At 63.3% G+C, this 42,915-nt stretch carries 39 protein-coding genes (1 of these 39 only partly in view); 20 read left to right on the plus strand and 19 right to left on the minus strand.

Features of this window, described 5'->3' with window-relative positions:
• A protein-coding gene (locus tag BX592_RS14290; protein ID WP_134192439.1) for a chorismate-binding protein crosses the window boundary here: on the plus strand, positions 1-787 show its final stretch. 1,154 nt of this gene lie to the left of the window's left edge; the window shows 787 of its 1,941 coding nt (coding positions 1,155-1,941); the start codon falls outside the window, past its left edge; its stop codon occupies positions 785-787.
• 275 nt (positions 788-1,062) lie between these two features.
• Here the strand turns inward: BX592_RS14290 and panB are convergent, their stop codons facing one another.
• From panB to BX592_RS14325, 7 genes are all read right to left on the minus strand, one after another.
• Positions 1,063-1,878 carry a 3-methyl-2-oxobutanoate hydroxymethyltransferase gene (gene panB / locus BX592_RS14295; protein ID WP_134192440.1) on the minus strand — a complete coding sequence of 272 codons (816 nt, stop codon included), beginning with the start codon at positions 1,876-1,878 and terminating at the stop codon, positions 1,063-1,065.
• A gap of 40 nt (positions 1,879-1,918) precedes the next feature.
• Positions 1,919-2,608, minus strand: a complete 690-nt coding sequence (locus BX592_RS14300; protein WP_134192441.1) for a deoxynucleoside kinase — start codon at positions 2,606-2,608, stop codon at positions 1,919-1,921.
• Positions 2,605-3,213, minus strand: coding sequence for a 2-amino-4-hydroxy-6-hydroxymethyldihydropteridine diphosphokinase (folK, locus tag BX592_RS14305; protein WP_134192442.1), 609 nt, complete (start codon positions 3,211-3,213; stop codon positions 2,605-2,607). Before folK ends, BX592_RS14300 begins: the two co-directional genes overlap by 4 nt.
• A 48-nt stretch (positions 3,214-3,261) precedes the next feature.
• Positions 3,262-4,920 carry a polynucleotide adenylyltransferase PcnB gene (gene pcnB / locus BX592_RS14310; protein ID WP_134192443.1) on the minus strand — a complete coding sequence of 553 codons (1,659 nt, stop codon included), beginning with the start codon at positions 4,918-4,920 and terminating at the stop codon, positions 3,262-3,264.
• A complete protein-coding gene (locus tag BX592_RS14315) occupies positions 4,917-5,603 on the minus strand; it encodes a histidinol-phosphatase (protein WP_134192444.1) in 687 nt (228 codons plus the stop codon). Before BX592_RS14315 ends, pcnB begins: the two co-directional genes overlap by 4 nt.
• A complete protein-coding gene (gene hda, locus BX592_RS14320; protein ID WP_134192445.1) occupies positions 5,596-6,402 on the minus strand; it encodes a DnaA regulatory inactivator Hda in 807 nt (268 codons plus the stop codon). The genes BX592_RS14315 and hda overlap by 8 nt, the downstream gene beginning before the upstream one ends.
• 90 nt (positions 6,403-6,492) lie before the next feature.
• Positions 6,493-7,569 (minus strand): AI-2E family transporter, encoded by a 1,077-nt coding sequence (locus BX592_RS14325; protein ID WP_134192446.1) that lies wholly within the window; start codon positions 7,567-7,569, stop codon positions 6,493-6,495.
• A 191-nt stretch (positions 7,570-7,760) separates the two neighbouring features.
• On the opposite strand from BX592_RS14325, the gene purM reads away from it, so the two are divergent.
• Positions 7,761-8,816 (plus strand): phosphoribosylformylglycinamidine cyclo-ligase, encoded by a 1,056-nt coding sequence (gene purM, locus BX592_RS14330; protein ID WP_134192447.1) that lies wholly within the window; start codon positions 7,761-7,763, stop codon positions 8,814-8,816.
• Positions 8,817-9,114: 298 nt separating this feature from the next.
• Here purM and BX592_RS14335 read toward each other — a convergent pair whose 3' ends face one another.
• Together BX592_RS14335 and BX592_RS14340 are read right to left on the minus strand one after the other, a co-directional pair.
• Positions 9,115-9,711 (minus strand): mobile mystery protein B, encoded by a 597-nt coding sequence (locus BX592_RS14335; protein WP_134192448.1) that lies wholly within the window; start codon positions 9,709-9,711, stop codon positions 9,115-9,117.
• Positions 9,702-10,151, minus strand: coding sequence for a mobile mystery protein A (locus BX592_RS14340; protein WP_243849539.1), 450 nt, complete (start codon positions 10,149-10,151; stop codon positions 9,702-9,704). The genes BX592_RS14335 and BX592_RS14340 overlap by 10 nt, the downstream gene beginning before the upstream one ends.
• A 446-nt stretch (positions 10,152-10,597) precedes the next feature.
• On the opposite strand from BX592_RS14340, the gene BX592_RS14345 reads away from it, so the two are divergent.
• The 4 genes from BX592_RS14345 to BX592_RS14360 are packed head-to-tail and all read left to right on the plus strand — an operon-like array spanning position 10,598 to position 15,527.
• Entirely contained in the window at positions 10,598-12,712 is a 2,115-nt protein-coding gene (locus tag BX592_RS14345) for an FUSC family protein (RefSeq protein WP_134192450.1), read from the plus strand.
• A gap of 45 nt (positions 12,713-12,757) precedes the next feature.
• Positions 12,758-12,967 (plus strand): DUF1656 domain-containing protein, encoded by a 210-nt coding sequence (locus tag BX592_RS14350; protein ID WP_134192451.1) that lies wholly within the window; start codon positions 12,758-12,760, stop codon positions 12,965-12,967.
• On the plus strand, positions 12,964-13,932 hold the full coding sequence (locus BX592_RS14355) for an efflux RND transporter periplasmic adaptor subunit (RefSeq protein ID WP_134192452.1): 969 nt from the start codon (positions 12,964-12,966) through the stop codon (positions 13,930-13,932). The genes BX592_RS14350 and BX592_RS14355 overlap by 4 nt, the downstream gene beginning before the upstream one ends.
• Positions 13,929-15,527, plus strand: coding sequence for an efflux transporter outer membrane subunit (locus tag BX592_RS14360; RefSeq protein ID WP_134192453.1), 1,599 nt, complete (start codon positions 13,929-13,931; stop codon positions 15,525-15,527). Before BX592_RS14355 ends, BX592_RS14360 begins: the two co-directional genes overlap by 4 nt.
• A 16-nt stretch (positions 15,528-15,543) precedes the next feature.
• Here the strand turns inward: BX592_RS14360 and miaA are convergent, their stop codons facing one another.
• A complete protein-coding gene (gene miaA, locus BX592_RS14365; RefSeq protein ID WP_134192454.1) occupies positions 15,544-16,512 on the minus strand; it encodes a tRNA (adenosine(37)-N6)-dimethylallyltransferase MiaA in 969 nt (322 codons plus the stop codon).
• Positions 16,509-18,575, minus strand: coding sequence for a DNA mismatch repair endonuclease MutL (gene mutL / locus BX592_RS14370; RefSeq protein ID WP_134192455.1), 2,067 nt, complete (start codon positions 18,573-18,575; stop codon positions 16,509-16,511). Before mutL ends, miaA begins: the two co-directional genes overlap by 4 nt.
• Before the next feature lie 357 nt (positions 18,576-18,932).
• On the opposite strand from mutL, the gene BX592_RS14375 reads away from it, so the two are divergent.
• On the plus strand, positions 18,933-19,619 hold the full coding sequence (locus BX592_RS14375) for a DedA family protein (RefSeq protein WP_134192456.1): 687 nt from the start codon (positions 18,933-18,935) through the stop codon (positions 19,617-19,619).
• 141 nt (positions 19,620-19,760) lie between these two features.
• Here the strand turns inward: BX592_RS14375 and BX592_RS14380 are convergent, their stop codons facing one another.
• The 7 genes from BX592_RS14380 to BX592_RS14410 form a co-directional block, all read right to left on the minus strand.
• Entirely contained in the window at positions 19,761-20,594 is an 834-nt protein-coding gene (locus BX592_RS14380) for a mechanosensitive ion channel family protein (protein WP_134192457.1), read from the minus strand.
• A 401-nt stretch (positions 20,595-20,995) separates the two neighbouring features.
• On the minus strand, positions 20,996-22,486 hold the full coding sequence (locus BX592_RS14385) for an MFS transporter (protein WP_134192458.1): 1,491 nt from the start codon (positions 22,484-22,486) through the stop codon (positions 20,996-20,998).
• Between the two features lie 172 nt (positions 22,487-22,658).
• Positions 22,659-23,459: a class I SAM-dependent methyltransferase gene (locus BX592_RS14390; protein WP_134192459.1), complete on the minus strand. Its 801-nt coding sequence runs from the start codon at positions 23,457-23,459 to the stop codon at positions 22,659-22,661.
• An 11-nt stretch (positions 23,460-23,470) separates the two neighbouring features.
• Positions 23,471-24,766, minus strand: coding sequence for an MFS transporter (tcuC, locus tag BX592_RS14395; protein WP_134192483.1), 1,296 nt, complete (start codon positions 24,764-24,766; stop codon positions 23,471-23,473).
• 130 nt (positions 24,767-24,896) lie between these two features.
• Positions 24,897-26,123, minus strand: coding sequence for a tricarballylate utilization 4Fe-4S protein TcuB (tcuB, locus tag BX592_RS14400; RefSeq protein WP_279589188.1), 1,227 nt, complete (start codon positions 26,121-26,123; stop codon positions 24,897-24,899).
• Entirely contained in the window at positions 26,110-27,549 is a 1,440-nt protein-coding gene (gene tcuA / locus BX592_RS14405; protein WP_134192461.1) for an FAD-dependent tricarballylate dehydrogenase TcuA, read from the minus strand. Before tcuA ends, tcuB begins: the two co-directional genes overlap by 14 nt.
• A 230-nt stretch (positions 27,550-27,779) precedes the next feature.
• Positions 27,780-28,700, minus strand: a complete 921-nt coding sequence (locus BX592_RS14410; protein ID WP_134192462.1) for a LysR family transcriptional regulator — start codon at positions 28,698-28,700, stop codon at positions 27,780-27,782.
• A 277-nt stretch (positions 28,701-28,977) separates the two neighbouring features.
• Here BX592_RS14410 and BX592_RS14415 point away from each other — a divergent pair, with 277 nt between their 5' ends.
• The 10 genes from BX592_RS14415 to BX592_RS14460 all read left to right on the plus strand — a co-directional run bounded on the left by BX592_RS14415 (position 28,978) and on the right by BX592_RS14460 (position 38,809).
• Positions 28,978-30,405 carry an MFS transporter gene (locus tag BX592_RS14415; protein WP_134192463.1) on the plus strand — a complete coding sequence of 476 codons (1,428 nt, stop codon included), beginning with the start codon at positions 28,978-28,980 and terminating at the stop codon, positions 30,403-30,405.
• Between the two features lie 47 nt (positions 30,406-30,452).
• Positions 30,453-31,820, plus strand: coding sequence for an MmgE/PrpD family protein (locus tag BX592_RS14420; protein ID WP_243849540.1), 1,368 nt, complete (start codon positions 30,453-30,455; stop codon positions 31,818-31,820).
• A gap of 97 nt (positions 31,821-31,917) precedes the next feature.
• Positions 31,918-32,244 (plus strand): NIPSNAP family protein, encoded by a 327-nt coding sequence (locus BX592_RS14425; RefSeq protein ID WP_134192465.1) that lies wholly within the window; start codon positions 31,918-31,920, stop codon positions 32,242-32,244.
• 118 nt (positions 32,245-32,362) lie between these two features.
• On the plus strand, positions 32,363-33,793 hold the full coding sequence (locus BX592_RS14430; RefSeq protein ID WP_134192466.1) for an aldehyde dehydrogenase family protein: 1,431 nt from the start codon (positions 32,363-32,365) through the stop codon (positions 33,791-33,793).
• Between the two features lie 185 nt (positions 33,794-33,978).
• Positions 33,979-34,371 carry a carboxymuconolactone decarboxylase family protein gene (locus BX592_RS14435; RefSeq protein ID WP_134192467.1) on the plus strand — a complete coding sequence of 131 codons (393 nt, stop codon included), beginning with the start codon at positions 33,979-33,981 and terminating at the stop codon, positions 34,369-34,371.
• A gap of 141 nt (positions 34,372-34,512) precedes the next feature.
• Positions 34,513-35,859: an MFS transporter gene (locus BX592_RS14440; protein ID WP_134192468.1), complete on the plus strand. Its 1,347-nt coding sequence runs from the start codon at positions 34,513-34,515 to the stop codon at positions 35,857-35,859.
• Positions 35,860-35,879: 20 nt separating this feature from the next.
• Entirely contained in the window at positions 35,880-36,806 is a 927-nt protein-coding gene (locus BX592_RS14445; protein WP_279589189.1) for an NAD(P)-dependent oxidoreductase, read from the plus strand.
• Entirely contained in the window at positions 36,806-37,201 is a 396-nt protein-coding gene (locus BX592_RS14450; RefSeq protein ID WP_134192470.1) for a cupin domain-containing protein, read from the plus strand. Before BX592_RS14445 ends, BX592_RS14450 begins: the two co-directional genes overlap by 1 nt.
• Positions 37,202-37,219: 18 nt before the next feature.
• Positions 37,220-38,002, plus strand: coding sequence for a carboxymuconolactone decarboxylase family protein (locus BX592_RS14455; RefSeq protein ID WP_134192471.1), 783 nt, complete (start codon positions 37,220-37,222; stop codon positions 38,000-38,002).
• Positions 38,003-38,128: 126 nt separating this feature from the next.
• Positions 38,129-38,809, plus strand: a complete 681-nt coding sequence (locus tag BX592_RS14460; RefSeq protein ID WP_134192472.1) for a GntR family transcriptional regulator — start codon at positions 38,129-38,131, stop codon at positions 38,807-38,809.
• A 15-nt stretch (positions 38,810-38,824) separates the two neighbouring features.
• Here BX592_RS14460 and BX592_RS14465 read toward each other — a convergent pair whose 3' ends face one another.
• Positions 38,825-39,625 carry an N-acyl homoserine lactonase family protein gene (locus BX592_RS14465; RefSeq protein WP_134192473.1) on the minus strand — a complete coding sequence of 267 codons (801 nt, stop codon included), beginning with the start codon at positions 39,623-39,625 and terminating at the stop codon, positions 38,825-38,827.
• A gap of 223 nt (positions 39,626-39,848) precedes the next feature.
• Here BX592_RS14465 and BX592_RS14470 point away from each other — a divergent pair, with 223 nt between their 5' ends.
• The 3 genes from BX592_RS14470 to BX592_RS14480 all read left to right on the plus strand — a co-directional run bounded on the left by BX592_RS14470 (position 39,849) and on the right by BX592_RS14480 (position 42,731).
• Entirely contained in the window at positions 39,849-40,835 is a 987-nt protein-coding gene (locus tag BX592_RS14470; RefSeq protein WP_243849541.1) for a LacI family DNA-binding transcriptional regulator, read from the plus strand.
• Positions 40,836-40,972: 137 nt separating this feature from the next.
• Complete coding sequence (locus tag BX592_RS14475) at positions 40,973-41,752, plus strand: SDR family NAD(P)-dependent oxidoreductase (RefSeq protein WP_134192475.1); 780 nt, start codon at positions 40,973-40,975, stop codon at positions 41,750-41,752.
• 79 nt (positions 41,753-41,831) lie between these two features.
• Positions 41,832-42,731, plus strand: coding sequence for an NAD(P)-dependent oxidoreductase (locus BX592_RS14480; RefSeq protein ID WP_134192476.1), 900 nt, complete (start codon positions 41,832-41,834; stop codon positions 42,729-42,731).
• The last annotated feature ends 184 nt before the right edge of the window (positions 42,732-42,915 follow it).

A 42,915-nucleotide genomic window follows, 5' to 3' on the forward strand; every position in this document is an offset into this window, starting at 1 on the left:
GTCGCCCGCAGAAGCGCCTGAGCCGACGGGCGTCTACCACGGCAAGTTAGGTATCGGCGCGGGTATCGTGCTCGACAGCGTGGCGGCCGACGAATACGCGGAGTGTCAATTGAAAGCGCGTTTCCTGACCGAAGCCGACCCCGGCTTCCAACTCTTCGAAACGATGTACGCCACCCACGAAGCGGGCGTGCGGCATATCGACCGTCATCTCGCGCGCGTTGGCGCAAGTGCGGGCTGGCTTGGTTTCCGGTTCGACGCTGCCGATGTGCGCGCGCGGCTTGCCGCGCGGTGCAATACGCTGCAAGCTGGCCAGCCGCATCGGATAAGACTCGTGATCGACAAGGCCGGCGCGGTTGAGCTGACAGTGGCGCCGCTTGTGCCGCTCACCGGCGAAACCGTTGGCGTGCTGCTTGGCCCCGAGCATGGTTTTGCTCACGTGCACTCGCACGACCCGCTGCTGCGCCATAAAACGACGCGCCGCGCCGAATACGACCGCGGCTGGCGAGAAGCGGAAGCGCTGGAGGCGTTCGACACGCTCTTTTTCAACGAGCGGGGCGAACTGACCGAAGGCGGCCGGTCGAATGTATTCGTGCAGATCGACGGGAAGTGGTGGACGCCGCCGCTAGCATGCGGCGTATTGCCAGGCGTGATGCGCGCGGTGCTGCTCGATGACGCGCAAATGGGCGCCGGGGAACGCGTGCTGACCCGTGACGACGTGCTTAATGCTGACGCGCTGCTGCTCTGCAATGCGCTGCGCGGCGCACTGCCGGCGCGGATTGTCGGCTAACGCGCGGTTCGCGCTCACGCCGCCGACGTAACGGGCTACGTGCGCTGGAGCATAGGCGCATGCACGAAGCGTGCGATCCATGCGGTGAAGTGCGCGTGCCAGGGTGCGTCGTGTACGTCATGTAGCGCGGTGTCGTGATCTCGAATGCTCGCGACGTCGATCAGGCAGGAGGGGTTTCGCGTGATTTCTCGTGATGCCGCGAACACAGTCGCCACTAACGTTCGCAGTGCCCGGGAGCGCCACGCGCGAGCGAATGCGCGCCCCACCGCCTTGCCTCAGAACGTATGCTCCGAAGCCGGGAACGACCCATCCTTCACTTCGCGCACATACGCTTGAACCGCGGCAAGAATGCTCGGCTGCCCCTGCATGAAATCCTTGACGAAGCGCGGCCGCTTGCCGGGGAAGATACCCAGCATGTCGTGCAGCACGAGCACCTGACCCGAGCAGTCCAGTCCCGCGCCGATGCCGATCGTCGGAATCTTCAACTGCTTCGTCACTTCTGCGGCAAGCCGGGATGGAATCGCTTCTATGACGATCAGTTGCGCACCCGCGTCCTGCACCGCGCGCGAGTCGCGCAGCAACTGACTGGCGGCCGCTTCAGTCTTGCCTTGCACCTTGAAGCCGCCGAATGCATGCACCGATTGCGGCGTCAGTCCGACGTGCGCGCACACCGGCACCGCGCGGTCGACCAGAAATCTCACGGTTTCGGCTGCCCATTCGCCGCCCTCGAGCTTCACCATCTGCGCGCCTGCGCGCATCAGTTTGACTGCGCTCGCGAACGCATCGGCGGGCGTGCCATACGTGCCGAACGGCAGGTCCGCGACGATCAGCGCAGACGGGCGCGCGCGTGCGACGCAGGCAGTGTGGTACGCGATATCGTCGAGCGTGACGGGCAGCGTCGTCGCCTGACCTTGCAGCACATTGCCGAGCGAATCGCCGATCAGCAGCGAATCGACACCGGCGCGATCGAGTAGCGATGCGAAGCTGGCGTCATAGCAGGTCAGCATCGCGATTTTCTCGCCGGCCTCGCGCATCGCCTGGAGTTTCGGGACCGTTATCGCGTTGCGGCTCGTTTCCTGCAAATAGGTCATGGGGCAAAATCCGTTGAAGAGAAGCAAAGTCCCGCGCGGTCTACAGCGACGTTCCCTTGACGAAGAATTCCTTGCGGCCGCGCATCGTCTCGATGCGTTCGACCAGCAGCGCAAGGTCGTCGTTCGATTCGAGCGGGTTCAGATGTTCAGCGTTGACCGTCAGCACCGGCGTGCGGTCGTAGTGATAGAAGAACTGGTTGTACGCGTCGCACAGCGCACGCAGATACGCATCGGAGATTTGCAACTCCATCGGCACCGCGCGTTTCTGGATACGCGAGAACAGCACTTCGGGGCTCGCCTGCAGGTACACGACCAGATCCGGCGCGGGCCCGTCGGCCTCGAGCCGGGCGGACAGTGCTCGATATAACTGCCACTCGTCGTCTTTCAGCGTGAGGCGCGCGAAGATATCGTTTTTTTGCGTGATGAAATCGGTAATGAGCGGCGTGCCGGATGCGTGTAGCGTGGCGATATCCTGCACCTGCTGCGTACGTTGCAGCGCAAAGCTCAACTGCGCGGGAAGCGCATAGCGCGCGGTATCGCGATAGAAGCGTTCGAGAAAAGGGTTGTCTTGCGGACGTTCGAACAGCATTTGCATCGACCACCGCTCGGCGAGCCGCGTCGCAAGCGATGTCTTGCCGACGCCAATCGGCCCCTCGATCGCGAGATACGCATACGGCGGACGCATCGCCGGCGCGGTCACAGTGAGTGGGGCGAGCGGCGACGCGGTCATGAACAGTTGCCTTTACCCGAGCCTGCGCGATGCCCGGCGCCGGAATCGCCACTGGCGGCCGGTGCACCTTCGCTCTGCTTGCCACTGTTGCCGCCCGTGAGCGCGCCCAGCAGCGGACAAAGGCAGGCGGCCTTCACCTTTTCGATACGCTGCGAGGCGACCGCGTCGAGGAAATCTTGTGCGCGGCCATGCTGCGGAATGATCAGCGACGGTTCGACTTCGACCAGCGGCACCAGCGCGAACGCGCGCCCGGTGAGCCGCGGATGCGGCACGGTCAGATCGGGTTCGTCGATGCAATGCTCGCCGTATAACAGGATGTCGATGTCGAGCGTGCGCGGCGCATTGCGATACGGCCGTTCGCGTCCGAAATGATGTTCGAGCTTGTGGCAAAGCGCGAGCAGATGCCGCACCGGCAACGCCGTCTCGAGCTTCACGACGAGGTTGAAAAAGTCATCGCCGCCCGCGTCGATGGGGGCAGTGCGATAGAGGCTGGACTTCGCGACCACGGTGATCGCGTGCTGCTGTGCGAGGCACACCACCGCGTCTTTCAGGGTCTGGCGCGCATCCCCGAGGTTTGCGCCGAGGCCGAGATAGGCAACCGTCATGGCTTCACTTCCTGCGACTTTCGTTCGACGGCTTCCGCTGGAACCGGGTCAGTCTTCGTGCGTGCCGTTCGGGCTCACATCCTTGACTTCGCGATTTCCTGCGGGCGTGCCGCCCTCCATTCCGTCACCCGCTTTGCGGTTTCTGGCGCCACCTCCGCGCCGCCGTCGTTTTCTGGGCGTCCGGTCCTTCCCGCCTTGCGTGAGCAATGCTTCGCGCGCGGCAGCGTCTCCATTTATGAATTCTGTCCACCACGCTGCCACCGACTCATCCAGTTCACCGGATTCGCAGCGCAACAGGAGGAAATCATACCCCGCTCTAAATCTTTGGTGTTCGATCAGCTTCAGCGCGCTGCGTCCCGATCGTCGTTCAAGGCGCAGTTGCAGCCCCCAGATTTCCCGCATGTCGGCCGAGAAGCGCTTGTGGATCGCGAGCTTTTCGGTCTGCATCTCGAGCACATCGTCCATCGCGCGATGCAATGCCGGCACCGGATACTCACCGTTCGCTTCGTATTGCTGCCAGCGCTGCTGCACGTCGTGCCATAGCAGCGTGGCGAACAGGAAACCCGGCGACACCGGTTTGCCGCTCACGACGCGCGCATCGGTGCGGTTCAACGCGAGCGTGATAAAGCGCTCGCCATGCGGCTGTTCGAGCACGACATCGAGCAGCGGCAGCAGGCCGTGATGCAAGCCTTCCTTGCGCAGCCGCTGCAAGCACGCCAGCGCGTGGCCGGACAGCAGCAGCTTGAGCATCTCGTCGAACAGACGCGCAGCCGGCACATTGTTGATCAGGTCCGCGAGCGACGTGATCGGCGCGCGCGTCGCTTCGTCGATTTCGAAGCCCAGCTTCGCTGCGAAGCGCACCACGCGCAGCATTCGCACCGGGTCTTCGCGAAAGCGCGTCGCCGGATCGCCGATCATCCGTAGCAGGCGCGCACGCACATCGGCCATGCCGTTGTGGTAATCGAGCACCGTCTGCGTCGCGGGGTCGTAATACATCGCGTTGATCGTGAAATCGCGCCGCGTCGCGTCTTCGTGCTGTTCACCCCATACATTGTCGCGCAACACGCGTCCGCTTGCGTCGACCGCATGAGTGCGGCGATCGAGCTCGTCGCGCTTCATGCGCCGCGGCGGCGCGCCGCTAGCGCCGGTGGCGTTACCCGCGCTGGCATCGGCGGGCGGCGGATCGACCAGCGCGCGGAATGTCGATGTCTCGATGATTTCCTGGCCGAATTGCACGTGGACGATCTGGAAGCGCCGGCCGATGATGCGCGCGCGGCGAAACAGGCGCTGCACCTGCTCCGGCGTCGCGTCGGTCGCGACGTCGAAGTCTTTCGGCGCGATGCCGAGCAGCAGGTCGCGCACCGCGCCGCCGACGATAAACGCACGAAAACCCGCTTGCTGCAGGCCTTCGGTGACGCGAATCGCATTGCGGGAGATCAGTGTGGGATCGATGCCGTGAATGTCCGACGGGATGATGACGGGCACATCGGGGTCGCGCGCGCCTTCGTTGTTTGCCGCACGCGCGGGCTTGCGACGCGAGCGGGCGGTGGCCGAAGCAGCGGCTGTGGCGTTGGAGCCGGGCGTGCCGCGCGGTGGCGCGGGTTCGCCGCGTTGTGCCGCTGCGGTGTCTTCCTGCGCGTCCCAGGCGAGGTCGTCTGCGGCCTCGCGGTCCTGGCCGAACAGCTTGCGAATAAGTTTCTTGATCACGTGGTCTGGAATAGTTCGAGGATGCGCCAGCCGTGCGTCTGCGCATACTCGCGCAACGTGTCGTCCGGATTGGTCGCGATCGGGTCGGTGACCTTTTCGAGCAGCGGGATGTCGTTATGTGAGTCGCTGTAGAAGTAGCTGCGCTCGAAATCCGACCATGTCTTGCCGAGCGAAGCAAGCCACGCTTCGGTGCGCACGATCTTGCCTTCGCGGTAGCTCGGCGTGCCGGTCGGACGGCCGGTGAATGCCGATGCCGGATGGCCGTCGACGGTTTCCACTTCGCACGCGATCAGCTTGTTGATGCCGAACACTTCGGCGATCGGCGCGGTAATGAATTCGTTGGTTGCGGTGACCATGCAGCAGAGGTCGCCCGCATCGCGATGTTGACGCACGAGTTCCATCGCGGCCGGCACGATCGCCGGCTTGATCACCTCATGCATGTACTGGTCATGCCACACCTTCAACTGCTCGCGCGAGTGCTTCGCAAGCGGCGTCAGCATCGCGACCAGATACGCGTGGATGTCGAGTTTGCCGGCCTTGTAGTCGGCAAAGAAGCGGTCGTTTTCACGCGCGAAGTTTTCAGCGTCGACGATGCCGAGTTTCACCATGAAGCGCCCCCATTCGTGGTCGCTATCGGTGGGGATGAGGGTGTGATCGAGATCGAAAAGTGCAAGGTTAGCCATGGGGGCCTATTTTACTTGAAGCAGCCTGACCGGATCGCTGAAGCGGGGCGCCCGAGTCCTGCGGGGCCGATGTTCCGTTATCCGTGCTGCGTTCCATGCCGCTATCGGCGCTCGACAGCGACGCGAGCATCGTGCGCAGCAGCGGCAGCGTCACCGCGCGTTTCTGCTCGAGCGAGAAACGATCGAGCGCATCGAGCAGCGCCATCAGGCTTGGCATATCGCGGCGAAAATGCGTGAGCAGGTACGCGGGGACGTCGTCGGCGAGCGCGATGCCGCGCTCGTGCGCGGCCTGCTTCAGCACGATGGATTTGCCTTCATCGGAAAGTGGCGCGAGATGGAACACGAGGCCCCAGCCGAGGCGCGTGCGCAGGTCTTCGCGTACCGCGAGGCCGAGCGGCGCCGCATTGCCGGTCGCGACGAGCGCGCTCGCTGGATGCGCGCGCACTTCGTTGAACAGATTGAACAGTGCGATCTGCTGCGCGGCGGACAGTGCATCGCAATCGTCGATGGCGTACAGCGCGACGCGCGGGTCGAACGCAAACGCATCGAGGCTGCTGTGCGGGCCTGCGTAGCGTACGTGGCCCGACGCCGTGTCGTGCGCGAGCGCCTGCAGCAGGTGCGTGCGGCCGCTGCCGGCGTCGCCCCATACGTAGAACGTGCGGTCCGCGACGGGACCGGCCGCGAGCGCGGCATCGAGCCCGCGCAGGCGCGCGACCAGTTCGGCGTTCGCCCCGGCGAAGAAGTTATCGAAAGTCGATGGCGGCGGAGCGCCGAGATCGAGCGTAAGTTGGCGCAGCACAGTAGTCGAAAATAAGAGGCTCGTCAGTCACAACGGGCCGGGACCGTCACGATGGTCGCTGCAAACGCAGCGGCGTGTATCACGCAGGCGTTAGTTTTTGTAAAGCGTGCTCGCCAGATAGCTTTGCCGCAATTCCCGCCACGCGACGGACAGGATCGCGCTTACCGGCAGCGCGAGCAGCACGCCGAAGAAGCCGAATAACTGACCGAACGCAAGCAACGCGAAGATTACCGCGAGCGGATGCAGCCCGATGCGCTCGCCGACCAGCCGCGGCGTCAGGATAAAACTCTCGAGAATCTGGCCGACGCCGTACACCACGGCCACCGCGCCGAACCCGTACCAGGTGCCGAACTGCAGCAGCGCGGCGAGCAACGCGAGGATCAGGCCGGTCGCGAAACCGATATACGGAATGAACACCGCGAGTCCGGTAAAAATGCCGACCGGCAGCGCGATCTCGAACCCGGCCGCCCACAGTGCGACCGAATAGTAGACCGCGAGCACGCCCATTACCAGCAATTGACCGCGCAGATACTGCGACAGCATCTGATCCATATCGTGCGACAGCTGGATCGTCTTCACGAGCCAGCGGCGCGGAATGAAGTGCTTGATCCGGCGGATCATCGCGTTCCAGTCGTACAGCAGATAGAACAGCACGAGCGGCACCATCACGAGATTGCCGACGACGTCGAGCATCAGGTTGCTGCTGGTGCGGATCGACGTCCACGCGTAGATCACGACCGTCTGCGCGCTGCCTTCGAGCTGGTTCGTGACCAGATCGCGAATACTCGCGAAGTCGAGCGAGTCGGCCAGGCCGAGCATCGCGAGCTTCGGCTGCAGCCACGCGTTCACATGGGAAATCAGCACGGGTACCTGCTGGCGCAGCTGCGGCACCTCCTTTTGCACGACCACCAGAATGAGCAGCACGAGCGCGGTCATCAGCAGTGTGAAAAACAGCATCATCAGCAATGCCGCGAGGCCCTTCGGCACGCGCCGCCGCGTGAGCCAGCCGACCCCCGGATGCAGGATGTAAGCGAGGATCGCGCCGAGCAGAAACGGCGTCAGCACCGGGCTCAGCAGCCATACGAGAAAGCCGACGACGAGCGCGATCGCGAACCAGATGAACGCGCGGCGCTGGTATGGCGTAAATAACGGAGCGTTATGCTGCAAGATAAGCGGTTCCTCTTCGTTCCCGGTGTTCTGTGCCGGCCTGTGCCCGGCGTGCGGGTGCTTGACCTCTGCTGGTGCTCCGTTCCCGCCGGCTTTCACGCCCGTTCCCCTGTCGATACCGGGGACGAATTCCAGCCTGCGGGTCGGCATCAGGTAAAATCGCATTTTACCGACCTTCTCGCGCTTTCCTTATGAATCAACCGAAATCCGCTCCTGACGCTCAAGGTTTGTCGTATCGTGACGCCGGCGTGGACATCGAAGCGGGCGACGCCCTCGTCGATGCGATCAAGCCCTTTGCCAAAAAGACGCTGCGTGACGGCGTGCTGGCCGGCATCGGCGGATTCGGTGCGCTGTTCGAGGTGCCGAAGAAGTATCGCGAGCCGGTGCTCGTGTCGGGCACCGACGGCGTCGGCACGAAGCTCAAGCTCGCGTTTCACCTGAACCGGCATGACACGGTGGGTCAGGATCTGGTCGCGATGAGCGTCAACGATATCCTCGTGCAAGGCGCGGAGCCGCTGTTCTTCCTCGACTATTTCGCGTGCGGCAAGCTCGAAGTCGGCACGGCCGCGACGGTTGTCAAAGGCATCGCGTACGGCTGCGAGCTGTCGGGTTGCGCGCTGATCGGCGGCGAAACCGCCGAGATGCCGGGCATGTATCCGGACGGCGAATATGACCTCGCGGGCTTCGCGGTCGGCGCGGTCGAAAAAAGCAAAATTATCGATGGCAGCACGATCGCCCCGGGCGACGTCGTGCTGGGTCTCGCATCGAGCGGCATCCACTCGAACGGCTATTCGCTGGTGCGCAAGATCATCGAGCGCGCGCAGCCGGATCTCACCGCCGACCTCGATGGCCGTCCGCTGGCCGATGCACTGATGGCGCCGACGCGCATCTACGTAAAGTCGATGCTCGCGCTGATGGAAAAGATCACGGTAAAGGGCATGGCGCACATCACCGGCGGCGGGCTGGTCGAAAACATCCCGCGCGTGTTGAAAGCGGGATTGACCGCCGAACTCGACCATCGCGCGTGGCCGCTGCCGCCGCTGTTCTCGTGGCTGCAGAAGCATGGCGGCGTGGCGGATGCCGAGATGCACCGCGTGTTCAACTGCGGGATTGGTATGGCGGTAATCGTCGCCGCGCAGCATGCGCAGCAGGCAATTGCGATGCTGTCCGCGGCGGGCGAGCAGGTGTGGCAGATCGGCAAGGTACGGCAAGGCAACGCGGGCGAGGCGCCCACCGTCGTGGTCTGAGCATCGCTCGATAGCGCGTTAAACGACAAACCGCACGTCTGCGCAGTATCCGTTCTGTTACAGCGTTGCCTGACGTACATGGATCACACTCACGCCTCAGTCAATGACTGGGGCGTTTTCTTGCCCTCGAAAAAATCTTCTTCAGGCGACGTCACTGCCGGCGCTGCCAGATTGCCCCGAGTGCCTTGCCTACCGTAGCGGCGCCGCGGATGCATCAATCGCGGAAGAACCCAAAGAAGCGGGCCCATGCAACGAGCCTGCGAACCTGGATGTCGGTTTTCGTTGTCCGTGCGCCGGGCTAGGCACTGCTTCGCACGAAGGCCAGCAGCAAGCCGTAGTCACCTTTATCCGCTGCACGCAAGGCGGTTAAGTAGTCTGACCGGGCATTATCTGCTTTAGCCAATGTCCCGCCTCCGCCCCACGAAAACGGCTCCTGCTCCATGCTGCGCAAGAGCGCATCGGTCATCATCCGCGAGTGTCGGCCATTGCCGTTTGGAAAAGGATGAATCCACACCAGGTCGCGGTGAAACCGTGCAGCAATCTCATCGGATGGGAATGTGCGATTGTCGACCCACCACCGTGTGTTATCGAAGAGATCTCTCAACTTGACGCTGACCTGCGTCCAGTCGCATCCGATGTTCTTGTCGGATTTGCGAAACGTACCTGCCCACGACCAGGTATGGTCGAACATTTTCTTGTGAAGGTCACGGCAGAACGCTTCACTGAGGACATCGACCTTGCGCTGCCGGTGAGCCCATCGCACGGCTTGCAGGATGTTCTCCTGCTCCCAGTCATTCAGGTCACCCTTGGTGGTCAGATGCGTCGGTATCAGCCCTGCAAGCTCGTCAGGGTCGAGCGGTGTCTGGCCATCCTGTTCGCCTGAATCTATCGCCATAGGTCGGACCAGCGGCCCCGGAGTAATTCTTCCGTTCTCTGCTCAACCTGTTTGCGAAGTCGGACGGTTGCCGGGCGTTGGTCTTCCAGACCCATGGTGTGCGCAACGCCACCCACTTCACGCACAGCGATTGAGCGCGCCCTGTCTTCAACCACTTGCGTTAGTGGCTTTCTGGGCACCAGCGCATAGACGAGTTCGCAGTCCAGTCCGTCAGCCAGCTTGCGCAGTTGTCCGAGCGTGATTCGCTCTTCAGCTTCAGCCAACTCCGACTTGTGCAAGGTCGAACCGGTCACGCCTAACCGCTCAGCTTGCTGTCGCTCGGTGAGCCCCAACGACTCCCGGATGGCCTTCAACCATCCACGCGGCGGGGCCCGACGGTTCGTCAAACTGGAATATGCCGCAACCGCCGCCTGGACCTGCTCAAGCCGGAGTTGTCTCATTCTGGAATCCATTTTGCTGGCCTGTAGGCTATCAGGAAATAAAAAGATGATAGCCTACAGGCCAGCAAATTGCAATCTGGTGCTTCACTATAGTGAATCAATAATCTACCTCTTGAGTCAGAATGGTGACGCCGAATCGAATACTGTGCTTCATTATAAGGGAGCATTCAATGTTATCGTGCGTCACTATATGGCAGCAACATCCATGAGATTGCTTCACTGCAAAACAGCAACGATCCGGCTCCGGGGGGCCGGAAACCATGCGTCGGACACGCTGACAGGAGTTCGTGGTGGCCCTGTCGCTTAAAACACACACCGTGCGAAATTGAAATTGCAGTGCAGGGCGGCAAGCGCGTTGTTACGCGACGGGACAGACTTGCGAGACCCGCCGGGCTCGACACATCGGGCAGCGGATTCGGACAATCAAAAACGACCCGCTCGATTCCATGACCAACCCGTCCGTGCGCGACTGGCTGTTTTCGGCCAAGACCTTTGTGGCCGCGATGATCGCGCTGTATATCGCGCTGGCAGTGCCGCTGCCGCGACCGTCGTGGGCCATGGCGTCGGTGTATATCGTGTCGAACCCGTTCGTCGGCGCGACGCGTTCAAAAGCGTTGTTTCGCGCGATCGGCACAGTCATGGGCGCATCGGCCGCCGTACTGCTCGTGCCGCCGTTCGTCGAATCCCCCTATCTATTCAGCGTGCTGGTTGCGCTGTGGACCGGCGCGATGATTTACATGGCCTTGTCGGACCGCACCGCGCGCTCCTACGTGTTCTTGCTCGCGGGTCTGACGTTGCCGCTGATAGCGCTGCCGACGGTGACCGACCCGACCACGATCTTCGATGTCGCGGTTGCGCGTACCGAGGAAATCCTCGTCGGCATCATCTGTGCGAGCCTGGTCGGCTCGATGGTGTGGCCAAGCCGGCTTGGGCCGACGCTGATCGGCCGCACCGACGCGTGGTTCGCGGACGCGCAGCAGTTCGCGCGCGAAGCGCTCGCGGCGCGCAGCGGCGACGTCGTGCAGTTGCCGCGCCAGCAACGGCTGGCGGCCACCGTCAAGGCGCTCGACGTGCTGTTAAGCCAGTTATCGTACGACCACGCAAGCCCGAATGTGGTCACGCGTGCTTACTCGCTGCGCGAACGCATGCAGCTGTTTCTGCCGGTGATGGCGGCGCTGGCCGATCCGCTCGCGACGCTCCGGCGTTCAGCGGCGATCGCGCATGTGCCGCAATTCGAACCGCTGATGGCGGACGTCTGCAAATGGATCGATAGTTCGCTGCGCCGCGCACGCGAAGACGCCACGCAAGGCGACACGGAAGCGACGCATTTGCGTGCGCGCATCGCGTCGCTGCGCGTTTCCGCGCCGCGCGGGCTCGCGCCATGGGACGGCGCGTTGCTGTCCAACGCGCTGTGGCGTGTGCAGCAGGCGATCGACATCTGGGAGGACTGCATCGCGTTGCGTGCGCTGATCGTCCGGCATGAAGGCAGTTGGGAGCCGCGCTTTCGCCATTGGCGCGTGAATGCCGAGCAGGTCTTCGTCGACCACGGCTTCATGCTGTTCTCCGCGATCTCGACGATCTTCTTTATCGTCGTCGCGTGCAGCCTGTGGATCGCATCCGGCTGGCATGACGGCGCGAATGCCGTATTCATTGCGGCGGTCGCGTGCTGCTTCTTCGGCGGCCTCGACGAACCCGCGCCGGCCATCTTCCGTTTTTTCCTGGCGTGCTTCGCATCGGTGATCGCATCCGGCATCTATCTTTTCGTGGTGCTGCCCGAGGTACACAACTTCGAAACGCTGGTGCTGGTATTTGCGGTGCCGTTCCTGTTTATCGGTACGCTGATCGCGAATCCGAAATTCAACCTGGTGGCGGCGGTCATTGCGTTGTTTACCGCGACCTTCATGAGTCTCGCGGGCTCGTACGATGCGAACTTCATGGTCTTCATCAATACGAGCAGCGCTTCGCTGGCGGGCCTCGTGTTCGCGTTCGTGTGGACGCGCGTGACGCGGCCGTTCGGCGCCGAATATTTCGCGCAACGGCTGATCCGCGCGACGTGGGCCGACGTCGTGCGCTCGGCGTCGGGGCAGCCGATCGCCGATGAACGCACGTTCTTCTCGCGCATGCTGGACCGCCTGATGCAAGTGCTGCCGCGTCTGGCGACCTCGGGCCCGCATCATCATCCTTCGGTCGAAACCTTTCGTGATCTGCGCGTTGCGTCGAATTCGCTCGACCTGCGGCACTACCGCGATAGCGTCGCCGCCGACATGAGCGAGCAGATCGACCGGGTATTGACCAACGTGCGCACCTACTACGAACTGTGCGTCGCACGGCGCAAGCGTCAGCCGGTGCCGCGCGGGCTGATCGAAGCGATCGATGCCGCGCTCGCGCGCATCGCGCAGCCAGGCGCCGGCGCTGCGCCTGGCGCGACGCGTACGTTCACCGCTGAGATCCGGCTACGCGATGCGGTGCACGCACTAGTCGGCCTGCGCCTGTCGTTCGCGCCGCTCGCCTCAGGTGCGCCAGCCGCGCCGGCGATGCCGGGCCCGGCGTCCGGCGCATAAGCGCGATGATTGATCCGGACCATAACCCGCAGCGATGAGGCAGCCATGATCGGGGAAGTGAATATCGTCGGCGTTTTCGTACCGGCCGTGCTGGTGCTGATGCTGGTCTCGTATGTGATCAAGCGCGGCGTCGTGATGCTGCTGTCGAAACTCGGCGCGTATCGCTTTATCTGGCATAGGCCGGCGTTTGATTTCTGCGTGTACGTGTTTATCTTCGGCGCGGTGGTCCTTCTAACCAAACGGTTGGGCGCGTGAAACAGATCTCCGTGTTCTCCGTGGCGCTGACACTCATCTCGACCATCGTGGCCGCAGTCGTGCTGTGGAAAGTGATCGACTACTACATGTTCTCGCCGTGGACGCGCGATGGCCGAGTCCGTGCCGATATCGTGCAGATCGCGCCGGACATCTCCGGCTGGATTACCGATATCCGCGTGATCGACAACCAGCCGGTGAGAAAAGGCCAGGTGCTGTTCGTGATCGACGAAGCGCGCTATCAGCTCGCATACCGCGAAGCGGTGGCGACCCTCGCGCAGCGCCGCGCGACGTACGACGAAGCGCGCCGCGAAGATGTGCGCAATGGGCAACTGGGCAATCTGGTCGCCGTCGAGGTCGCGCAGCAGAGCCACGCGCGCGCGCAGGAAGCACGCGCGCAAATGGATCTCGCGAAGGTCGCGGTCGATACCGCGCAGCTGAATCTGCATCGCACCGCGATCGTGAGCCCGGTCGACGGCTATGTGAACGACCGCGCGCCGCGTCTGAACGAATACGCGACCGCGGGCAAGGCGGTGCTGTCGATCGTCGACGCGCATTCGTTCCGCGTCGATGGTTACTTCGAAGAAACCAAGATGCGGCATATCCGCGTCGGTCAGCAGGTCGATATCGTCGTGATGGGCGAACCCCGCTTGCTGCGCGGCCATGTGGTCAGCATCGTTGCCGGCATCGAGGACCGCGACCGCACCGTCAGCCCGTCGAACCTGCTGCCGAACGTCGATCCGGCGTTCAGCTGGGTGCGGCTGGCGCAGCGCATTCCGGTACGCGTCGCGCTCGACGAGGTGCCGTCGGATTTCCAGATGATCGCCGGACGGACCGCGACGGTGCTGATTCGCGGTCCGGAGCTACTCCCGCTTGGGATGCAGGGCGCGTCAGCGGCGGATGCCGCATCGGCGCCGCAAACGCGTTTCGGTCTATGGCTCGAACGTGTATTCGGAGCACTGAGATGAACGCGGGCGGCGCGCATCGGCATACACAGGCCGGCCGTGCGTTTGCGCGTGCATTGACGGTGCGCGCGGTATGGGTGGTGCTATGTGTTGCGCTATGCGTAGCGCCATTCGCTGGCTGCACGGTCGGCCCGAACTATTCGCTGCCGAAGGACGCGCTCGTGAATGCGAAGTTCGCGAATGCGCCGATCGACGGCGCGAGCGATCCGCTTGTCACACAGCAGCCGGTGCCGCCGAACTGGTGGCGGCTCTATGACGATCCTGTGCTCAACAGCCTTGTCGAAGATGCGCTGGCGGAAAATCGCGATCTGAAGGTAGCGCTCGCGAATCTCGCCGCGTCGCGTGCGGAAGTACAGTTCGCGCGCGAGCAGGACGGCTTTTCGGGCGACGTGGAGAGCAGCGTGCAGTACACGCAGCTATCACCGCAACAGTTCCTGACGAACAAAATTACGCCCGGGACGTTCGCGGATATCGGCTTTAACGTGTCGTACGAACTCGATCTGTTTGGCAAGCTGCGGCGCGGTGTCGAGGCGGCCAAGGCGGACGACGACTCAGTCGAAGCCGCGCTCGATCTCGCACGCATCACGGTGGTCGCGGACGTGGTCCGTTCGTATGTCGAGAACTGCGCGGCGGCCGAGGAACTGGCGATCGCGCAGCATTCGCTTGCGCTCGAGCGCGAGCGGGTCGACGTCTCGCGCCGGCTATTGCAGGCGGGGCGCGGCAATCAGCCGGATGTCACGCGCGGTCTTACGCAGCAGGACACGATCTCCGCCGAGATTCCGCGCTTCCTGCTGCGCCAGCGCGTCGCGCAATACCGGCTTGCGACGCTGCTCGCACGCGCACCGGAAGATCTGCCGGTGGATGCGAAAAATTGCACGAAGCTGCCGCAAATCGGCCAGCCGGTACCGGTCGGCGACGGCGCCGCGCTGCTCAAGCGCAGGCCCGACGTCCGCGAGGCGGAGCGCAAGCTGGCGGCGTCGACGGCAAACATCGGCGTGGCGACCGCGGCGTTGTATCCAACCATCAGCATTGGTGCGAGTGCGGGCTTCACGGGGTTTCCGAAAGATATCGGTACCGCAGAGACTGCGCGCTACTCGATCGGACCGCTGATCAGCTGGGTGTTCCCGGTGAACGGCCAGCGCGCGAAGGTGCATCAGGCTGAAGCATTGACTGCCGCATCGCTCGCGCACTTCGACTCGGTCGTGCTCAATGCGCTGCGCGAAACGCAGTCGGCACTCGCGACATACAGCGAAGACACCGCGCGCTGGCAGGCGTTGCAGACGGCCGCGCAGTCCGCGCAGAAGTCGGCTGACGAGACGCATCAGTTGTATCTGAGCGGACGCGAGTCGTTTATCTCCGACCTCGACGCGACGCGCACGCTGACTTCTGTCGATGCGCAGGCGGCGGCGGCGCGGTCGATTGTCGCCGTTGATCGGGTCAATCTGTTTCTGGCGTTGGGCGGGGGGTGGGAAGAAGCGGCGCCGGAAGGCAGGCAGGAAGGCGTGCAAGAAGGTTCGTTGCGGAGCCCGAAGGGTGCCGCGCAGCAGGCGGCGCAGAAGCGCAGACAGGAAAACGCAGCGCAAAGCGCGCGCGAGTGAATGAGCGCGCGCGACTTCACCCCCGCTCTTTGACGATCCGCTCCAACGCCCGCAGCGCCCGCTCTGTCGCATCCTCCGCACAGCAATCGATCACAATGCGCTCGGACATCGCCCGCAGCCACGTCAACTGCCGCTTGCAAAGCTGCCGTGTCGCAAACACGCCTTTATCCCGCATCGTCCCATAGTCGACCGTGCCGTCGAGATATTCCCAGGCCTGCCGGTACCCGACACAACGCATCGACGGCAGCCCCGCATGCAGATCGCCGCGCGCCCGCAACCGTTCAACTTCTTCAATAAAACCAGCCGCGAGCATTGCATCGAAACGCTGCGCGATCCGCGCATGCAACACACTCCGGTCCGACGGTTCCAATGCAACCGGCACAAAGCGATAGCGCGCCGCGGCTTCATCGTCGCGCGCGGGTGCGGCGAGCAGCGCGGACATCGGTTGGCCAGCCAGCATAAACACTTCCAGCGCGCGCTGGATACGCTGCGAATCATTCGGCGCGAGCCTTGCCGCCGTCTGCGGATCGACTCGCGCAAGACGCGCGTGCAGCGCGGGCCAGCCATCGCGCGCCGCTTCCGCTTCGAGACTCGCACGCAGCGCGGCATCCGCGCCCGGCAGATCATTGAGCCCCTGCGTGAGCGCCTTGTAGTACAGCATCGTCCCGCCGACCAGCAGCGGCACCCGCCCCCGTTCGACGATCGCACCGATCGTGCGCAGCGCATCCGCGCGGAAGTCGGAAGCGGAATACGCGTCGGCCGGGTCGACGATATCGATCAGATGATGCGGCGCGCGCGCGCGTTCTTCCGCAGTCGGTTTCGCGGTGCCGATATCCATGCCGCGATAGACCAGCGCCGAATCGACGCTAACGATTTCAATCGGCCGCCGCGCGGCATAGGCAAGTGCCGCCGCCGTTTTACCCGATGCGGTCGGGCCGAGCAGACACGCGACCGTTGTGCGCGCATCGATTTGCGATGCGTTCATTGTCCGCGCAGGAACAGGCGGTCGAGATCGGACAGCGTCAGCTGATACCACGTCGGCCGCCCGTGATTGCATTGATCCGCGCGCTCGGTCGCTTCCATCTGCCGCAGCAGCGCATTCATTTCGTCGAGTGTCAGCCGCCGGTTCGCGCGCACCGCGTGATGGCACGCGAGCGTGCCGAGCAGTTCGTGCTGGCGTTCGGTCAGCACGCGCGAACCGCCGTACGCGTGCAAGTCGGCCAGCACCGCGCGCGCGAGCGCGGGCAAATCGGCGTCTTTCAGCAACGCGGGCACCGCGCGAATCGCGAGCGTGGTCGGCGACAGCACCGCGAGATCGAAGCCGAGCGCATCGAGCGTGTCGCGCTCTTCATCGACGATGCCGATTTCGACAGCATCGGCCGGCATCGATTGCGGGATCAGCAGCGGCTGCACCGCGATGGTCCGGTCGGCAAGCGCGTTCTTGAACTGCTCGTACAGAATGCGTTCGTGCGCCGCGTGCATATCGACGATCACCAGCCCGCGCGCGTTTTGCGCAAGCACGTAGATGCCGTGAATCTGACCGAGCGCGAAACCGAGCGGCTGCTCGTCGGACGCGTCGAGCCCTGCGTTGGGCGGGAACGCGCCGAATGGCGGAGGTGCGCCGCCATCGACATCGCGCGCTTCAGGCGCCTGACGCGTTGTCGTGCCGTGCGGCGTGCCGGCGCCGGTGTCCTTGCGGCCAAACAGCGCGTCGTATAGCGCAAGCGGCTGCGCAACCGGCAGCGTGCCTTGCCGCATGCGCGCGTCGCGCATCCACGTCGTGCCCGGCGAGGCCGCGCCGTTACCGAAACGGCGCTCGCCGTCCAGCGCGGCCGCGCCGCTGGTTGTTCCGCCGCTCGCGTTCACGCCACCCAGCGGCGTCGACCCGAACGAAGCCGGCACCGCAAATGGCTGCAGATGCGCGGCATGGCCGCCCGCGGTCGTCTCCGGCGACGCGCCCGCATGCCGCGCCAGTGCACGCTGCACAGCATGGAACACGAACTGGTGAATCGAGCGCGAATCGCGGAAGCGCACTTCGATTTTCGACGGATGCACGTTCACATCGACCGCTTCAGGCGGCAGATCGAGGAACAGCACATACGATGGGTAACGGTCGCCGTGCAGCACGTCTTCATATGCGGAACGCACCGCGTGCGTGAGCAGCTTGTCGCGCACGAAGCGGCCATTCACGAAAAAGTATTGCTGGTCGGCCCGGCCGCGGCTTGCCGTCGGCAAGCCCGCGCAACCGTATACCGCGAGCGGCCCGGCCGCTTCATCGAGCGGCAGATGCGCGGTCGCGAACGTGTCGCCGAGAATTTTCGCGACGCGCGCGGCCGGATCGCTGGCGTTCCAGTGCTCGACCGCGCGGCCGTTGTGCAGCACCGAGATTGCCACGTCGGGCCGCGCAAGCGCCGCACGGCGGACCATCTCGAGGCAATGGCCGAGTTCCGTCTGTTCGCTCTTCAGAAACTTGCGGCGCGCGGGCGTGTTGAAATACAACTCGCGCACTTCGATCGTCGTGCCTTGCGTGCCGGCGGCCGGCGCGAGCACGCCGGTCTGCGCGTCGATGCGCGTGGCGTGCGGCGCGTCGCCGGTGCGGCTCGTGATTGCCATCTCCGACACCGACGCGATCGATGCCAGCGCTTCGCCACGAAACCCGAGCGTCGCGACCGCTTCGAGCTCCGCAAGCGAGCGTATCTTGCTGGTCGCATGGCGCGTGAGCGCCAGCGCGAGTTCGCCATCGGGGATGCCGCAGCCGTCATCGGTGATCGAGATGCGCTTCACGCCGCCTTCGTCGAGCAGAATGCGCAGCGTCGTCGCGCCCGCGTCGAGCGCGTTCTCGAGCAGTTCCTTGACCACCGACGCAGGCCGCTCGACCACTTCGCCGGCGGCGATCTGGCTGATCAGCTGATCGGGCAATGGCAGGATCGATCGCGGCACACGCGCGGCGCTGAGCGAGCGGGCGGGACGGGCAACGGCGGCGGATTCCGTGGGCGCGGCAGGTGCGCCCACAGCCGTGCCGTCTGACGGTTCGCGGTATTCGGACATGGCGGAATTATAGCGATTCCCCGCGGCGCGCCTGTAACCGGGTGACGCGCGTTCGACGCGCGATTTCTCGCGGCCGGCGCTGGTTTCGCGATGCTCACACGCGCTGCGAGCGCGCGCGCACGGTGACTGGATCATATTTTCTTAATATTGCATCTGGCACATTCGGTATCATGGCGCGGTCGCATTGCCCGCTCGGGCGCGTTTCGCCGTTTTGTGCTAAGCGTTGCGGTGCCCGGCCAGGCGCGCGTCATGCTGCGCCTGAATGTTGAATAGGCCGCCGCATTTCGTCGGATCACCACCGATTGTCGCGCCGCGCGGCCCCGGCCCCGCCATTCGCGTTATTGAGAGGATGTCTTTTTGGATACGCTGCTGCATTTCGTCAACCTCGTGCTGCACATCGACGCATTTCTCGGTGACTTCATCCGCCAGTACGGCGGTTGGGTCTATGCGGTGCTATTCCTGATCGTGTTTTGCGAAACCGGGCTTGTTGTGCTGCCGTTTCTGCCCGGCGACTCGCTGCTGTTCATCGGCGGCGCGTTTGCAGCGGCCGGTGCGATGAACGTCGGCCTGTTAATCCTGTTGCTGGTCGTCGCGGCCGTCACAGGCAACACGGTGAATTACCTGATTGGCCGCGCGATCGGCGCGAGGGTGTTCGATTCGCACATCCCGGTGCTCGAGCGGTTCCTCGATCGCGAGGCGCTGCGCAAGACCCACAACTTCTATGAAAAGCACGGCGGCAAAACCATCGTGCTGGCGCGTTTTATCCCGATCGTGCGGACTTTCGCGCCGTTCGTCGCGGGGGCTTCGCAGATGAGCGTGCGACGTTTCCAGCTGTTCAATGTCACCGGGGCGTTGTTCTGGGTGCTGTTGCTCGTGCTGCTCGGCTACTTCTTCGGCAACATTCCGTTTATCCGCCAGTACCTGAATGTGATCGTGCTGGTCGGCATCGGCGCGGCGATTGTGCCGGTCGCGTTCGGCGCGCTGTGGAAGATGGTGCGCCGACGAGCGCCGGAAGGCGCCGCGCGCAAGAGCGGCGGCCACTGAACGCGGTGAGCGCCTCGTCAGTCTGACGGGCACGCGCCGAATGGCAAACTACCTATATGGCGAAAGGGCATCGCGTGATCAATCGCGATGCCTTTTTTGCTTGCGTGACACGCAACGCGCATGCGACGCGCGTTGCGCGGCTTACTTCGCCGCGCGTTCTACCTGGCTTGCCGTGCGTCGCACGAACGGTGTTTCCGGTGTCGGATAGCCCGCCTCCCTGAATGTTTCGACGATCGCGCGATTCGTGTCGAAATACACCTGCCAGTAGTGATCGTTGTTTGTATAAGGCCGCACGCACAGCATCGGTCCTTCCGGCGTAAACGACAGCACTTCGATGTCGGGCGGCGGATTCTCGACGACATTGGGAATGCGCGCCACCACCGCGCGCAGACGGTTCGCCGCTTCGACCGGGTCGACGCCGTTCGCGATCTTCGCGGTCAATTCCACGCGACGCACCGGCAGCACGCTGTAGTTCGAGATTGTGTCGGCGAAGATCTTGTTGTTGCCGATGATGGTCGTCACGTTGTCGGGCGTGACGATCGTCGTGCCGAACAGCCCGAGCTCGCGGACGGTGCCGGTCACGCCGCCGGCGGTGACGAAATCGCCGACCTTGAACGGCCGCAGCACCTGCATGAACACACCGGCCGCGAAGTGCGCAAGCAGGCCGCCCCACGCGGTGCCGATCGCCAGACCCAGGCCGGCGAGCAGCGCGGCGAACGACGTGGTCTGTACGCCGAACACCTGCAAGATCGCGAGAATCAACAGCAGATTCAGCAGCGCGCCGAGAATCGAGCCAAGGTAATGCGCGAGCGTCGGATCGATGCGGCCATTGCGTTCGAGTACTGCACGCATCAGGCGGGTGACCAGCCCGATGACCCATCGCCCGATAATCCACAGAACGATGGCGGCCAGTACTTTGGTTCCGAAGTCGATGCCTCGGGTCATCAGGAATACGCGTACGGTTTCAAGGTCCACGATGTCCTCGCTCGAGCGATGGTGTTGTGCTTCGTTGGATCGACTGCAGCACGTGCCGAGCATGCGCAGTGCTGCGTGATGCTACGTTCGGCCACGTTCGGCTACGGGCGGTGCGACGACCTCTGTGCTACAGCGAAAGGCACTGACAGGAAGGGCAAAACGGTGTGTTTGCGGTGTGATGGCGGGCATGGCTCGCCGCCCGCGATCTTCGGGAGTTATAGGCGACCGCAGGCGCGTTAGCAAGCTGTATTCCCGCACCCCGCGTTATGCATGCGGAATGATTGAACCTGTGCACGCGTGCACGACACGACACACTGAACTCGCTTCTGAAAGCAAAAGGCTCATCGGTCGCCCGATGAGCCTTTGCGGTTTTAGCCTGCTTCTGACGATATGCGATCAGGTCAGTGTTGCTTCGCGTTTGCTACGAAATCTTCCGCGTCGACGTCGTAACCGGACGGTTCCCAGCGAATCGCGAGCAGCGCGATCAGCCCGCACAACGGCGCGGCTGCGATGATCCAGAACACGCGTGTGCCCAGCGCGGCGGCGAGCACCGGAAACAGGAACAGAGACACTGTCGAGCTCGCACGCATCAGCGTCTGGTTGAACCCGACACCGACGCCGCGCAACGAAGTCGGATAACTGAGCGACGCGAACGTCATGCTATGCGAGCCGGGCCCAAAGCCTTGGCCGAGCAGGAACGCGCCAAGCAGTGCGATCGCGATCGCGACCTGCACGCCGCCTGCCGGCTTACCGACAATCGCGAGGCCGATCAGCGCGGCAAGCTGGAACGTGTAGCCGAGCACGGTCGGCTTCCATGCGCCGGTCTTCGGCACCGTGCGCACCGCAATCAGGCCGCCGACGAACGCGAACGCCAGATTCAGCGCGAGCGATGCGAGGATCGTCGTTAGCATCGATTGGGCGAGGAAACTCGAGATGATCACCGGCAGACCGAACGCAACCGCGTTGTACGCGAATGACGACGCGACCGCGATGACCGTCGCGAGCACGGTGCGCTTCAGATAGACGCCGCGCAATAGCGTGCCGTAGTTTGCCCACGATGCGCGGCGGGGCGCGTGTTGTGCGGCTGCGGACTGCGATGCGTCCGGCGCGAGCGCCGCATCGATGCCATACGAGCGCTTCAGGATTTTCGCGGCGCCGGCCAGGTCGCCCTGGTTCGCCGCCCACATCGGTGACTCGCTGATATAGCGGCTGCGGATCGCAATAATGATCAATGCCGGCACCGCGCCGAAACCGAGAATCAGACGCCACAGCAGCGGTTGATGGCTTGCGGGCAGCATCGCGTAAAACGCCAGCACGAGCAGATACGACACGCTAATCGCCGCATACCAGACGGGGCACCACATCGCGACGCGCGCGGCTTTGTTGCCGCGCCCGCGCAGCCGCGAAAACTCCGCGAGAAACGCCATCGCGACCGGTAGATCGATGCCGACGCCCAGTCCCATTACGAAGCGCGCGCCGCCGAGCACCCATGCATTCGGCGCAAACGCGCACGCGAGCGCGGCGATCACGAAGAAGAACATGTCGGCCATAAAGACGCGGTAGCGGCCGATGCGGTCGGTGAGAAAGCCGCCGAGACACGCGCCGACGATCGCGCCGAATGTGATTGCGGACGCAACGAAGCCGGTGCCGGCCGGCGTCAATGAGAACTCGCGTGCGACATCCTTGATGCCGAATGCGAGTGCGCCGAGATCGTATGCATCGAGAAACACGCCACCGAGCGCAATTGCGACGACGATGCGCGCGTCGCTGCCGGCCGCGGCGCCGTGGTTCACGAGTTGGGAGACGTCCGCAGCCGAGCGGATCAGCGCTTGTGCGGGCGTGGGGGAGTGCGCCGGAGCGGCGTCAAGTTCGGTAGCGAGGGTGGTGGACATACGGCGCTCGCGCGAAATACGCGCAAAAACGTGAAAAGCGGTGATCCTACAGGCGGCTTTCAGTGCTCAGCAAGGTTATTTTCGTTATTAGCTCATGCGCGATGCGGCACGGGGTACGGGCCGCGTCAGCGGCTTGCGCGAACGGCCTGCGCAGCGCACACCGTCGGCGTTTCTAGCGCCGCGCGATCACCGCAGTGGACTCGACCCATTCATCGAGCCAGCCGTCGCGCGCATGCGTATCGAGCAGCGTCTTCAGGTGGCTCATCAGTTCGTCGAGCCGCGCGCCGAGATGACTGCGCGACAGGCTCGACATCGACTGCGGCCGCTTCATCAACGCATCGACGGATACTTTGCGCCGCTCGATGATCGATACACGCTCGAGCGACGCAAACGGCGATTGCATCAGCACCGCTTCATGGGCGATCCAGGCGTCGGATTTGCGGCGCGCACGAGCTGGGTCGGCTTGCGCATACTGATCGAGCAGTCCGCGATATTCGGCCATCCACGGCTCCGATGCGCTGTCGGGCTGCGAAGTCGCGAATAGCGCGAGCGCGCCGCCCGGTTCGATCAGCGCATCAAGGCGTCGTAGCGTGTCGGGCCGGTCCATCCAATGAAATGCGCGGCCGATCACCGCGAGCCCGAACGGGCCCATGTCGGCGGACAGTTCGTACGAACTGCCCTCGCGGAACTCGATGTTCGGCGCGATGCCAGCGCCGAGTTCCGACGCGATGCGCAGCATTTCGGGCTCCGGATCGATCGCAACGCCGCTCGCAACCCACGACGCAAACGCGATGGACAACTGACCTGGCCCGCAGCCGATATCGAGTAGCCGTTGCGTGCCGTCCAACCCACACGCCTGGCCGACCCGCCGGATCAGGCGCGGAGAATAGGCCGCGCGGCCGGTGAGATAATGGGCGGCGGCGTGCCTGAAACGCTCGGGTACGAACGGGATCGGATCGGTCACGTCGCGCATCCAATACTGGCTTAGATCACGTCCTTCATCCGCTCGGCCACCCCGCCGCGTCGATACAGCGCGAGCGTCGCGCCAAGCCCGCAGATCGCCGCGAAGCTCAGCCAGTAGCCCGGCGCGGCCTTGTCGTTCAGCGCGTGGATCAGAAACGTCGACACCGCCGGCGTAAAGCCGCCGAACAGCGCGGTCGCGAGGCTGAACGCCAGCGAGAAGCCGGCGACCCGCACTTCGACTGGCATCACCTCGGTCAACGCGGCGACCATCGCGCCGTTGTACACGCCGAAGAAGAACGAGAACCACATCAGCACGATAAACATACGGCCGAAGCTCGGCGCCGATGCGAGCCACGACAGCGCCGGATACGCGGTGAAGATGGCCAGCAGTGTGATGGCCAGCAGCAGCGGTTTGCGGCCGATACGGTCCGATATCGCGCCGCCGATCGGCAGCCAGATAAAGTTGCCGATACCGACGCACAGCGTGACGATCAGGCTATCGGACGTCGACAGTTTCAGCACCGTCTTGCCGAAGGTCGGCGTATAGACGGTGATCAGATAGAACGTCGTGGTGGTCATCGCGGTGAGCAGCATGCCGGCGATCACCGTCTTCCAGTTCGCGAGCATCGAACTGAACACTTCGCGTGCGCTCGGATGATGCTTGCGCGACTTGAACGCCTCGGTCTCCTGCAGCGAGCGGCGCAGCAGGAACAGAAACGGCACGATGATACAGCCGATAAAGAACGGAATGCGCCAGCCCCATGCGTGTAGCGCATCGGCGGCGAGCCACTTGTTCAGCCCATAGCCTAGCAGCGCGGCGACGATGATCGCCACCTGCTGACTGGCCGATTGCCAGCTGGTATAGAAGCCTTTATGGCCGGGCGTTGCCATTTCGGCCAGATACACCGACACACCGCCCAGTTCCGCACCAGCCGAGAAGCCTTGCAGCAGGCGGCCGATCAGAACGAGCAGCGGCGCGAGCATGCCGATCGTCTCGTAGCCCGGCACGCAAGCGATCAGAATCGTGCCGCTTGCCATCAGCGTCAGCGTAACAATCAAACCTTTGCGTCGACCCACCTGGTCGATATACGCGCCAAGGAAAATCGCGCCGAGCGGACGCATCAGAAAGCCGGCGCCGAACACCGCGAAGGTCAGCATCAGCGATGCGAAGTCGCTGCCCGCCGGAAAGAATACCTTCGAGATATACGTCGCGTAGAAGCCGAACAGGAAGAAGTCGAATTGTTCGAGGAAATTGCCGCTGGTGACCCGCAGCACGGCGGCCACCTTCGACCTGGGTGGCTGCGCCGCAGCGGACATGACGGTCGATGGGGGCACGATGTTTGTCTCCATGGTATTTCCGTAGTGCGTAGTTTGAACCTTTGTTGCTCTGGCTTCCTTTCGGTTTGAAAGGATAGCGGGGGCGCGAGCGCGCGCCCCGTACGCTAACTCATTCCGAACCGAGCTTCAAACTATTCGCTTGTCTTTTCTCGATCGACGACTTCAGCAGGGCGGCGCTGCGATAGATGCCGTGTGCGAACTTCCCATACGGCAGTGTCGCGAACAACGCGAGCACGACGCCGAGATGCACCGCGAGCAGCCACGCGAGCGCCGCGGTATCGCGCCACGCGAGCAACGCGAGACCGGTTGCGCTGGTGAGCAGCAGCAGCGCGATAAAGCCGCGGTCCATCGGTTTTTGCGCGGCGTCGCCGCGTGCGGGATCGCGTTTCAGATTCAGCCACAACAGGCCGGCCGGCCCGATCAGCAGGCCGATGCCGCCTAGCGTGCCGAGCAGTACGGGGACGCTCACGAACGGATACGGCGCATGCAGGTCGAGGAAAAAGTGATAAAACGTTGCGACGACGGTTGCCGCGAAACACAGCATGAAGCCGTAGAACGTGAAGTGATGAAAGCGCCGGCGTGCGAGCGTGAAGCGGTCGTCGGCTTCGTTGCAGCCGTCGCCGTGCCCGCCATCGAGATACTTCAGCGTGAGCGCGTTTCTCGTTGCTTCCGAAATGGCTTCGCCTTGGGCCGCAGCAGATCCGGTGTCCGCCGACACGTCTTTCCAGAAGCGCGTGACGCCCACGCCGAGCGACACGCTCGCGAGCACGAAGACGATGCCGAACAGCAGCGCGAGCAGGTTGTGCGGGAAGATCGCGTAGAAGTTGCCCGCGAGCGGCGTGCCGAACAGCGGTCCGTTCATCGCGACGCCGAGCACAAGGAACAGCGCGAGGCCGAACGCGAGCGCAAGCGACAGCGTCAGGCCATTGCGTTTGTACAGCGCGCCCATGAACGATGGCACCGCATATTCGCTGTACGTGTCCATGCGTACTTTCGCCATCGCTTGCGGCACGTTCACCGCGAACTCATGCGGCGGTGCGTACTGGCATGCGTGATAGCACGCGCCGCAGTTGTGGCACAGGTTCGCGAGGTAGTTCACGTCGGCCTTGCCGAACTCGAGGCGGCGTGTCATTGCGGGGAATACCGCGCAAAAGCCCTCGCAATAGCGGCATGCGTTGCAGATCTGCATTTGCCGCGCGACTTCGGTTTCGTTTTCGGTCAGCGGCAGCACGCGGATCGTGCGATGCGCGCTTGCATTGGCGGGTCCGCCGTTCGCTGCATCCAGTCCGGATGCCAGTTGCTGCGCGTCGCGCGCGAGTGCTTCAAGCTTCTGCACGATGGGCTCCCGTTGATTCGCTTGCGGCATGTGCCGTCTGTGTGCTTCCGAGCGCCGCGCGCGCCGCCTGTGTGCCCGCGATGCGGCCGAACGCGGTGCCGATCGACATGCCGACACCCGCGGTATAGCCCTTGCCGAGCACATTGCCCGCCATCATTTCGCCGGCGACGAACAGGTTGTCGCTCGGCTGGCCGCCAAAATGCACCTGCGAGCGATCGTTCACCTTCAACCCAAGGTACGTGAACGTGATACCCGGGCGCAGTGCGTAACCATAGAACGGCGGTTTATCGAGCGGCAGCGCCCAGTGCGTCTTCGGTGGTGCGAGACCGTCGGTGCGGCAATCGTCGAGCTTCGTATGATCGAACGTCCCGGGCCGGCACGCCGCGTTATAGGCATCGACGGTGCGCATAAACGCGTCGACCGGAAGGCCCAGTTCGCGAGCAAGGTCCGGCAGCGTGTTGGCCTTGGTGCCCGGAAACACCGGCGGCATAAAGCGGCCGATCGCTTTCGAGTCGATGATCGAGTAGCCGATCTGCCCGGGTTGCTGCGCGACCAGACGGCCCCAGATCGCGTAGCGCTTCGGCCAGAAGTCTTCGCCCTCGTCGTAGAAGCGTTCGGCATCGCGATTCACCACGACGCCGAGCGATACGCAGTCGATCCGCGTGCAGATGCCGCCGTCGTACAGCGGCGCGCGCGCGTCGATTGCCACGCAGTGCGACTGCGACGGATCGCCGAGCGGATCGGCGCCCGCATCGATCATGAACTTCAGCAGCACGCCGTTGTTAAAGCGCGTGCCGCGAATCAGGAAGTTATCGGCCGGCCATTCGCCGCGCTCGTTTTGCCCCCACGCTTCGCGCAGCCATTCGCGGTTCGATTCGAAGCCGCCGGCGGCGAGCACGCACGCGCGCGCTTCGAAACGCTGGTTGCCGCTTTTTGCGGCGACGAAGCGCCCGTTATCGAGTTCGATCGAATCGACCGGGGTTTCGTAGCGGATCTGCACGCCGAGCGCTTCGGCGCTCCGGTAGTACGCGTTGACGAGCGCCTTGCCGCCACCCATGAAGAACGCATTGGTGCGCGCGACATGCAGCGTGCCGGACAACGGCGGCTGGAAGCGCACGCCGTGCTTTTGCATCCATGGCCGGCATGTCGACGACGCGCGAATCGCCAGACGCGCCAGAGGTTCGTTCGTGATGCCGCCAGTCACCTTGAGCAGATCCTGCCAGTACTCTTCTTCCGGGTAGGCGTCGACAAGCACGTCTTGCGGTGCGTCATGCATGCAGCGCAGATTACGCGTGTGCTGGGAGTTGCCGCCGCGCCATTCGCGCGGGGCGGATTCGAGAAGCAGCACCGATGCGCCGGCTTCGCGCGCCATTAACGCGGCGCACAACGCGGCGTTGCCGCCCCCGATGACTAGTACATCGACCATGGTGGGGAGTCTCCGATGCGGCGCGCCGACCGGAGTTGAATGCGTCAGCGCTTGCTCCGGTTCCACGCCGCGGTACGCCAGGCTGGCGTTTCAGCAGCGTGGCTGCAGTTGCCGCACCTGCGCGGTGTATGCGCGAACTGTAGTGGGCGCGACGCGTTGCCGCAACCAGGCGTTGGGCAACGGGTCTTCAGTTTTCGTGAAGACCGCCGCCGGACCACGGCGCGAAATCTTTAGCGCAAGCGCGCACCGAGCCAGCGGCCCTGGCTTACCAGTTCGCGCGCCGTATCGGCCAGCACCACGCGTGCGGCGAGCCCCGCAGGCGACAGTTCGTCGTCCGACACGCTGACGAGCAGGTTCGGCCGCACCGCATCGGCATCCGAAATCTGCACGCTCGCGAGGCCCGCGTTCTCGGCGCGCGCCAGCGCCGCGCCCGGCTGGATCGTTGCGCCGAGGCCGCCGCGCACCGCATCCATCAGCATCGCGAGGCCGTCGACTTCGGCGACGATGCGCGGCTCGTATTTCGCACGCTTGAACGATGCGGCGAGCGTCGTGCGCAAACCGTGCGGGCCGCTTGGCAGAATCAGCGGCAGCGTGCCGAGCTTCGCGACGCGCACGCGCTTCGTGGTCGGCATGCCGGGCAGGTCGGGCGCGCCGATCACGAACAGCCGCTCATCGAGCAGCGGCATCACGCTCCAGCGTTGCGCAGGTTCCTCGTGAAAAAGAATGGCCAGGTCGATCTGCCGCGCACCGAGCATCGATGCGAGGAAGCCGGACAGCGTCTCGACGATCCGCAGCCGCACATCGGGGTAGCGTTCGCGCATCGCGCGCATGAACGCGAGACCGAGCACACCGCTCGTGCTGGTCGCGAGGCCGACCGTCACATGGCCCGACAGACGCGCTTGACGGGCGGCGTGCGCGGCATCGTCGACGTGACGCAGCGCGAGTTGCGCCTGGCGCCAGAAGGCCAGCCCCGCATCGGTCGGCACGACGCCGCCGGACGTGCGCTGCAGCAGACGCGTTGCGAGTTCGCTTTCGAGGCGGCTGATCTGCTGGCTCAACGCGGACGTGACGACGCCCAGTTCGAGTGCCGCCTTGCCCATGCTGCCGTGCTCGACGACGCTGACGAAATACCGCAACTGTCGCAATTCCATTCGGATTCCCCGCTCGATGCCGTGAGCGGCATTGTCCGGAGTGGGGTCGGAAAACGCAAATGCTGACAGATTGCGTCGATCATGCGCCGATCGATCTTCTTGACGGATTGTATGACAGGAATATAATCATCCCGAACACGGATCATCCGTATCGCGATTCGAGATGTTCCGAACAACGCGGCCGCTGCGAATGCGATGCAGCCGCCGCGACGAGAGCCGCGGACGAACCAGCGGCCCGTCCATAGCCAGGCAGCGGAGCAGAGCGGAGACACTCAGCATGCGCGACTCATCGATGATCGGCTTACGCCTCGACGGGCTTCCTTTGTCCGGCTTTCATTGGCGTCTGCTCGGCCTGATCGCGGCCGGCATGTACTTCGATTCGTTCGATATCTATATTGCCGGCACCGTACTCGCTGCGTTGATCCACAGCGGCGAATCGACGCTGAAGCTGAACGCGACGTTCGTGTCGGTGACGTTTATCGGCATGATGGCCGGTGCGTGGCTATCCGGCCTGCTCGGCGACCGCTTTGGCCGCCGTTTTTCGTATCAGATCAATCTCGGCATCTATGGTTTCGCGTCGATTGCCGCCGCGCTCGCGCCGTCAATCTACTGGCTGATTTTCTTCCGGCTCGTGATGGGGCTCGGTATGGGCGCCGAAATCGTGGTCGGCTACGCGACGTTGAGCGAGTTCATTCCGGCCGCGTGGCGTGGCCGTTTCGGCACAATCCTGAATCTGATCATCAATACGTCGCTGTTTCTGTCGACTTTCCTCGGCTGGCTGATCGTCCCGCGTTACGGCTGGCGCTGGATGTTCGTGATCGCCGGATGCGGCGCGCTAGTCGTCTGGTTTTTGCGCAAGTCGATGCTTGAATCGCCGCGCTGGCTCGCATCGCGCGGACGCACCGACGAAGCCGGGCAGATCGTCGCGCGTATCGAGACCGCGTGCGGCGTCGATCCGGCCGTGTCGATAGAAGCGGCACGAGTGGCCGCGCGACAGGCGGGCCGCGACGCGGCGCAGAGCGCCGCCGTACCGACCAACGCGCGCATCAGCGAACTGTTCTCGCGGCGTCTGCTGACCCGCACGATCACCGCGATCACCGTGCTGGTCGCGCTATTTATCGTGAACTATGCATTCGTCAGCTGGATTCCGACTTTCCTCGTCAAACAGGGGCACAGCATTTCGAGTTCGCTTGGACTGACTGCGGTGATGTTCGCCGGTGGCCCGGTCGGCTCGTTGATCGCGTTCATGCTGGCCGAGCGGGTCGGCCGTAAATGGGGCATCGTGGTTTTTTCGCTGGTCGGCGTCGCGTTCGGTGTCGCATATCCGTTCGCGCAAGCGGCGGCAACCATCACCCTGCTCGGTTTTGCGATCACCGCGTGTATCTACGTGCTGTCGTCGTTCAGTGTCGCGAGTTACGTGCCTGAACTGTTTCCGACTGAATTGCGTCTACGCGGTTCGGGTCTTGCGAATACGGTTGGGCGCGCGGTCAGCATCGTCGTGCCGTATGGGGTCGCGGCGGCCTTCGCCGGCTTTGGTATTACGGGCGTGATCACGTTGATTGTCGGCACGCTGTTGCTGCAGGCGCTGATCGTCGGCGTGCTCGGCGCGGAGACAAAGAACCGCTCGCTCGAAGCAATTGCCGCCGAAACCGGCGATGCCGCACGCGACGCGGACCAGCAGGCCGCGGCGGCGGTCGGCCGGTAGTCGATCAACAAATTCACTTCAGGAGCGGTAACACGATGCAGCAACGCATGGCCTCTGTCGACGAACCCGTCACCGCGACGCGGCAACTCGCGCAATTCGTCGCACGCACGCGATGGAGCGATATTCCTGAAGCGGTCAGGCATGAGGCGAAGCGTTCGCTCGTCAACTACTTCGCGGTTGGATTCGCAGGTTGCGCGGACCCGTCCGTCGCCAAAGCCGTTCGCGTGTACCAGCAGCGTTTGCGCGCCGGCGATGAAGCGAGCCTGATCGGGCGCGCGGAACGCACCGACGTGCTGAATGCGGCGGCGCTCAACGCGATGACCGCGAACGTGCACGATTTCGACGACACGCATCTACCGACCATCATTCATCCGACCGCGCCGGTCGCTGCACCCCTATTTGCGGTCAGCGAAAGCCAACGCATGACCGGCGAGGCACTGCTGCTCGCTTTCGTGCTAGGCGTTGAAATCGAATGCCGGATCGGCAATGCGGTCTCGCCGTCGCACTATCAGCGCGGCTGGCACATCACGTCGACCTGCGGCGTATTCGGCGCGGCGGCGGCCGCGGCGAAGACCATGAACCTCGTCGACCGTCAGATTGCCGATGCATTCGGCTACGCATCCGCACAGGCGGGCGGACTCGTCGAAACGCTCGGCACGATGGCCAAAAGCGTAAGCGTGGGCAATGCGGCAAAGAACGGCATGTTGTCCGCGTTGCTCGCCGCCGAGGGTTTGAGCGGACCTGCAAGGCCGCTTGAAGGCGAGCGCGGCTTTCTGCGCGTCACTGCCGATGAAGCGGATTTCAAGGCGCTTACCGCGGACCTCGGCCATGTCTGGGCATTGCAGTCGAATACCTACAAGCCTTACCCGTGCGGCGTCGTGCTGAACCCGGTCATCGAAGCCTGTCTCGAACTGGCACGCGACCGGCATGGGTTGCTGTCCGATATCGAACGTGTCGAACTGGTCGGCCATCCGCTGCTGCGCGAACGAACCGACCGGCCCGGCATTCGCACCGGCCGCGAGGCGCAGGTGAGCGCGCAGCACGGCGTCGCCGTCGTGCTCGCGACCGGAAAGGCTAGTCTCGCCGAGTTCAGCGATGAACGCGTCGCGGACCCGACGTTGCGCGCGTTCGCGGGCCGCGTCGCGTTTGTCGACGACAACCGTTTTCCGGTCGAAGCGGCGCGCGTGACCGTGCTGCTGCGTTCGGGCGAAAGCGTGTCGCGCACCGTGAGCGCCGCGCGCGGCAGCCTTGCCGCGCCGCTGAGCGACGCGGATCTCGACAGCAAATTGAAAGACCTGGCCGCGTATGGCGCGCCGCATGTCGCCACGCAACGCTTGCTCGATACGCTGTGGACGCTCGATACTGCCGACGACGCCGCAATGCCGATGCACATCGCGCGTGTCGACACCCGTTAGCAAGAGAAAGGAGTTCGCCGCTTGAACATTAGCAGCGTCTTCGTCCACATCGCATCAGCTTCGCGTTTTTTTTGAACATCCATACGGAGAACTTTTAATGATCGTCGAGATGCGTATCTATCACTGCGCGCCGGGTCGTTTGCCGGCACTGCAGGATCGTTTCGTGAACATCACGCTGGGCTTCTTCGAGAAGTACGGGATCAAGCAGATCGGCTTCTGGACCACGCTCGCGGGTCCGAGCAATCACGCGCTCACGTACATGCTCCAGTGGGAAAGCCTCGCTGAGCGCGAAACCAAATGGAATGCGTTTCAGTCGGATCAGGAGTGGGTCACGAAGCGCGCGGCGACTGAAGCGGAAAAGCCGATCGTCGAGCGCATCGAGAACCACTTCCTGACGCCGACCGCTTTCTCGGCGCTTCGCTAGAACCGCACGGAGCGCTGCCTGCCAGCCGGTCGCGCCGCGGCCCGGCTGGCTTGCACGCCGATGGCCTCGCAGGCTTTCGAGCAACCGCAGCCGGTGACTTCTTAACCTGGAGCCTGGAATGTCTCGCGTTGGACAGTTTTATATCGATGGAAAATGGGTCGCGCCTCTCGCGCCGGACTGGTTCGATCTGATCGATCCGGCCACCGAAGTGCGCTTCGATCAGCTCGCACTCGGCAATGCCGCCGACGTCGATCGCGCAGTTGCGGCGGCGCGCCGCGCGTTTCCGTCATATTCGACGAGCACGGTCGCGGATCGCGTTGCGTTGTTAAAGCGCGTCGTGCAGATCTACGAGCGCCGCGTCGACGAATTCGCGGAGGCGATGCGCGCGGAAATGGGTGCGCCGATTGCTTTCGCACGCAACAATCAGGCGGCACGCGGACCATCGCATCTGAATGCGTTAATCGACGTGCTCGATTACTTCGCGTTCGAAACGCAGCGCGGCACGACGCGTGTGCGTCATGAACCGATCGGCGTGTGCGGATTGATCACGCCATGGAACTGGCCGATCAACCAGATCGTCGTGAAGATCGCGCCTGCGCTCGCGGCCGGTTGCACGATGGTGCTCAAGCCAAGCGAATATTCGGCGCTCAGCGCGCTGCTGTTCGCGGAGGTGCTCGACGAAGCAGGCGTGCCGCCAGGCGTGTTCAATCTGGTCAATGGCGACGGAGCGGGGGTCGGTGCGGCGATCGCATCGCATCCTGACATCGATATGGTGTCGTTCACCGGATCGACGCGGGCGGGTATCCAGGTCGCGAAGCTGGCGGCCGATACCGTGAAGCGCGTCGCACAGGAACTCGGCGGCAAGTCGGCCAATATCCTGCTCGATGATGTGAACCTGAGCGATGCGGTGACGCGCGGCGTGAATGCGTGCTTTGCGAATTCGGGCCAATCGTGTTCGAGTCCGACGCGCATGCTGGTGCCGCGCCGTTTGATGGATGAAGCGGCGCAAATCGCGGGCCGTGCCGCGCAGGCATTCAGGGTCGGTGCGACCGACAAGGTGACGACGCAACTCGGCCCGGTCGTGAACCGCAACCAGTTCGTGCGCGTCCAATCGCTGATTCAAGCGGGCATCGACGAGGGCGCGCGGCTCGTGACCGGTGGCACGGGCTTGCCGGAAGGGCTGTCGAAGGGCTGGTTCGTGAAGCCGACGGTGTTCGCGGATGTGAAGCCCGATATGGCGATCGCGCGCGAAGAGATTTTCGGCCCGGTACTGTCGATGATTCCATACGACAGCGACGAAGAGGCGATCCACATTGCCAACAACACGGAGTACGGTCTTGCTGCCTACGTGCAGTCGGCGAGTCTCGAGCGCGCGCGCACCGTGGGCCGCACATTGCGCGCGGGCGGCGTGCACCTGAACTATCCGACGCCCGATTTCAATGCACCGTTCGGCGGATACAAGCGCTCGGGCAACGGGCGTGAATGGGGCGAGGCAGGCTTGCGCGAGTATCTGGAAGTCAAGGCAATGGTGGGGTACGGCGAAGCGTGACGCGAGACGCCGCAACGGCGCGGCGCAATGAGCTGACACGCGGACTGAAGCGCACGCGGAGGCGCGTATTCCCGCAAAAAATTTTGCACCGTTCGTTTGTATGACAATCGGGCGGTACGACGATCATTGAAGCAGGGATGTCGCCGATGCCGCATTGGCATCGCAAACAACCGAGGAAAACGCAGATGGGAAACAACGACGGGTTTGAAAAAGGCTTCGCGAATCGCAAGGAAGTGCTGGGCGCGGCGCATGTCGAAAAATCGTGGGCGAACGCGGACGACTTCAACCGGCCGATGCAGAAGCTCGTCACCGAGTATTGCTGGGGCGAAATCTGGGGCGACCCGACGCTGCCGTTCAAGACGCGCAGCATGCTGAATATCGCGATGCTGACTGCGTTGAGCCAGCACCATGAACTGGCGGTGCACGTGAAAGGGGCGCTGAAGAACGGCGTGACCAAGGACGAGATCCGCTCGGTGTTGATGCAGGCCGGCGTCTATTGCGGCGTGCCGCTGGCGCTGGCGGCGTTTCGCGTCGCGAGCGACGCGATCAAGGCTTATGAAGCGGAAGCGAAGTCATAGACAGGCAGTCCAGCGCAAACCCGGCGGCGGCACGACGATGACGGCGCCACATCGGAACATCTTTTCGCGCATGAGTGTGTAACGCAGTACTTGCCGCGCCGCCACTACGCGCGGCGCCGGATAACGAAACCGGAGACACGGATGAAAGCGCTGACCGCAGAGCAGCTGACCCAGACCGCCGAAGAACGGTCGATCGATGAAAAGAGAAAGAGCGCAATTAAAGGCGCGTTCTTCTCCGAATTCATCGACATGTTCGATATCTATTTGCCGGTGGTGGTGTTGTCGCCGGTGCTGTTCTTCTTCCAGCCACCTCATCTGTCGGCGGGCATGGAGACGATCCTTGCGTCGCTGGTATTCATTACGACGCTGCTAGGCCGGCCAATCGGTGCGTTGCTGTTCGGCATGGTCGCGGACCGTGTCGGCCGCCGGATGGCGTCAATCTGGTCAGTGACGGGCTTCGGCGTCGTCACGCTGCTGATCGCACTGCTGCCGGGCTATCAAAGCATCGGTATCGGGTCGTACTGGCTGCTTGTGCTGCTGCGCTTCATCGACGGTATTTTTCTCGGCGGCGGCTATACCGGTGCGATGCCGCTCGCGATTGAGTACTCGAAGAAGGAACAACGCGGTTTTGTCGGTGGCCTGATCATCGCCGGCTTTCCCGCGGCCTATGTGACGATCAACCTGGTCGCGATGCTGATGTTTGCGTTTTTCCCGCTGAACGGCGTCAATTCGCCGTATGCGCAGTGGGGCTGGCGCATTCCGTTTGTGATCGGTGCGGCGCTCGCGGGCGTGCTCGCGCTGTATTACGTGCATAAGGTTTCGGAGTCGGAAATCTGGAAGAGCGAGACCGGTGAAAAGCGCGCAAAAACCGATACGCCATTGCTCGAACTGTTCAGCGGCAAGAGCGCGCGTAGCCTCGTTCAGGTGCTGCTGCTGATGACCGGCTTCTGGCTCACGCAGAACATCATCACGATTTTTTTGCCGACCGGCTTGCTCGTGCATACGCTGCATCTGAGCGGCTTCCAGTTGACGTCGACGCTGCTGCTGTCGTATTTCGTGCTGTTTTTCAGCTATATCGGCGCGGGCATGCTCGGCCAGAAGATCGGCCGGCGGCGCTTCTTCGCGATCGTCGGGCCGCTGATCGCAACCGTCGGTTCCGCGCTGCTGTATGTGCTCGGCAATGTGCGCGGCCTGTCGCTGCCCGCGATCATGCTGACCGTGTGCGTGCTCGCGGTACTCGTTACGTCGCCGTGGGGTGTGATCGTCACGTATATCAACGAGCGTTTTGCGACCGACGTGCGCGCGACCGGTTTTGGCGTCGGGTTCAGCCTGTCGGTGATCGTGCCGTCGTTCTACGCGTTCTATATGAACTGGCTCGGCGCGTTCATGCCGCTTTCGGTGACGCCCGTCGTGCTGCTCAGTATCGGCGGGCTGATCGGCATGATCGGCGCGCTGATGGGACCGGAAACCAAAGACGTCGATTTCTGAACGCATCTATCCGAAGGACATTGAAGGACATCATGAACAAGGAACGAATCGGATTTATCGGGCTCGGCAATATGGGCGGCCGCATGACGCGCCGCATTGCCGATGCCGGAATCGCAGTGCTCGGCTACGACACCGTGGCGCAACGCGTGAAAGACGCGGGCGCGCAAACGGCCGCATCGGTACGCGAAGTGGTCGGCTATGCGGACCTCGTGCTGCTGTCATTGCCGGATAGCAAGGTCGTCGAAGCCGTCGTCGAAGGTGCGGATGGCATTCTCGCGCACTGCCGCGCGGGGCAAACGGTGATCGACCTCAGTACGGCCGCCGCGAGTTCGACGGTACGGCTCAACGGTCTTTTTAAAGCGCGCGGCGTGCATTACATCGACGCGGGCATTTCGGGCGGCGCCGCGGCAGCCGAGAGAGGCACGCTGACCCTGATGGTCGGCGGCGATGCGGCCGCGATCGAAGCGGCGCAATGGATCTTCAAACCGATCGCCGGCAAGGTAATGGTGATGGGCGGCAGCGGCGCGGGCCATACGACGAAGCTGCTGAACAACTTCCTCAACGCGGTGAGCCTGGCCGCGACAGCCGAAGTGATGGTGGCCGGCAAGAAGGCGGGACTCGATCTGCATCAGCTGCTCGATGTGCTCAATAGCAGCACAGGGGTCAACTTCGCGACGCAGAACCGCTTTCCCAAGATTGTCGATGGTGATTACCTCGAAGGCGGATTGACGTCGAAGCTGATGACGAAAGATGTCGTGCTGTATGTCGATCGCGTTCGCGAACTCGGTATTGCATCGGTCAACGCGGCAGGGCCGCTCGCGAGCTTTGGTCTCGCGACGTCGCTTGGTTATGGCGATGTGATCAGCAACCGCGTCGTCGATGCAATCGGCGACGTGTCGGGCGGCGTGAGACTTCACGACAACCCCAATCGCAAAGGAGCGAACTGATGAAGGTGTTTCATGGCAGGGCCGGCGCGGCGTCGGAGCGGCGCGGCAATGGCGATACGTTTACCGGTGTCGTATGGGCCGATCCGGTGATGCCGTCCACCGATGGTGTGACGATCAATACGGTGTGCTTCGAACCGGGCGGGCGCACGTACTGGCATTCGCATGAACGCGGCCAGATTTTGCAGGTGACCGCGGGCCAGGGGTGGATTTGCGTCGAAGGCGGCAAGCCGGAAGTGATCCGCCAGGGCGACGTTGTGTGGATCGGGCCGAACGAACGCCACTGGCATGGCGGCAGCGCCGACAGCTTTATGGTTCATATTGCGACATCGCTCGGCAAATCGACGTGGCAGGAAGCGGTCAGCGAGCACGACTATCCGCCTTCGGCGCTGCGCTGAATGACAGGAGCGAGCGCGATGAAACTGACTGAGCAGCAACAGCGGGTGAAAGACGAGTTCATCCGCGTGCGCGGCACGTGGGGGCCGTCATGGGAAAGTCTGTTGCGACTCGACGCGGGCTTTCTCCATGCGTACCTGAATTTCTCCGCGGTGCCGTGGCGCAGGAATCATCTCGAAGACAAGGTCAAAGAGTTCATCTACATTACGGCCGACGCTGCGGCGACGCATCTGTACGCGCCCGGTATCCAGCAGCACCTGCAGATAGCGCTGAAGTTCGGCGCGACGCGCGAAGAGCTGATGGAAGTGCTCGAACTGATCAGCACGATCGGTATTCATGCGTGTAACGTCGGTGTGCCGCTGCTGCTCGAAGTGCTCGAAGAAGAGGGCAAGCGTACCGGACGTGCGCCGCTTGATGAACGCCAGCGCGCGCTAAAGGCCAGCTTCGAAAGGAATCGCGGCTATTGGCATCCGTCGTGGGATGGGTTGCTTGAACTTGACCCCGATCTGTTCGAAGCGTATCTCGAGTTTTCATCGGTGCCGTGGCGGACCGGCGTACTCAGTCCGAAGGTGAAGGAGCTGATTTACTGCGCGTTCGACGCGTCGGCGACGCATCTGTATCAGCCGGGGCTCAAGCTGCATATGCGCAACGCGATCCGCTATGGCGCGACGGCCGGCGAGATTATGGAAGTGCTCGAGATTGTCAGCGTGATCGGCATTCACGGTGCGGCTGTTGCAGCGCCGATGCTCGAAGCGGCGCTGGCCGCCGACGCGTCGCGAGCAGCCGCGCCCGCTGGCGTATAGACGGGTTTGCGCGCCGCAGTCAGTTCGACCCCGTCCGGGTTCGAACTGGCCGCCAATGGGTGGCTTCCGGTATCATGTGCAAGGTTTACACATTGTCGGACAGGCATACAACGGACGGGGTGCAAGATGTCAGCAGAGATTGGAGTGATACGGCCGGAAACGCTGCGCCATCAGGTCGAGAATGTTCTGCGGCAGGCGATCATGACGGGGCGTTTCGCACCCGGCGCGCGTCTCGTCGAACGCGAATTATGCGAATCTCTCGGCGTGAGCCGCACATCGGTGCGCGAGGCGCTGCGCAAGCTCGAAGCGGAAAAGCTCGTGCGCAGCGTGCCGCACAAGGGGCCGGTGGTCGCGGTGATGTCGAAGCAGGAAGCGGCGGAGCTGTATGCGCTGCGCGCGCTGCTCGAAGGCTTCGCCGCGCACGAATTCGCGCGGCTGGCGGACGATCGCGCGATCGCGCGCTTCGGTGAAGTGGCGAAGGAGTTGCGCGCCGAAGCGACCGCGCGCAATCAGGCCGGCGTGTTGCGGGCGAAGACCGCGCTCTACGATGTGTTGCTCGACAATTGCGGCAATTCGCTGATCAAGGAAATCCTGACGAGCCTCTATTCGCGGGTGAATCTGTTGCGCGCGACGTCGCTGATGCATCCGGAGCGGCTGCCCGCGAGCCTGCGCGAAATCGACAAACTCTACAAGGCGCTGAAGGCGCGCGACGGCGAAGCCGCGCAACAAGCCGCGAGCGCGCACGTGCAGAACGCGGAGAAGGCCGCGATGCGGATGCTCGACGAGCAGCAGACGGACGACGCATAGTCTCGCCTTTGGCATTTAGCGGGGCACAGCATCGAGACGTGCGATCCAGCCTTGCGTTTCCTTGCTGTGCGCCGGGTAGCGGCGCAGCACATCCGGATCGTGTCCGGGTATGACGTGGTGAGCCGAATCGGCGAGCTGGTGCACGACCCGGTAGCCCTCCAGCATGTCACCGACGTTGTAGACGGCAGGAAATGGCCGCTGCTGTTCCATGTTCGCGTACAGATGCGACGCGTCGGACGCGAGCACGACCCAACCGCGTTCGGTGTGCACCCGTACCACCTGTAGTCCGTTCGTATGGCCACCGACCAGGTGCACGGAAAGGCCCGGCGCGAGTTGCGACGCGCCGTCGTGAAACTGCACGCGACCCTCGAACAGGCGACCGACCATGGTCTTCACGTCGTCCGGGTTGAACGGATGCTTGAGCACGCCGTGGCACATGCAGCGGCCGGTGCAATAAGCCATCTCGCGATCCTGCACGTGGTAGCGCGCTTTCGGAAACAGCTCGCGGTTGCCCGCGTGGTCGTAGTGCATATGTGTGACGATCACGTCTTCCACTGAATCGGTGCGGATGCCGATGGCCTGCAACCCGTCCTCGACGCGATGCGTGGTCGTACGGCCGCGCCCATTGCCGACCTCCGGGTCAAAGCCGGTATCGACGATAAACGTACGGCTCCCGCCGACCACGGCCCAGACGAAATAGTCGAGCGGCATCGACACATCATGCGGATCGCCGCCGATAAAGTTATCGCGTGCCGGGCGGTCGTGGTGCGCGTATTTGATCGCGTAGATCCTGTAGTTTTCGAGTGGCGAAGTCATCGAGCGTCTCCTTTTCCCGAAGTTTCGTGGGCACTGATAGCGCTATCATAGCGCACCGATGTTCGTTTCGCACGAGCCGATCTTGACGGATACCGGTGGGATACAATTCGCCATCTTTCGGAAGGCGGGATGCAGATCAGTGAAAAAACGCGCAGTCACTGTTGCCGGCGGGAACGCACGGCCAGGCGAGAGCAGGGGCCGTAGCGGCGGCAGTGCGATACGCATGGCCGACGTCGCGAAGGCGGCGAACGTGTCGCTGATGACGGTGTCGCGCGCACTGAACGAGCCGGCCAAGCTTTCGGAAGAGACGCGCAAGCTCGTGCTCGATACGATTCGAAAGATCGGCTACGTGCCGAATTCGATCGCATCGAATCTCGCATCGAACCGTTCGAATGTCGTCGGGCAGATCGTGCCAAGCATTCAGAATTCGTTGTACTCGCCCACGATGAAAGGTGCGTCCGACGTGCTGCGCGCGGCGGGCATGCATCTGCTGATTGCCGATAGCGGCTATTCACTCGACGAAGAGGAAGCGCTGATCGGCGCGTTCGTCGCGCAACGCGTGTGCGGGCTGCTGTTGCACAACACCGTGCATACGCCGCGCGCCGCGCAGCTGGCGCGCCAGGCCGGCATTCCAGTGATCGAAACCGGTGACCTTGTGCGCCATCCACTCGATGCCGTGATCAGTTACTCGAACTTCAACGCGGCGAAAGAAATGACGCTGTATCTGGCGGCGCGCGGGTATCAGTCGATTGGCTTTGTCAGTGTACCGATGCGTAACAATTCGCGTTCGAAGGAGCGTTTGAAGGGTTACCACGCGGCACTTGCGGCGCTGGGCCGGGAACGTAATCCGTTGCTTGTGCGCGAGGCGGAACCGGGTCTAACGTCCGGCGCGCACGCGATGATCGACATGATGCAACGTGTGCCTGACGTCGATGCGATCTTCTTCGCGGGCGACGTGCTCGCGGTCGGCGCCCTATTCGAGGCGCAGCGGCGCGGCTGGAAAGTGCCCGAGCGAATCGCAATCGCGGGCTTCGACGATCTCGACATTCTCCGGCATACGGTGCCGAAGCTCACCTGCCTGAACCTGCCGCGGCTCGAGATCGGCCGGCGTAGTGCCGAATGCTTGCTGCAGCGCTTGCGCGGCGACGCGGATGCGGCGCCGACACGGCTTGATCTCGGTTTCGAAATCATTCAGCGCGAAAGTACCTGAAATCACGCGTGTTTTCTTGTGATACGCGCTGGGCCGCGTGCGCACTTGCATCGAGTCTGGCAATCAAACTAAGTTAGCGCTATCATAAAAACACGCCTTCAGACCGGAAGGCAATGCCAACTCAGGAAGCGTGTCGGATGAACGGAAAAACTGCGCTGGTGACCGGGTCATCGCATGGTTTAGGCCTTGCGATGGCCGATGCACTGGCTGCCGCGGGATGCAGGGTCGTGCTGCACGGGGTCGAACCTGCGGCCGCGGTCGAGCCTGTGCGTGCGGCTTTTGAAACACGCTATGGCGTAGCGCCCGACTATATCGAGGCGGATCTAGCGACGCTGGAAGCAGTGGAACTGCTGATCAATCGGACCGCTGAGCGTACCGGCTCGCTGGACATCCTGGTCAACAATGCGGTGGTCAGGCACTTCGCGCCGATCGACGCGTTCCCGGTCGATAAATGGGAGCAGGCGCTCGCGGTCAATCTGAGCGCGGCTTTTCACGCGGTACGGCTGAGCTTGCCGCGTATGCGCGAGCGCGGCTGGGGGCGCATCTTCAATATGACTTCAGTGTATGGAATGCGCGGCACCGTGAATCGCGTCGATTACGTGACGACCAAATCGGCGCTGCTCGGTTTGACGCGCGCGGTGGCGGCGGAAACGGTCGGCACGGGTATCACGTGCAATGCGATTTGCCCTGGCGCGGTCCATACGCCGACCAGCGAGAAGCGCATCGTTGCGCTGATGAGCGAGACAGGGCTTGCGCGCGAGCCTGCGATTCGCGAGTTTCTGCGCGGCAAACAGCCGAGCGGACAGTTCGTCGAAGCGTCGCATGTCGCGCAGCTGGTGGTGTTCTTGTGCGGTGAAGCGGCCGGCGAGATTAACGGGGCGATGCTACCTGTCGAAGGCGGGTGGCTGGCGACCTAGTGGCGACTTGACGGCGACGCAGTAGCGACCTGTGGTGGCTCAAGCGGCGCGCCTTTAATTCACATGTGAGGAGCAGGACATGCTGGAGAACAAGCTAATTGGTTTTATCGGCGTCGGCGTGATGGGCCGGCCGATGGCGCGGCGTCTGATCGAGCAGGGACACTCGCTGGTGATCTACGACAAGGACACGCACGCGCTCGACGAACTGCGGAAAATCGGCGCGCACGTGGCCGATAGCGTGCGCGAAGTCGCGGACAGCGCAGGTGTGGTGTTCACGAGCCTGCCGACGCCCGCGGTGTTTCGCGATGTCGCGATCGGCGCGCAAGGTGTCGTGCACGGCAAGGCGGTCAAGATTCTGATCGATCTGTCGACGGTGGGTTCGACCACCGAGAAAGAAGTCGCCGCCGCACTGCTCGCGAAAGGCATCGAGACGATCGATGCGCCGGTTAGCGGCGGCGCTGCGGGCGCACAGAAAGGCACGCTCGCGGTGATGATAGCCGGCAAGCCCGCGGTGGTCGCGCAGGTGCGCGAGTTATTCGATGTGTTCGGCAAGACCTTTAACGTCGGCAGTGAGCCGGGGCAGGGGCAGTTGATGAAGCTGCTGAACAATATGTTGTCGTCGACCGCGTTCGCGATTACATCGGAGGCGTTTGTCGCCGGTGTCAAAGGTGGGCTCGATCCGGAGACGATGATGGCGGTGATCAATGCGGGCAGCGGCAAGAACGGAGCGACGCAAGACAAGTTTCCAAAGCAGGTGTTGCCGCGCACATTCGATTTCGGCTTTCCGATCGGCAGCGTGTGCAAGGATATCGGCCTGGCGGTCGATGAATGTCAGGCGCTCGGCGTGCCGATGTGGGTCGGCAGTACGGTGCGGCAACTGTGGAATTTCGCGGCGCTGCAGGATGGCACGAAGCGCGATATGACGGAGCTGGTTCGTTATATCGAAGACTGGTCGGCGCAAGCGGGCGGGAAGAGATAAGACGCTGGGGGCGCTTACAGTGTTAGCGGTTTGAAGTGCGCGACGACGTTGGGGAACACGAGCTTGAACCACGGTGCGAAGGATTCCGGGGACCTATCCGTGATTTCGTGGGCGAGGCATATCATGAGCGATAAAAATCATGGATATGCCAATGAAGAAGAAACGCACGGTGGCGTCTCAGGCA

The sequence above is a fragment of the Paraburkholderia rhizosphaerae genome, from assembly GCF_004366595.1.
GTDB lineage: Bacteria > Pseudomonadota > Gammaproteobacteria > Burkholderiales > Burkholderiaceae > Paraburkholderia > Paraburkholderia rhizosphaerae.

Excerpts from the sequence above, each read along its gene's own strand:
- panB (WP_134192440.1), bottom strand. The coding sequence starts at position 1,878 with ATGACCTATTTGCAGGAAACGAGCCGCAACGCGATAACGGTCCCGAAA.
- BX592_RS14300 (WP_134192441.1), bottom strand. The coding sequence starts at position 2,608 with ATGACCGCGTCGCCGCTCGCCCCACTCACTGTGACCGCGCCGGCGATG.
- folK (WP_134192442.1), bottom strand. The coding sequence starts at position 3,213 with ATGACGGTTGCCTATCTCGGCCTCGGCGCAAACCTCGGGGATGCGCGC.
- BX592_RS14315 (WP_134192444.1), bottom strand. The coding sequence starts at position 5,603 with ATGGCTAACCTTGCACTTTTCGATCTCGATCACACCCTCATCCCCACC.
- purM (WP_134192447.1), top strand. The coding sequence starts at position 7,761 with ATGAATCAACCGAAATCCGCTCCTGACGCTCAAGGTTTGTCGTATCGT.
- BX592_RS14335 (WP_134192448.1), bottom strand. The coding sequence starts at position 9,711 with ATGGCGATAGATTCAGGCGAACAGGATGGCCAGACACCGCTCGACCCT.
- BX592_RS14340 (WP_243849539.1), bottom strand. The coding sequence starts at position 10,151 with ATGAGACAACTCCGGCTTGAGCAGGTCCAGGCGGCGGTTGCGGCATAT.
- BX592_RS14345 (WP_134192450.1), top strand. The coding sequence starts at position 10,598 with ATGACCAACCCGTCCGTGCGCGACTGGCTGTTTTCGGCCAAGACCTTT.
- BX592_RS14350 (WP_134192451.1), top strand. The coding sequence starts at position 12,758 with ATGATCGGGGAAGTGAATATCGTCGGCGTTTTCGTACCGGCCGTGCTG.
- BX592_RS14360 (WP_134192453.1), top strand. The coding sequence starts at position 13,929 with ATGAACGCGGGCGGCGCGCATCGGCATACACAGGCCGGCCGTGCGTTT.
- miaA (WP_134192454.1), bottom strand. The coding sequence starts at position 16,512 with ATGAACGCATCGCAAATCGATGCGCGCACAACGGTCGCGTGTCTGCTC.
- mutL (WP_134192455.1), bottom strand. The coding sequence starts at position 18,575 with ATGTCCGAATACCGCGAACCGTCAGACGGCACGGCTGTGGGCGCACCT.
- BX592_RS14385 (WP_134192458.1), bottom strand. The coding sequence starts at position 22,486 with ATGTCCACCACCCTCGCTACCGAACTTGACGCCGCTCCGGCGCACTCC.
- BX592_RS14390 (WP_134192459.1), bottom strand. The coding sequence starts at position 23,459 with ATGCGCGACGTGACCGATCCGATCCCGTTCGTACCCGAGCGTTTCAGG.
- tcuC (WP_134192483.1), bottom strand. The coding sequence starts at position 24,766 with ATGTCCGCTGCGGCGCAGCCACCCAGGTCGAAGGTGGCCGCCGTGCTG.
- tcuA (WP_134192461.1), bottom strand. The coding sequence starts at position 27,549 with ATGGTCGATGTACTAGTCATCGGGGGCGGCAACGCCGCGTTGTGCGCC.
- BX592_RS14410 (WP_134192462.1), bottom strand. The coding sequence starts at position 28,700 with ATGGAATTGCGACAGTTGCGGTATTTCGTCAGCGTCGTCGAGCACGGC.
- BX592_RS14415 (WP_134192463.1), top strand. The coding sequence starts at position 28,978 with ATGCGCGACTCATCGATGATCGGCTTACGCCTCGACGGGCTTCCTTTG.
- BX592_RS14420 (WP_243849540.1), top strand. The coding sequence starts at position 30,453 with ATGGCCTCTGTCGACGAACCCGTCACCGCGACGCGGCAACTCGCGCAA.
- BX592_RS14425 (WP_134192465.1), top strand. The coding sequence starts at position 31,918 with ATGATCGTCGAGATGCGTATCTATCACTGCGCGCCGGGTCGTTTGCCG.
- BX592_RS14430 (WP_134192466.1), top strand. The coding sequence starts at position 32,363 with ATGTCTCGCGTTGGACAGTTTTATATCGATGGAAAATGGGTCGCGCCT.
- BX592_RS14435 (WP_134192467.1), top strand. The coding sequence starts at position 33,979 with ATGGGAAACAACGACGGGTTTGAAAAAGGCTTCGCGAATCGCAAGGAA.
- BX592_RS14440 (WP_134192468.1), top strand. The coding sequence starts at position 34,513 with ATGAAAGCGCTGACCGCAGAGCAGCTGACCCAGACCGCCGAAGAACGG.
- BX592_RS14450 (WP_134192470.1), top strand. The coding sequence starts at position 36,806 with ATGAAGGTGTTTCATGGCAGGGCCGGCGCGGCGTCGGAGCGGCGCGGC.
- BX592_RS14455 (WP_134192471.1), top strand. The coding sequence starts at position 37,220 with ATGAAACTGACTGAGCAGCAACAGCGGGTGAAAGACGAGTTCATCCGC.
- BX592_RS14460 (WP_134192472.1), top strand. The coding sequence starts at position 38,129 with ATGTCAGCAGAGATTGGAGTGATACGGCCGGAAACGCTGCGCCATCAG.
- BX592_RS14465 (WP_134192473.1), bottom strand. The coding sequence starts at position 39,625 with ATGACTTCGCCACTCGAAAACTACAGGATCTACGCGATCAAATACGCG.
- BX592_RS14470 (WP_243849541.1), top strand. The coding sequence starts at position 39,849 with ATGGCCGACGTCGCGAAGGCGGCGAACGTGTCGCTGATGACGGTGTCG.
- BX592_RS14475 (WP_134192475.1), top strand. The coding sequence starts at position 40,973 with ATGAACGGAAAAACTGCGCTGGTGACCGGGTCATCGCATGGTTTAGGC.
- BX592_RS14480 (WP_134192476.1), top strand. The coding sequence starts at position 41,832 with ATGCTGGAGAACAAGCTAATTGGTTTTATCGGCGTCGGCGTGATGGGC.